We start from the raw sequence: 55,470 nt of genomic DNA, 5'->3' as shown, positions 1-55,470 counted from the left end.
AGCCGCGGCCAGGGCAGCTTGATGTAAGCGCGCCGCAGATCGGGCATCTCTCGCGCCAGCAGCGCATACCCCTTGAGGAAAAGCACAGTCCAGGATGACCTGCTCTGCTGCGCCATCCTGGCGGCTTGCAACGGTCCGAGGTTCATCCGCCGCTGCACCGTGACACGCGGAATCCCAATCGAAAACCGCATCAGATCGCAGACAAGACGTCGCGCCGCCGAAAGCTTGAAGGCCCGGCCTCTCATCGTGCCACCTCTAATACAGATAGGGGATAATGCGCTTCGTCCTCTCCATATAGACCCGATATTGCGGGCCGAAGATTTCCTCCATCATACGCTCTTCCTTGTCCACTCGAAGGAAAAAAAGGGTTGCGAATCCAACCAGCCCAGCCAGCCCAACAACCCAGTTCGACAGCAAGAAGGTCTGACCAAGGCCCATCAGCAGGAAGGACGTGTACATGGGGTGACGTATGAAGGCATAGGGCCCGCCGGAAACCAGCTCATGCTGCTGGCGGATCTCCAATGTGATCGACCAGTTCCGCCCGAGTTCCTTGTGGGATCGATGGAAAACCCACAGTGCTGCGGCAAACAGCACGATTCCGACAACGACAGCCCACGCGCTGGCTGGATAGTCGGCGGCTTCAGGAATTCCGGTAGCGACATAAAACGCCGGGAAGATCGCGAGACCAAAGAGCGCGCACGCAAGCCCGATGGCGTCGGAACGCGAACGGCGGTCGCTTACGACCCTGACCCGCTTGGCGCGACGCTCGAAAGGATAGCGGATGACGTACCACCCAACGATACCTAGAACCCACGCGGTCTGGCCTACTGACGCTATCGAAATGCTCAATCTACGTTCCTAAGGCCTTGAAAGGGTTCGCAAGCAACCCCGCAGCTCATCGACTTTTCCGAACTCAGCCAGCCGATGTGACCGTGGGCGTTTTAACTGCAATCCTTCGGCCGGCATTCATCTCGCGAAGCTTGGTTACAAACTGCTGTGGCCGAAGTTGGATGGCGGGGGTCTTGTAGCCCATCGAGCGCGCTATGTCGGCGACAAAAGCGTTGCAGTTGTAGAGTGCCGCTTGCCAGACAGGCGAAGTCGCCTGCAGCTTGCGAATATTCGCAACGATTTGATTGTACTCGGCTTCGCTCAGCATGACACGCCAACTGGCCGACCGGTACTGTTCTTCCAGGTCGCCATCGCTCCAGCCCGTCTCGGATTTCACCGGCACGAAATGCCCCAGGACATAAGGAACTTCACTTGTCGATGCTGGATGCAAACCCGCGACCTGTGGATTGATCATTTCCCCATTCTTGGTCGAGCGCCCGAAGACGACATAGGTGTGGCCATAACTCAGCGCATAGCGTGAGCGGAACTCGATGAAGTAGCCGCTGCTTTGAGACGCGCTTGTCGACTTGACCTCGCGCGCAGATGAATCTGGCGCCACCACCGGCTTGCCGGCGCCATCCGAATTCGAAATGAAACGTGGTTGGGGACTGCTGTCCTGGCATGCCGCTGTCGTAAGCGCCATCAAGGCAACAATAAGCAAACGGCTGCCTAGAAGCGCCATTTCCACAGCTCCGCTTTTGACCTGGGATGAGCCAAGACCACAAGGCAGGACATATCCATGACCAGTGTCCGGACAGCGACAGCTAGGGTCAAAGTGCCCTAGCCCAAATTGAAGAAGGTGGTGGGAGGGCCGATTGCGGCCCTCCCACAATCAACAGGCCAATCTTACTTGTAGATTGGAGCCGGTGCCGTCTCGACGGCGGCGGGCGGCGGGGCCTTCCCCTTACCTTTGCCGATGGTTCCGCAGCCAGTCAGACTGACCACGGCGAACACGGCGACTACTGCGACTAGAAATTTGCTCATTAGCAATCCTTCCCCCTAAGGTGGAATCGGTATCTAGACAAAGCCCCACAAATCAATTGTGGACCATCATAAGCTAGCGGTCAATTGCACCACGGCCTAGTGCAACAAGGACACAGTCGAAGCAGTTTACGTGGCGTAAATTTGCTAGCCGGCACACGGAGATTGCGCGATGCGTTTGCCGCGCCAGCATCAGATCACCAGCACCGTCGTACCCACTGGGGTACGTTCATAGAGATCTATGATGTCGTCATTTGTTAGTCGAACGCAGCCACTCGATACTTCGGTGCCGATCGTCCAGGGCTCGTTTGTACCGTGCAGGCGGAACATCGTGTCCTTGCCTCCGCGATAGAGATAAAGCGCGCGCGCGCCGAGCGGGTTGTTGGGGCCGCCAGGAACCCCGCCGGCATATTGGACGAGTCGCGGTTTGCGCTCCATCATGCTCGTTGTGGGTGTCCAGGCAGGCCAGTCCGCTTTCCGGCCGATGGTCGCCTTACCCTTGACCGTTCGCCCCTGTTCGCCGACGCCGACACCGTAGCGCGTCGCCCAACCGTCGCCTTCGACGGCATAGAGGAAACGTTCCGACGTGTTGACGACGATCGTACCGGCAGGCTCGCTGCCGTCATATTTCACACGCTGGCGTCTGAAGCGGGCATCCACGGGAGGGTGCCCCTCATAGGCCGCCATCATGGGCACGCCTGGTATCGATGTGCATCCGGAAGCCAGCAATGCCAGGCTACCCAATACGAACCCGCGTCGGGTGATTTCGCTGTTGTTCATGTTGACCTGCTCAAAAAAGACCGATCCCCAAACATCAGCATCATCTTAGCTACCAGAATTTGTCTGTCCAGATACGGCATACTGACTTGATTTCGACACACATGCCCCTTCCGAAGGGGGTTTGAGAGGTGGCGTGGCATGCTTCGATCATCGCGGAGATCGGCCGCGCCTGGCGCCCAACTGATTGCCGGCGAGGACTTGCGAGGGCGGCCCGCAACTGCTCTCTGTTGGCAGTACATTAGTGAGGACGGTGACGATGAACCCTGGCTTCGAAGGGAAAATAGCGATCGTAACCGGCGGCGGTTCGGGCATCGGCGCCGCTGTCTCCAGACAGCTCGGCAGCGAAGCAGCAGAGGTGGTTGTTGCCGATATTGACGCCGAATCCGCCCGCAATATCGCCGCCGAGATTCGCGCGGCGGGCGGCAAGGCACACGATTTTGTGTTCGATGTTGCCGACGCGGCCGCCGTGGACGAGTTGATCCAGTTCACCCTCAAGACGTGTGGTGGCCTGGATCTCGCCGTCAACAATGCCGGCATCGGTGGCGTGCGCAAGGCGACCGCCGACTATCCGCTCGACAGCTGGCATGAAACGATGAACGTCAACCTGAACGGCGTCTTCTACTGCATGAAGTACGAGATCGCGGCCATGCAGCAGCGGGGCGGAGGCGCGATCGTCAACATGTCTTCGGTGCTCGGTTCGGTCGGACTGCCGACTGCGGCCGCATACACAGCCGCCAAGCACGGGGTGGTCGGGCTGACCAAGGTCGCCGCGATGGAATATGCGCGAATGGGCATCCGCATAAATGCCGTCGGCCCGGGCTGGATCGACACCCCGCTTCTTTCCGAGCAGTTTGAAGGAGAATCCCGGCGCATGTTGGCTCTGCAACCCATGGGCAGACGCGGGAAACCGGAAGAGGTGTCTGCGCTTGTGTGCTTCCTCTTGTCGGATCAAGCAAGCTTCATCACCGGAAGCTACCATCTGGTGGACGGTGCCTACACCGCGCATTAGGCGACGAAATCCTGAAAATGGCGACGTGACTTACGTGCCAAACCAAATGTGACCCCATGCAGACGATCAAAATCACCGTTGCTCTTCTCGCCTGCCTGGCCGTGTCGGCCTGCGGAATGGCCAAAGCAGCGCGAGAAACCGGCCAGACATTCGACAAATACGGCTGTATGGCGCGGGACTTCAAAGGCCAGCCGCCTTGCGCCCCGGATGATGCAGCGGCGCCAAAGCCCTGACGGGCGCTGCCCCTCATTTCAGGCTGCTCCCTTTACGTCGCGCCCTTGAGAACCTACTGAGCGGCGATCATCGACGCGGCAATAGAAAGGAACAACCATGTCGGACATCATCGTCAAGGACAGCAACGGCGCCCAGCTCAACGAAGGCGACTCGGTGACGCTAATCAAGGATCTGAAGGTCAAGGGAACCTCCGAGACCATCAAGCGCGGCACGCTGGTCAAGAACATCCGCCTGACGGGCAACCCCGGTGAGGTCGAATGCAACACCAAGCAGGTCAAGGGCCTGGTGCTGAAGACCGAGTTCCTGAAAAAGGCGTGAGCCACCTCCGCCGAGCCGGCGCCGAGACATCGCCGTCAACCCGGTTTTAAACTCTGAAGTCCAGACTCAAGGCATGTCTGGATTCGCCCTTCCAAAATTGAGATGGCTGGTGCTCGGCGCGCTTGCGGCGGGCGGCTGGGCCATGACGCAGGAGCTGCCGAGCAAGACACGGCTTGCTGATCGTCCCGCCCGGACAGCGAGCCGGCCGAAGGCTGAGACCGCGCCGCGTACGGAAGCGACAGTCGCGCGGCCGAAGGCCAATGTCGCGCCACGCCCGCAGGCGGAGGTGGCGCGGCCCAAGGTCGACATTGAACCCAACAAGCTGGCCGCAATTTCCAAACCGAAAGCCGATATCGCGCCTCAGAAGGTTGCGATGGCAACGCACCCCAAGATGGACAGTACGCCGCGCAAGCCGCCCGAAGATATCGCAACAGCCTCGATCACGCGCCCACCCACGCCTTTGCCGCGCCCAAAGCCGATGGCCAAGGAAACGACAGAAAAGCCCGACAACGGCAGCGCGGCCGCGCTCAACGTGCTCTACACAAGCACATCAGTCTATCTGCGCCAGCGTCCGAACGTTTCCGCTCCAGTCACCTCCAGCCTGAAGCAGGGCGAAAGCGTGCGCGTATTTGCCCGCGACGGCAAATGGACGCTCGTTTCGGCTTCCGGCCGCAAGGGCTGGGTGCATGGCGACATGCTGCGGCCGGCCGATCCTGCTGCCCCTCGCCCCAAACAGACGCTTGCGCGACCGGCGAAGTCTGCCACGCCAGGCTGACATTGGCGGTTTTTGCTGGCCAAACGCCGCATATCGCTGCGGCTTGGCCTTTGCGGGTTGAATCTGGACGCTTCCGGTGCCAAATCTGGAACAACCATTCGCACATCCTTGCGCACAGCTAAGAAGCACCCGGCAGAAACTCATGGTCAGCTATCTCGACGCCGCCACGGCGCCCCTCAGGAACACCGGCCAGATCCGCCTTTATGGTGCGGAGGCCTTCGAAGGCATGCGCAAGGCATGCGCACTCACCGCCCAGTGTCTCGACGAGCTGGTCGATCGCGTGGCGCCCGGCGTCACCACCGAATCCATCGACCGCTTCGTCTTCGAATTCGGCATGGATCATGGCGCAATGCCAGCCACGCTCAACTACCGCGGCTACACCAAGTCGAGTTGCACCTCGATCAACCATGTCGTCTGTCACGGCATTCCCGACAACAAGCCGCTCAAGGACGGCGACATCGTCAATATCGATGTCACCTACATCCTCGACGGCTGGCACGGTGATTCGAGCCGTATGTACCCGGTCGGCAACATCAAGCGTGCCGCCGAGCGCCTGCTTGAAGTCACCCATGAATGCCTGATGCGTGGCATTGCGGCCGTACGCCCTGGCGCACGCACGGGCGCCATCGGCGCTGCCATCCAGACCTATGCCGAAGCCGAGCGCTGCTCGGTGGTACGCGACTTCTGCGGTCATGGCGTGGGTGCCTTGTTCCACGACGCGCCGAACATCCTGCACTATGGCACCGTCAACGAAGGCGTGGAGATGCGTGAAGGCATGATCTTCACCATCGAGCCGATGATCAATCTCGGCCGCCCGCATGTGAAGGTGCTGTCCGACGGCTGGACCGCGGTCACGCGCGACCGCTCCTTGTCGGCGCAATACGAGCATACGGTCGGCGTCACCGCTACAGGTTGCGAGATCTTCACGCTCTCCCCCAAGGGGCTCGACCGGCCGGGTTTGCCCGCATAATATCGCCTCGCCGGCAATACTCCGGCGGGGGCGATAGCGGTGGCGAACAACGACCACGACGAGCGCGATTTCTTCGGCGAGCTTCCGTTGCCGCCGATCAAGCGCGCAGCCGCGCCGGAAAAGCCCCATTATCTTGGCCATCGCGACCGGCTGCGCGAGCGGTTTTCGACGAATGGCGGCGACACGCTCGCCGACTACGAGCTGCTCGAACTGCTGCTGTTCAGGCTGATCCCGCGCTCCGACACCAAGCCGGTTGCCAAGGCCCTGCTCGCCCGCTTCGGGACGCTGGCGGAAGTGCTCGGCGCCCCCACCAACCTGCTTCAGGAGGTCAAGGGCATCGGACCGGCGGTGGCGCTCGATCTCAAGATCATTGCGGCATCGGCCAGGCGCATGGCGCGTGGCGAAATCAGCGGTCGCGAGGTGCTGTCGTCCTGGCCCCAGCTGCTCGATTACTGCCGCGCCGCCATGGCCTTTGAGGCGCGCGAGCATTTCCGCATCCTGTTCCTCGACAAGAAGAACGTGCTGATCGCCGACGAGGTGCAGCAGACCGGTACCGTCGACCACACGCCGGTCTATCCGCGCGAAGTCATCAAGCGGGCGCTGGAGCTGTCGGCGACGGCAGTTATCCTTGTGCACAACCATCCGTCAGGCGACCCGACACCTTCGCGTGCCGACATCGACATGACCAAGACGATCATCGACACGGCCAAGCCGCTCGGCATTTCGGTGCACGACCACATCATCATCGGCAAGAAGGGCATCGCCAGCATGAAGGGCCTGCTGCTGATCTAGTGAATTCAGACTTGCAGTTCGCTGGATGCCCATGCAAACTGCCAAATATATATCGATCCGCAACCTGATCTGCACTCAGGCGCAAGATCTCTACCGCCACTGGTGATGAGGGTCTTGCATGCGCGCTAAACGGAATACTCAACCCATCTTTCTGCTGACCACTGTGGCCCCTCGAAAGAGAGAGGGATCCAGTCCGACGGGGCTTGTCGGTCGTCATCTCGCCCGGCAGTTGCTCGATAGTGGCGTATCCGTTCGTGTCCTCGCCGAACCCGGGCAACTTGAAGGCTGGCCGCCGGGAACCGAGATCATGTGCGGGTCAATTGCGAGACCGCAGGAATCGGCTCAAGCTTTCGCCGGAATCGCGAGAGTTTTTTTGGCCGGCGCCGAACCAGGGTCGGTGAAAGAGGTCACCAAATTTGCTTCCGAGGCGGGCATCGAGCGGATCGTCGTTCTTTCATCGCACGGGCCTGAGTATGAACAAGAGTTTCCGCCCGAAACCTGGTTCTGGCTCGCCATCGAAAAGGCCGTGGAGAGTAGCGGTATGCCATGGACGCACATCCGCCCATCGGCTGTCATGGGCGCGTCCCTTGAAGGGACCTACCCTGCGACGGGCTCAGATTGGATAGGTTCGATTCGCCGCGAGGGCGTCATACGCGAGCCTCTTATAGATCGCGGCTACTACCCTTTTATCCATGAAGCGGATCTTGCCGCCGTTGCGGCCGTCGCTTTGCTCAAGGACGGTTTCACCGGAAAGATTCTTGAAGCCATTGGGCTTCCAATCAGCACGCGATCACGCGTCGCGGCCTTTGAGAAAGCCTTGGGCAGCAGAATCGCGACTGAAGAACTCACGCTCGATCAAGGCCGCGAAGCCTGGCGTCAACTCGGCTGGCCAAGCGGGGCGGTCGAGGTGACACTTTTTGCGCTGGAGGCATACGCCTCTCGGTTGAAGGAGTTGACCGAATGGACCCTGGCGCAGAAGCCCACCGTCGAAGAAATGATCGGACGCCGACCTCTCAGCTTCGAGCAATGGGCTCGTGAGCATTTCGAGGCCCCTGATTGGAGCGTCACAGCGCATAAACAGTGAGCAAACGACAACCCCCATCCAGAATCAAAAAGGCCGCCGGATCAACCAGCGGCCTTTTCGTTTCATGTCAGGAGCGTCGCCTTATTCGGCGTCGGCTTCCTTGGCCTTCTTCTTCGGAGCGGCCTTCTTCTTGGGCTCTTCGCCCTCGGCATTCTCAGCCTTGTCGGCCTTCTTGGCGGAAGCCTTCTTGGCCGGCTTGTCGGAAGCCTCGTCCTCGTCGTCGGCGAGCAGCTCTTCCTTGCTCACCTTCTTGTCGGTGACGGTGATCTGCGACAGCAGGTGATCGACGACCTTTTCTTCGAACAGCGGCGCGCGCAGATTGACCAGCGCGGACGGGTTGTTGCGGTAGAAGTCGAACACTTCCTGCTGCTGGTTGCCGGGGTAACGGCGAACCGTGTCGAACAAGCCGCGCTGCAGCTCTTCGTCGGAAACCGTCACGCCGGCCTTCTCGCCGATCTCGGCGAGAACCAGACCGAGGCGCACGCGGCGCTCAGCCAGGCGCTGGTATTCGGCGCGGGCCTCTTCTTCCGTCGTCTCTTCGTCGGCGAAGCTACGGCCGGCGATTTCCAGATCACGGGTGACCTGGCTCCAGATGTTGTTGAACTCGGCTTCGACGAGCTTCGAGGGCGCCTCGAACTTGTAGGAACCGTCGAGCTGGTCAAGCAGCTGGCGCTTGACCTTCTGGCGCGTCATGGCGCCGAACTGGTTCTCGATCTGGCCACGAACGATGTCGCGCAGCTTCTCGAGCGACTCAAGGCCGAGGTTCTTGGCGGTCTCGTCATTGACCTCGAGCTTGCCGGGGGCAGCGATTTCCTTGACGGTGACGTCGAAGGTCGCTTCCTTGCCGGCCAGATGGGCAGCCTGGTAGTTTTCGGGGAAGGTGACGGTGACGAGCTTCTCGTCGCCGGCCTTGGTGCCAATCAACTGCTCTTCGAAGCCGGGAATGAATTCCTTCGAGCCGAGCACCAGCGGCTGGTCGCCGCCCGTGCCGCCATCAAAGGCGACGCCGTCGATCTTGCCGACATAGTCGATGGTGACGCGGTCGCCTTCAGCGGCCTTGCCGGTCTTGGGCTCGTAGGAACGCGCCGATTCGGCAACGCGGTTGACCTGCTCGTCGATTTCGCTTTCGGGAACGTCATAGACCGGACGCGACACCTTGATGTCGGTGAAATCCTTGATCTCGATCGCCGGGATGACTTCGTAGCTCAGCGAGAACTCGAAATCGGAACCGCCGGCGAGGATCTTCTCGGCTTCTTTTTCGTCTTCCGTCATCGTCACGTCAGGCTGCATCGCAGCCTTTTCGCCACGCTCGGAAATGATCGTGCGGGCGGAATCGGTCAGGATTTCGTTGACGACTTCGGCCATGAACGACTTGCCATAGACCTTGCGCAGGTGCTGCATCGGCACCTTGCCCGGGCGGAAGCCATTGATGCGGACCTTGTTCTTGGCATCCGAAAGCCGCTTGACGAGTCGGGCTTCCATATCGCCGGCAGGAACCGAGACCTTGATCTCGCGCTTGAGGCCGGAGTTGAGCGTTTCGGTGACCTGCATCATCAAACCTTTGTTTTCACGTATGGCGCGGGTAGACGGCGTCCTGCCGTTCAGCCTGCCGGAATTCGTTTGCCGGGGGTGGCTTCAAGTTCGCAAATCGGTATCCGGATCCGCCACTTGCGGTCGTTTGCTCCGCCGTCACCCGAGGATTTCGATAAGCTGTTGTTATTTAGACTTCTTATCGCATCCTGCAGCGACGGGTACTTGCGTCCTATCTCATTCGACAGGCCTTTTGTCACAGGCGAGGCCAATTTTCAACTATCTTCGCCGTTTCTCCCAGGCGAGCTGGCTTCAGCTGTGAGATTGACAGAATGATGGCGGCATGGGATTGGCGAACCATGCGGATGTGGCGGAACTGGTAGACGCCCTGGATTTAGGTTCCAGTGCCGAGAGGCGTGTAGGTTCGACTCCTATCATCCGCACCAAAACGCTCTGCCCGGCGGACCTTGAAACCTCATATCGAGCGTGATCCAGCCGTGCACGAAGCCACAAATCTCATCACAGTAGCCACGACCATGAATGCAGACAGCCAAGCAGCTTCGCGGCGTACCTTGCTTGTCGCCGCCGATGCCGCATGGCCTCCCGTTTCGGGCGGCGACTTGCGCAACTGGCAAAATGCCCAGGCGCTTGCCGGGTTGGGCGATGTGCTGGTTGCCTCGGTCAACCAACCGCCTTCACCTGCGAATCTCGACGACAGCAGAATAAGGACGCTTGTTCTGGCCAACGCCGCTGAGGCCGCAACGTCCCCTCGCCTTGCCAAGCGCCAGACCCCGATCGACACGCGCATCCCGCAAGTGGCGCTTGCCCGCCTGCTCGCCGCTGCACATGATTTCAAGCCGGACACCATCGTTGTCGAAGGCATTCCGCTTTATGCCCTGATCGAGCACCTGCGCCCGATGGCGCAAACGCTCGTGCTCGACATGCACAACATCGAATCCGACCTTGCGCGGCAAATGATGCCGAAAACGAGCTGGCTGGCTGGGCTGTTCTCCAAGAAAACACGCCACGTCAGGCGCATGCGTGAGATGGAACTGACGTCGCTTCGCATTGTCGACAAGGTCTGGGTCTGTTCGCAACAGGATCGCGAAAGACTGCGCGGCCTATCCGGCGGTCGCACCATCGCGGATGTCATCCCGAATGGCATTCCCCGCTTCGAGCTCATCCCGGAAATGCTTGTCGGCCAGCCTGCGATGGCCGATGGCCACCCGACCCTGCTGTTCATCGGCCATCTCAACTACGCCCCGAACATCGAGGCGGCGCGCCGGCTGGCAACGCGGATCCTGCCCAGGCTGCAAGCCACACTGGGCGGCGCGAAGCTGATCATTGCCGGGCGCAACCCCAACCGCGCGCTGAACGATCTCGCCGCATTGCCAGACGTCGAACTGATCGCCAATCCGGACGACCTATCGGAACTTTACCGCCGCGCCCACCTGACCATCGTGCCGCTGACGACGGGCGGCGGCACGCGCCTGAAGATTCTGGAGGCGATGGCATGGGGCCTGCCGGTGGTTGCCACCCGGCTTGCCGCCGAGGGCCTCGATCTGGTCGACGGCGTCGACATCGATTTTGCCGAATCGGACGAGGAGTTGGCCGCAAGCGCCGCAGCGCTGTGTACGGACCCAGCTGGGTTTGAAGCTCGCCAGCGCCGCGCCCGCGAAACGGCTGCCCAGAGGTTCGGCCCGGCCGCAATAGAGGCGGCGGTGAGGGCAAGCCTCCTTTAAGGGATGGGGATCGTCGTTCCTGTGGGCCGCTTTAGTAAAGCGGCTCCGCAAACAGCATCGTGTCGCCGTCCATCAACGCCTTGATCTGGCCGCTGCCGTCGCTGCCGACCGCAACCTTGATGCCGAAGCTGCGTAACTCGGGCTCCGCACCGGAGTTGCGTTTGCGCATCTCCTCCTCGATCGCAAGCCCCTCACCTTCGGGCACGTAGAACCGTTCGATGCCGTAGTCGACGCTGATCGTTGATCCTGGCGTCAGGTTCCAGCCATTGGAGACATGGCCGAGAAGATCGACCTCATCGTCTGCGGCGGGCGCGGCGGCTGCCCCAAGCCAGGCAGAGCTTTCGCGCCAGTAGCCATCGGCGCCCCTTTTCAAGCGCACGACGATCGGCCCTTCCACCGTCGTCATTTCGTCCTTCGGCAAATTGCCGATCACCTCGACAGGAATACGCGAGATGTCATAGCCCAGCCGGACATAGTCACCACGCAGCAGATCGCGCGGGTCGACCGGTTCGACCTTGAGCAACACTTCCTTGCCGTGGCGCAGGATTGCTGCCCGGCCAGCAATCATCCAGCCGAGGAAACCGATTTGCGCCAGTGCGAGCACCACGGCAGCGATGACGAGCTTGTAGCGAGGCATCATGCTGCTCCTTGGGTCGGCTGGGGTTTCATCCGCCGTTCGATGCGGATGATCGTATAGGCGAGGCCGGCGAGAATTATTGCAGCTGCGAAGAAGAAGCCGGCGGTGCCGAGCATCGAGCCAACAGTGACGAGGTAAACAATCGCCAGTTCAAAGGCGAAGCCGAGATAGGCGATCCAGCGCAAGGCGCGGCTCTCGCGTCCAAGGAAGATGATTGCTGCCGCAATGACCGCCAGTGCCACCGCTGCGGCAATGACGAAGCCCTGCTCCTCGAACCGGTCGAGTTGCACCATGGCCATGCCGGTCAGGAAGCCGATCAGGGCATGCAGCGGCAGCCGGCCGCCAAGCTGGACGAGGCGGTCGGACAGTGCGGGCGCCAGTGCGGCAACGGCCAGCAGGGCTGCGGACACCAGCGAGAGCGCCAATGCCACCTCAAGCGTGTTGTAGTGGATGCCGAGCAGCACCGCATAGAAGATCAGCGAGAGCACAATGAGGTGCCGTGCGGCGCGGCTTTGCGTCCACAACGACAGCACCCAGAACACAGCCATGAACACGACGAAGAAATGCGGCAATTGCTCGCGGCGGAAGATATCGAAGCCCTTGAGCACCAGCCAGGCGTCGGCGATGCCGACAGCCGCCACAGTCAAGGCATTGGAGCGTAGCGCGGCAGCCGCAATCGCCGTGCCAATGCACCAGGTGACGACGGCCGCGGCCTCGTCGCCGGAGAAATGATACATCTGGCCGATCAGCGCGATCGAACCGCCAAAGGCCGCAGCCGCGATCAGCCAAAGTGCTTCGGCGAAACCGCCATGGCCGCGCTCCTTGAGCACCGCGCCGCCGACATAACCGGCAAAGATGATCGCAAACAAAGCGCCGACACGCGCCACGCGCGGGATCGCCTCCCAATTGGCGGCGACGAGAATGAGGATCGCGGCGGCAAACAGCAAAGCCGCCATGATCGCCAGGATCGAACCGAAGTTGAGACCGTTGCGTTCGTTGGCTTCGACATCGCGCACAAGCACGTCACCCGTCGCCCGGTCGAGCAGCCCGCCGTCGACCCAACGCGCAATGTCATTCTTCACCTTGGTGGCATAGCTCGCCATAAGTCGCTTCCCTCTGCCACAGCCGCCAATCTCTGGCCCAAGCCGTTGTCATTATGGCGAATTTCAGATTCGGTCACAATTATGACCGAAGGCTTAATGCCCATTAATGCTGCAATGCACAAAACGCATTGCTGCCATGCGAGCATAGCGCTTCAATTTTAGGCAAGGGCATCCTATCTACGCCCCGTACACAGAAGAGAAAAGAAGACGAAGGGAAACGAAGATGAACCTGATCCGCAATTACCGCAACTGGCGCCGCTACCGCGAGACTGTCTCCGAGCTGAGCCGCCTGTCGAACCGTGAACTGACCGACCTTGGCATCACCCGCAGCGACATCCACTTCGTCGCACGTAAAGCCATCTAATCGAAACCGGGTCCGCTGGACCCACCTGTCCGAACCGAAAAGAGAACTAAAATGAACTTGCTCCGCACTTACCGTAACTGGCGCGCTTATCGCGAGACGGTGAACGAGCTTGGCCGTCTGTCGAACCGCCAGCTTGCCGATCTCGGCATCAATCGTGGCGAGATCCAGTCGATCGCCCGCCGCGCAATCTAATTCGAGAATTCCGTCAGCGTCGACCTCCTCCCCGACAATGACGGATCAGGTCAGCTTTTTCCTCCCGATAAGCTGACCACCTTAACACACCCGCCAGACCTCCTCCCCTGGCGGGTGTCGTTACCCCGAAGACCCCGAAAGAGTTTCGCCCTCTTTGATTGGCGAAAGGAATTTTGCCAGCGCCGACCTCCTCCCCGGCAATGGCGAATAGGTCAGCTTCCTCCTCCTCCCTGAAGCTGACCACCAAAACGACACCCGCCGGTCCTCCCCCGGCGGGTGTTGTCGTTTTGGGCCCGGCTCAACTTGTCGTTAGTTCAACGCGCCGCTTTCCATCACGCCGCGCACCTTCCATTCGCTGAGCGGGATGATGTCGGGGGTACCGCCCATCGGGGCGTACCAGGAATCGACGACCCATTTGACGCCGTCAGGCGCGCGGATCACCGCCGTCCAGTGCGGATAACGTCCATCGAGCAGGAACCCGCGCGAGGTTTTCGCCTCGACCTTGTGGTATTTGAGCAGGCCACGGCCATCGAGATAGCGAAGCAGGGCGTTGGTGTTGGTCGATTCGTCGACGCAATCCATCTGGCCCCTGACCTTCGAGGCCCCGAACTCCGACTTCGGCTGGTCGCGAACACCGGTGACCTGCTGCTCGCGCGTTTCGAAATAGCTGACCGCCTTGGCGATTGCTGCCCGTTCGGCCTGCGGCGAAGCCTTGCCGGAAGCGAAAATCGATGCAAATCGCCTGGCGTCATTCGGCCCGAGGTCGAGGCGCGATCGGAACGCACAGCTATAACCATGGCAGATGTCGATGCGCTTGGTCGCTGCTGCGCTCGGCGCAGCATGCGCGAGACCATCGAAGCTTGAGAAGGTAGTTATGCCTGCAATAACCAACCGATAGATTGAATGTCTAACCATTTCGGTATCTTAGATGTTGTCACACGCCGCTCGCAACCCCCTCTCGCACCCGGACAAACAGCCGCAATCGTTGCATTCCCGCTGCCAAGGGATTATTCCGGCGCGATGAACACAAAACCTATTCACATCATCGGCGGCGGCCTCGCCGGATCAGAAGCAGCATGGCAGGTGGCCTCGGCCGGCGTGCCGGTGATCCTGCATGAAATGCGTGGCGTCCGAGGCACCGACGCGCACAAGACCGACGGCCTGGCCGAGCTGGTCTGCTCCAATTCTTTCCGCTCTGACGACGCTGAAACCAACGCCGTCGGCCTGCTGCATGCCGAAATGCGCCTTGCCGGCTCGCTGATCATGAGCGCGGGCGACGCCAACCAGGTTCCCGCCGGCGGCGCGCTTGCTGTCGACCGTGATGGTTTTTCCAACGCCGTCACCGCTCGGCTCGAGGCCCATCCGCTGATATCAATCGTTCGCGAGGAAGTGACCGGCCTGCCGCCCGCCGACTGGGACCAGGCGATCATCGCCACCGGACCGCTGACCGCACCCTCGCTCGCCGAAGCGATCGCTGCCAATACCGGCGCCGACGCGCTTGCCTTCTTCGACGCGATCGCGCCGATCATCCATTTCGATAGCGTCGACCTGAATGTCTGCTGGTTCCAGTCGCGCTACGACAAGGTCGGCCCCGGCGGCACCGGCAAGGACTACATCAACTGCCCGATGGACAAGGAGCAGTATGACGCCTTTGTCCAGGCGCTGCTCGATGGCCAAAAGACCGAGTTCAAGGAATGGGAAGGCACGCCCTATTTCGACGGCTGCCTGCCGATCGAGGTGATGGCGGAACGCGGACGCGAGACCTTGCGTCACGGCCCGATGAAACCGATGGGCCTGACCAATGCCCACAATCCAACAGTGAAGGCCTATGCCGTCGTCCAGCTGCGTCAGGACAATGCGCTGGGCACGCTCTACAACATGGTCGGTTTCCAGACCAAGCTGAAGCATGGCGAGCAGGTCAATGTGCTCCGCATGATTCCGGGCCTGGAGAATGCCGAGTTCGCCCGCCTCGGCGGCCTGCACCGCAACACATATCTCAATTCACCGACACTGCTTGACCCGACGCTTCAGCTCAAGTCGCGGCCTGGCCTGCGTTTCGCCGGCCAGATCACCGGCTGCGAGGGTTATGTCGAAAGTGCCGCCATCGGCCTGCTTGCTGGGCGCTTCGCCGCCGCCGAGCGCCTTGGCCAGCCTGTGAGCCAGCCACCTGTGACCACCGCTTTCGGCGCCTTGCTGAACCACATCACCGGCGGCCACATCGTTTCCGACGATGAGCCGGGCAAACGCTCGTTCCAGCCGATGAATGTCAATTTCGGCCTATTCCCGGTGATGGAAGCGCCCAAGGTCGAAGGCAAACGCCTGCGCGGCAAGGAAAAGACCGTCGCCAAGAAAAAGGCGATGACGGCGCGCGCGCTGGTCGATTGCCGCGCCTGGCTCGGCATTGCCGAAGCAGCACAAGCGGCGGAATAGAACAGGGCGAAAAAAATGCTTCCTCCCGAGACCACGCGCCTGATCTTGCGGGAGATGCAGCCGGACGATTCAGCGGAGATCCTGGCGATCTTCGCTGACGACTATGCCCGCCGCTTCTATCCAGAGATGACGACCGAAGCCGCCGCCGTCGAGTGGATCGACAGGAACCGTGACCGCTATCAGCGGGATGGATTCGGGCTGTGGGCGATCATCGACAAGGCAAGCGGCGCGTTGATCGGCGATTGCGGTCCGACCTGGCAGGATGTGGCCGGTGCTCGCGTCCTCGAAATCGGCTACCATGTCGCACCGGCCTGGCGCGGCCGCGGCATAGCACTCGAAGCCGCGCGTGCCGCGATGGCATACGGTTTTGAGGCGACGGAAGAAATGGAAATCGGCTCGATCGTCGCGCCGGACAATGTGGCCTCGGCCAGCGTTGCCCGACGCCTGCACCGCGACGTCCGCTCCTACGTCAATTCCCGTGGCCTCGACCGCTTCTTTTTCTTCACCAAGCGTGACGAACACGTCGCAGTGGTTTGAACAGCTACCAGCCGCGTGAAGCGGTTTTCAACATCAGCAGATGTTTGCGCAGAAAAGACATGCCGTCCTTGCCGCGCTCCAGCCGGTCGAGATAGGTCGGCGTCAGCGACAGCGGCAGGAAAGCCGGCCGCAGTGTGTCAGGCAATTCCTTGGCGCCACGTTGGAAGGCGCGGAGATGTTCGCGCGCCAGCGCGGCCATAGCCTGAACGGCATGCCGCGACGACTGGGCGGTGGCGTTTGCCACGAACTCCTCCGGCGTCGTCCCGGCTGCGGCAAGGATATCCCTTGGCACATAACATTGGCCGCGCACGCGGTGGATCGGCAGCAGCCGCAGCAATCCTGTGATCGCCTGCGCACAGCCGGCATGACCGGACAGCTCCGCGTGTTTCGGGGCCTCGTCGGCATCGAGCACAAATGCTGCAAGCTGGATCAGCGCTGAAGCGGTTTCGCCGCAATAGCCTTCCAGATCGGTGCGCGAGGGCATCGGGTCGTCGTAAAGGTCGAAGATGCGGGCTTCGAGATAGTTGTCGAAGGCAGCGATTGGCAGGCGATAGGTCTCGGTCGCCGCCATCAATGCGGTTGCGACCGGATGCCCCGCGCCCGCGTTCCGATCGCCAGTGGCAATGACATCGCGCCACCATTGCAGCCTGATCTCGCCGGGCATCGGCTCGCTGACGCGGTCGCGGATAGCTGATATCTCGGCGTTGAAGGCATAAAGCGCGAGAAGTGCCTGACGCTTGTCTTCGGGTGCATAAAGTGCCGCGAGATAGCGGTCGCGGTCGGCGGTACGCACCGCTTCCATCAAGGCCTTTGCTGCGCGGTTCGCCTCGTCCACGGTCAGTCGACAGCAATGAAAGCGGCAGCCACCGCGCGCTCCTCAGCAAGCAGCACGTTGTAGGTACGCACCGCAGCCCCGGTCGACATCGGATCGGCAGAGATCTTGGCAGCCTTGAGTGCCGCCCTGAGCGTCTCGGGCAAGCGCCGCAATTCCTTGCCCATGCCAACGAGCAGGATTTCCACCTGCCCCGCCTCGGCGAAGAGCTTTTCGAAATCCGACGGCTGCAGCGCCAATGGGTCGGCCGGCTGCCAGCCATAGATGCCGGACGGCAGGCACAGGATCGAACCGCGATGCGACATGTCCGCGAAGCGGAAGCCGCCGTCGCCATAAGCGTCGACGGGCGCCCGCCCGGGGAAATGCGCTTCTCGGATGATCAGCCCTGCCATTTCAGTTACGACTTGGTCGGGTGAGCGCTAGCCGGCACCGCCGGCTTGTCCTTGCCCTTGTCGTCGGCATCGATGCCTGACGGCCGCAGCCGGAACAAGATAAGCAGCGGGCCGGCGACGAAGATCGACGAGTAGGTGCCGACCACGATGCCGAAGATCATGGCAAGCGTGAAGGACCGGATGACCTCGCCACCGAAGAGGTAGAGCGAAACCAGGGCCAGCAGCGTGGTCAGACCGGTCAGGACCGTACGCGACAGCGTCTGGTTCATCGACAGGTCGAGCAACTGCTCGATCGGCATCTTCTTGTACTTGCGCAGATTTTCTCGGACACGGTCGTAGACCACGACGGTATCGTTGATCGAATAGCCGACGATGGTCAGGATCGCCGCGATACTGGTCAGGTTGAACTCGATGCCGGTGATGACATAAAGGCCGACCATCATGGTCACGTCGTGGATGGTGGCGAGAATGGCACCAAGGCCGAACTGCCACTCGAAGCGGAACCAGATGTAGACCAGCATCGCCAGCATCGCGGCCATCACGCCCAGTGCGCCGTACAAGGCGAGCTCGCTCGACACCGTCGGGCCTACCGATTCAACACGGCGGAAGTCGTAGTCGTTGGCGAGTTCGCCCCGCACCTTCTCGACCACGCTCTGCTCGGCATTGTCGCCGGCCTTCTGGCCCTCGACCCGGATCAGCAAGGTGCTTGCGGCGCCGAATTCCTGGACCTGGACGTCACCGATGTTGAGCTCGCTCAGCCGTGCCCGCACGTCGGACGAGCTGGCATCGCCGCTCTTGGCCTGCACTTCCAGGCTGGTGCCGCCCTTGAAGTCGATGCCGTAATTCATGTCGATGGTGAAGAACAACACCATCGCCGCAAGCGACGCGGCAGCCGACAGCGCAAAGGCGTAGCGGCGCAGCCCCATGAAGGAATATTTCGTGTTGTCCGGCACGAAACGAATGAAGCCCTTGGGCAGTTCCTTGGGCTTGGCGCGGCGCAGCCAGATCGAAACCAGCCAACGGGTCAGCGTAAAGGCGGTGAACACCGTCGTCACGATACCGATGGCAAGAGTGACGGCGAAACCGCGCACCGGACCCGAGCCGAGATAAAACAGGATGATCGCTGCGATGAATGTGGTGAAGTTGGCGTCGACGATTGTCGCCAGCGCGCGCGAAAAGCCTGAATCAAGCGATTGCACGAGCGATCGGCCGAGCTGTCGCTCCTCACGCACGCGTTCGTAGATGATGACGTTGGAGTCGACCGCCATGCCGACGGTCAAGACGATACCGGCGATGCCGGGCATCGTCAGCGTCGCGCCCAGGATGGAGAGGATGGCGATGATCAGCGCCACGTTGGCGGCAAGGGCGATATTGGCGATGATGCCGAGCGTGCCATAGGCAACCAGCATGAAGCCGACGACCAGGATACCTGCGATCACCGAGGCGAATTTGCCCGCCGCGATCGAGTCGGCGCCAAGGCTTGGGCCGACAGTGCGCTCCTCGACAATGGTCAGATCGGCCGGCAGCGCGCCGGCGCGCAGCAGCACAGCCAGATCGTTGGCGCTCTGAGCAGTGAAGTTGCCGGAAATCTGGCCCGAACCGCCAAGGATCGGCTCGTTGATGCGCGGCGCCGAGATCACCTGGTTGTCGAGGATGATGGCAAACAGCTTGCCGACATTCTGCTGGGTGGCCTGGCCGAAGCGCGATGCGCCCTTGCCGTCGAAGCGGAAGGAAACGACCGCCTCATTGGTACGCTGGTCGAAAGTCGCCTGCGCATCGGTGAGGTTTTCGCCCGACACGATGACGCGGTTTTCAATCAGATAGGGAACGGGCGGATCGTCCTGCGAATACATCACAGTCGAGCCCGCGGGCGGACGACCCTGCATGGCCTCCTGCGGCGACATCGACTGGTCGACCATCTGGAAGGTCAGCTTGGCGGTCTTGCCGAGGATTTCCTTGAGACGGGTCGGGTCCTGGAGACCCGGAACCTGAACGAGGATGCGGTCGGCACCCGCACGCTGGATGATCGGCTCGGTGGTGCCGAGTTCATTGACGCGGCGGCCGATGACTTCGATCGACTGGGTGACGGCGTTGTTGACGCGATAATCGATGCCGGAATCAGTCAACGTGTAGCGCAAAAGGCCAGGCTCAGGCTCCTCAAGCGCAAGCTCGCTCACCGAGCCTGTGCCGAACATGCCCGACGAAATCGGCGCGATGAGCGTGGCCAGTGCCTTTTTCGCCGCTTCCACTTCGTTCAGATCGGTGATGCGGACCTGGATCGTCTTGCCCGTTCCAGTCAGGCCGGTGTAGCCGACCTTGGCGTCGCGCAGCATGGTGCGGATGTCGTCGCGGGTCGCCTGCAGACGCTCGTCGACCAGCCCCTGCTTGTCGATGGACAGCAGAATGTGCGAGCCGCCTTGAAGGTCGAGGCCAAGTGTCAGCGCGCGCTTGGGAAACCATCCCGGAAGGGAATCGAGCTGAGACTTGGTCAGCATGTTCGGGATGGTGAAGAGCACCCCGAGGAGCACGACGGCCCAGATCGAGATTGTCTTCCAGCGCGAAAAATAGAGCATTTGGCCTCGTCCGTTAAGGCGTGAAAGCGGTGCGTCTCGCCTCGACTACAGCATCGGCCCGAAAATCGAAATCAATTTTCGGAAAGCCGATACTTTATACAAATACTTAGAGCGAACTTTGTGCGTCCTTTCGGACGCACGGTACTCTAAGGTTATTTCTTGGCGTTCTGGTTGGCGATCGGCTCGCCCTTGACCCGAACGTCGGAGATGGTCGCACGCAGCGCCGTCACCTTGAGGCCGTTGCCCAGATCAACCTCGAGTTCGTTGTCGTCGATGACCTTGCTCACCTTGCCGACGAAGCCGCCACCGGTGACAACCGTATCGCCGCGGCGGATCGCCGAAAGCATCTCGCCACGCTTCTTCAGCTGGGTGCGCTGCGGGCGAATGATAAGAAAATACATGATCACGAAGATCAGCACAAACGGCAGAATGCTGATGAGAACGTCGGGCGTAGCCCCGGTGGCCTGTGCGTATGCCGGCGTGACGAACATGAATGTCTCCTGAGAAAGTATCGGGATACCGCACATCGGTCCCCCGGAAATGTGCGCGGAATATAGTCGCTAAAGCCGCCAATGCAACTGCGCATCCGGCCAGTTACGGCGCTTTTCCGCGTTGTTTGAGCGTGTTACAGCATCGCGCGTCATTTGAAATGTAGAGACCGATGGGAATAGCCATGGAAAAGACGTTCGAAGCACTCAACGACAAACTCGAACGACTTATAGCCGCGGTAGCCAGGCTGGCTCCCGTGCCTGCTCCTGAAACCGATCTCGACACCGCCAACTGCTACGTCTGGGCGGCGGATCCCGGCTATCTCGAGCCCGTCCACCGGGTCAACCGCGTCGACATCGGCCTGATCAAGGGCGTTGACCGTGTCCGTGACATCCTTGTCGACAACACCGAGCGCTTCGCCGCCGGCTTGCCCGCCAACAACGTGCTTTTGTGGGGCGCGCGCGGCATGGGCAAATCGTCGCTGGTCAAGGCAGCACACGCCACCATCAACGCTTCGGGCAAAAGTGCAGCCCCCCTCAAGCTGATCGAGATCCATCGCGAGGACATCGACACGCTGCCCAAGCTGATGAACCTGCTCAAGGCAGCGCCTTATCGCTTCATCCTGTTTTGCGACGACCTGTCGTTCGACCATGACGACACGTCCTACAAGTCGCTCAAGGCAGCGCTCGAAGGTGGCGTCGAGGGCCGGCCGGGCAATGTCATCTTCTACGCGACCTCGAACCGCCGGCACCTGCTGCCGCGCGACATGATAGACAATGAGCGCTCGACAGCAATCAACCCGTCCGAGGCCGTCGAGGAAAAGGTTTCCCTGTCGGACCGCTTCGGCCTGTGGCTCGGCTTCCACAAATGCTCGCAGGACGAGTATCTCGACATGGTCAACGGCTATGCCAGCTACCACGGCCTCGACAGCGATCCAGAATCGCTGCGCGCCGAAGCACTGGAATGGGCGACGACGCGCGGCGGCCGCTCGGGCCGCGTCGCCTGGCAGTTCATCCAGGATTTGGCCGGCCGCCTCGGCAAACAACTTAAAGACTGAAGCCCCAAACGAAAACGCCCGCCCCTGATTCGGGACGGGCGGAACTGGCGGGTCTGATGGAGGTCAGACGACCCGCGAAATCATTCGAGATAGCCGCCCGGATCGACAGGCGTGGAATTCTTGCGCACTTCGAAGTGCAGCTTCGGCGCGTCTGTGCTGCCGCTCATGCCAGACAGTGCGATCTCCTCGCCCCGCTTGACCTTCTGGCCGCGCTGAACCTTCAACTCGCTGGCGTGACCATAGACGGTGACGAGACCGTTCTCGTGGCGCACCAGCACGGTGTTGCCGAATTCCTTGAGCCCGTCGCCGGCATAGATGACAACGCCGTTCTCGGCGGCCTTGACGGGCGTGCCTTCCGGCACCGAGATGTCGATGCCGTCATTCGACTTGCCGCCGCCCTTGCCGTAGTTGGCAACGACCCGGCCACGCACTGGCCAGCGCATGCGGTCGATGCCGGTGGCATTTGGTGCCGGTGCCGCCGATTCTTCGGCCTGCTCGACCAGCTTGTCTTTCTTCGGCGGCGTATAGGAAGCAACCGCAGGCGCTTCCGCTGCGGGCTTCGCCGCGGCAACGGCCGGCTTGGCAGGAGCCGGCGTGCTTGTGACCACCGGATCGATGGCGGCGGGCTTCGCCGCGGCAACGGCCGTGGTCGCGCCAGGCACCTTCAGCGTTTGACCGATACGGATGCGGCCGTCCTGCAGACCATTGGCCTGCTTGAGTGCTGCGGTCGTGACGCCGAGCTTTTGGGCGATGCGATTGAGCGTGTCACCCTCCGCGACCTTATAGCCGCCACCGGCACCAACCGGCTTGGCATTCTTGTCAGCCGAAGAGTCGAGCTGCGCGACAGCGCTTTCCTTGGTCTTGGGCTGCTGTGGCAGCACCGCCACCTTGTCGGTAGACAGCGGCGGATTGGCCGGCAACGGCTTCTTGGTCGGCAGCTTGAGCGTATTTTGTTCCGCCTGCGCCGTCTGCGGCTGGGTCAGCGTACCGGTCGCGGCATGATCGACTGCGGGTGCCGGAGCCTGGGCTGTGCGAACAGGAGCCGGGGCGAGCGTGGAGGCCTGGGCAACAGGTGCGGGCAGAGGCTGCGACGACACCGGCTGGAGGCTGCCGCGGCTGACCGAACCCGAACTGCTGGGGGCAACCGGCGCTGCCGCCATCTGGGGATCGCCCGGATAAGGCTGCGGCTGCTGCTGATTGTTGATGATCGACTGCTGGTTGGGCGTCGATGCCGTAAAGAGGTCGTCGACGCCACCGCCGCCGAATCGCGACACTCCCGAACTGCACCCTGCCGCCATGCCGGCAACCAGCAGCACGGCGCCACCGCGCGCCAGAGAGCGTTTATTCGACTTCATAATACTGAAACGCATCGCACTGACCCGCGCTTTACCCGATACCAACTAGGCTTGATTAAAGCGCGTTAATGTTACTGGTCGGTTAAGAGGATCAAATAAATCAAATGCTTCCCCAGCCGCGGCAAGACGCAGCCAAGCCCGGGCAAAGGCCCGGTTCGCGCTCAATCTGTAGGGGATATGTCTAGAGAACGGCAGCGACGCCGCGGGCCAGCGCCTGGAGGCGGACGACACCCAGATCTTCGCGTTCAAAGCGGCTGCCGATCTTGGTGAGCTTGCACAGCACCTGTTCGCCCTCTTCGGGGCCGATGGGCGCGATCATCGTGCCGCCGCTCGACAGTTGATCGACGAACATGCGCGGGTAGCTGTCGAATGCGGCCCATACCACGATGCGGTCGAACGGCCCTTCGCCCGGCAAGCCGTTGGATCCGTCACCCTGACGGACCAGCGCGTTGCTCATGCCAAGCACCTCGAAGCGCTGGCGCGCCTGTTCGGTCAGTGTCTTGAAGCGGTCTATCGTGACGACACGACCGGCGAGGCGAGCCATGACCGCCGCCGTGTAGCCCGAGCCGGTTCCGACTTCGAGCACACGGTTGCCTTGTTCGATGTTGAGCGCGGCAATGACGGCGGCCTGGAGATCGGCACCTTCGATCGCCTCACCGCATTCGATCGGCAGCATGCGATCCGACCAGGCGATGGGATGGAATTGGCCGGGGATGAAGTCGCGTCTCGGCGTCGCCTCGAAAGCGGCAATGAGATTTTTCGGAACGATGCCGCGCCCACGCAGGCGAAGAAGAAAGGCGGCGAAGCCCTCACGGTCGTCCGGTATCATGTTCATGCAATTGCCTTGGCCAATTGATCGCGCAGTTCATGCGCCGTCATGTCGAGCTTGAGCGGGGTGACGGAAATCTGCTTGTTGCGCACCGCATGAAGGTCGGTACCCGGCTTCACTACCGGCTCGTCGCGGCCGAAACGCAGCCAGTAATAAGGCAGGCTGCGGCCGTCGCGGCGCTCCTCGACCCAGATGCCGTAGGCGAGCTTGGCCTGGCTTGCCACGACCGGCCCCGTCACCTCTTCGGGCGGGCAATTCGGGAAGTTGACGTTGAGCAGCACGCCGATCGGCAGTTCGGTGGCAATCAGCTTGCGCAGCAGTGCCGGCGCCAGCGCTTCGGCCGTTTCATAAGGCACGATGCGCTCTTCGTTCTCGTAGATGTAGGCCTGGCTAAGCGCGATCGAACGAATGCCGATCAGCGCCCCTTCCATGGCACCAGCCACGGTGCCCGAATAGGTCACGTCGTCGGCGACATTCAGACCCGAATTGATGCCCGACAGGATCAGGTCCGGCGGTTCCGGCAGGATCTTGCGCGCGCCCATGATGACGCAATCGGTCGGCGTGCCGTTCACCGCATAATGCTTGTCGCTGATCTTGCGCAGCCGAAGCGGCTCGGAGATCGACAGCGAATGCGCGTAGCCCGACTGGTCGGTCTCCGGCGCCACCACCCAGACATCGTCAGACAGCTGGTTGGCGATCCGCTCCAGGCAGGCAAGGCCTTCAGCATGGATGCCGTCGTCGTTGGTCAGCAGAATACGCATGTCACTTCATTTCGATCTTGGAGAGACCACCCATGTAAGGACGCAGGACTTCAGGAATCGTTACGCTGCCATCCTCGTTCTGGTAGTTTTCGAGCACCGCGATCAACGCGCGGCCGACAGCCACGCCCGAACCGTTGAGCGTATGGACGAAGCGCGTGCCCTTCTCTTCCTTCGGACGATAGCGCGCATCCATGCGACGGGCCTGGAAATCGCCGCAGACCGAGCAGGACGAGATTTCGCGATAGGTGTTCTGACCCGGCAGCCAGACCTCGATGTCATGCGTCTTGCGCGCGCCAAAGCCCATGTCGCCGGTGCACAGCACCATGGTGCGGAATGGCAGATCGAGCTTCTTCAGCACGGCCTCCGCGCATTCGGTCATGCGGTCATGCTCGGCGAGCGCGCTTTCTGCATCGACGATCGAAACCAGCTCGACCTTGTAGAACTGGTGCTGGCGCAACATGCCGCGCGTGTCGCGGCCCGACGATCCGGCTTCAGAACGGAAGCACGCGGTAAGTGCGGTCATTCGCAGCGGCAACTGCTCGTTCGCCAGGATTTCCTCGCGCACCAGATTGGTCAGCGGCACCTCGGCGGTGGGGATCAGCCCCAACCGGCCGTCGCCGTGCGGCACGAAGAACAGGTCTTCTTCGAATTTCGGCAGCTGGTTGGTGCCAAAAAGCACCTCGTCGCGCACCAGAAGCGGCGGCTGCACTTCGGTGTAGCCGTGCTCGGTGGTGTGCAGGTCGAGCATGAACTGGCCAAGCGCGCGCTCGAGGCGGGCAAGCTGCCCCTTGAGCACGGTGAAGCGCGAACCGGAAAGCTTGGCGGCACGCTCGAAATCCATCAGGCCGAGCGCTTCGCCGATCTCGAAATGCTCCTTCACCCAGTTCGGGCGCGTCGGAACCTTGCCGACCTTGCGCAGCACGACATTGTCGTTTTCATCCTTGCCGACCGGAACGTCTTCCAAAGGCACGTTGGGGATCACGGCCAGGGCTGCGTCGAGCGCCTTGTCGAGCTCGCGCTCGCGGCCTTCGCCATCCTGGATGAAGCCCTTGATCTCGGCGACTTCGGTCTTGAGCTTCTCGGCGAGCGCGGAATCACCCGAGCGCATCGCATTGCCGATTTCCTTGGAGGCAGCGTTGCGGCGCTCTTGAGCTTCCTGCAGCTTCGAGACATGGGCGCGACGCGCCTCATCCTTGGCGATCAGGTCGTCAACGGTGGCTCGCGCCAGCTCGGCCGACTGCCCGCGCTTGCCAAGTGCGTCGGCAAGCGCTCCGGGGTTCTCGCGAATCCATTTGATATCAAGCATTTAAAAATTCCGGTCGTCGCGGTTGTCGAAACGACCGCGACGGCGGATCGGGCTGTCAGCTAGCGTTGGTGCCGCTGCCTGTGCCTTCGAGCGAGGTCGATGCTGCTGGCGATTGCTGCTCGGCGGTGCTTTCGCCCGCGTCCTGCGTTTCGCTCGCCACACGATCCTTCTCGCGCTTTTTTTCGATCATCCGGGCGGTCCAGATGGAAATCTCGTAAAGAAGGATCGTAGGAAGGGCAAGGCCGATCTGGCTGACCGGGTCTGGCGGCGTCAGCACGGCTGCCACCACGAAAGCAAGAACGATCGCCCATTTACGCTTGTCGGCCAGCCCCTGCGAGGTGACCAGGCCTACCCGCGCCATCAGCGTCGTCACCACCGGCAGCTGGAAAACCAGGCCAAAGGAGAAGATCAGCGTCATGATCAGGCTGAGATATTCCGACACCTTGGGCAGCAGCGAGATCTGCACCTGATCGTCGGTGCCGGCTTGCTGCATGGCGAGGAAGAACCACATCACCATCGGCGTAAAGAAGAAATAGACCAGTGACGCCCCCATCACGAACAGGACCGGCGAGGCGATCAGGAACGGCAGGAAGGCATTGCGCTCGTTTTTGTAGAGACCGGGCGCGATGAACTTGTAGATCTGCGTGGCGATCAGCGGGAAAGCGATCACCAGGCCGCCGAACATGGCGAGCTTGATCTGGGTGAAGAAGAATTCCTGCGGCGCGGTGTAGATCAGCTCGACCTTGTGCGGGTCGAGACCTGCCCATTTCGTCGCCCATTTGAACGGGATGACGAGCAGGTTGAACAGCTGCTTGGCAAAGAAAAAGCAGACCAGGAAGGCCACGAAGAAGCCGCCGATGGACCACATCAGCCGCGTGCGCAACTCGATCAGATGTTCGAGAAGCGGGGCCGAGGACTTTTCGATCTCGTCGTCTTCGGCGCTCACGAGGCTTTTCCTGCTTTGGTCGCTTTCGCAGCGACAGTCTTCTTGGGCGTGGCAGCCTTGGCTGCCACAGCCTTCGGTGCCGGGGCCTTGGCAGGCGCAGCACTTGCCTTGGCCTTCGCAGGCTTGGCTTCAGGCGTTGCCTTGGGCTTCGCCTCTGCCTTTGGTTTTGCCGCAACCTTCGGCTTTTCTACCTTGGCCGCAGCAGGCACTGGCGTGGCTTTGACCTCGGCTGCCGGGAATACCGGTGCCGGAGGCATCGCCTCAGGTCCGGCAACGCCCGGCATCGCCGCTGCGCCGCTTTTCAAGGGCTCAGCCGGATGCACGGTACTTTCGGCGGGGTCCGCCGGCGGCGCAGGCTGGGTCGGCTTCATTGCCGTATCGATGCCGGCCCGCACATCGGCGGCAGCTTGCTCGAACGGATTAAGCTGCTTCCTGATCTCATTGGCCGGATTGAGCCCGCGCAGCTCGTCGATCGACTTCTTGACGTCGTCGAGCTCGGCCTCTTTCATCGCCTCGTTGAACTGGCGCTGAAAATCGCCTGCCATGGACCGAGCCTTGGCCGTCATCCGCCCGATGGTGCGGAGCATCTTGGGCAAATCCTTCGGGCCAACGACCACGATCATGACGACCGCGATCACCAGCATTTCGGTCCAGCCGATTTCAAACATGTCGGTGCGATCCGGCTAGTGCATGCCCCGAAATCGACAACGATGTTCGGAAAAGTTCATGCACGGATTCAAGAAGCTTACAGCCGCCTGTGCGCGTCCGAATGGACGCGCGGCGCTGTATCAAGAGTGAGGTCTCAGCTCTTGCTGGCCTTTTCCTTGGTCGAATTCACGGCCTCGTCGTTGCGATGCTCGACCGTCTTGGCGTCGTCGGCTTCGTCTTCCGACATACCCTTCTTGAAGCTCTTGATGCCCTTGGCCATATCACCCATCAGCTCGGGGATCTTGCCGCGACCGAAGAGCAGCAGCACGACGACCAGAACGATCAGCCAGTGCCAGATTGAAAACGAACCCATTGAACTCTCTCTTGAACAGTTTCCCTGCGATTGATCTAGGCTCTTTCGCTTCCGGATTCAAACACTAGAACATCCGCTTTTCGAAGCGACAGCCATATATCACGTGCTTTTGCGGACAAAGCGCCGCAGCGTATGCGCGCCCTCACCGGTGTCTCGGCGCCCGGCACCGCAAGTTCGAGCAATTCGACGACGCCTAGATAGCGCCTGGAGATGATGCGAGCCTGAGTTTCGCCTGTGGTTTCGCTGACATCGATGCCGGTGAGTCGCACCGCGACCGAAACTTGCGTGCCATCGGCGATCTCGGTTTCGACCTCGCCGACCGGCGTGTCGGCATAACCATCGACAACCTTGGCCGAAAAGACGTTGAGCTCGGAGAAAAAGCCGGCGACAAACAGGTTTGCCGGGCGCAGATAAAGATCATCCGCCCTGCCCGTTTGCACCAGCTGGCCATCCTTGAGCAGCGCGATGCGGTCGCCCATGCGCATCGCCTCTTCGGCATCATGGGTGACGACGATCGCTGTTGCGCGGCTTTCGCGCAGGATCGCCAGCGTCTCGGCCCGCACAGAATCCTTGAGGCGCGAATCAAGACCGGAGAACGGCTCGTCCATCAGCAGAACCGCCGGGCGTGGCGCCAGCGCGCGAGCAAGCGCCACGCGCTGCTGCTCGCCGCCGGACAATGCGTGCGGGTAATTGTCGGCATAATGTTCGAGGTCGACGCGGGCGAGCGCGATCAACGCCTCGCGTTTGCCCTCTTCGCGTGACAGCGCGGTCAGGCCAAAACGCACATTGTCCAGAATGGTCAGATGCGGAAACAGCGCGAAATCCTGGAAAACCAGGCCGATGGAGCGTTGCTCCGGTGGCAAAAACACCTGGGGACCAGCTATTTCCTTGCCGTTCAACAGCACCCTGCCCGACTTTTGCGCTTCGATGCCGGCGGCGATCCTGAGCAGCGTCGTCTTGCCGGAGCCGGACGGGCCGAGCAGGCACAACACTTCGCCGGGTTCGGCCGCGAGGGTGACATCGCGCAGCGTCTCGGCACCATTGGCGAAGGAATGGCGGATGTTTTCAAAGGCCAGACGCGCGGCAAAGGTCACGCCCGCTGTCACGCGGGATGTCGTCTGGGCTTGATTGGTCGTCACAGGATGGACCTCCGGGGGCCGGTTCCACACCGGCGCCGGTCAATCATCTGTAACGCGAGGTGTCAACAGGCCAAGCTCCTCCAGATCGATGTCCGTCAGCGGATCCTCGTCGTCGGTGAGCAGATCCGGGTCGGATGGCGGCAGCGGCACGGAGAAGCCGGGCGGCATGCGGGTCGACAGCAGCCCTGCCCCCTTGAGCTCTTCCATACCAGGCAGGTCGCGGATCTCCTCCAACCCGAAATGGTCGAGGAACTTTTCGGTGGTGCCATAGGTCACCGGCCGGCCCGGCGTCTTGCGGCGTCCGCGCATGCGCACCCATTCGGTTTCCATCAGCGTGTCGAGCGTGCCCTTGGAGGTCTCGACACCCCGGATGTCCTCAATCTCGGCGCGGGTCACCGGCTGGTGATAAGCGATCACCGACAGCACTTCGAGAGCCGCGCGCGACAGCTTTTTCTGCTGGATGGTGTCGCGGCTCATCAGGAAGGCAAGGTCGCCGGCGGTACGGAAGGCCCAGGCGTCCGCGACCCGGACGAGATTGACGCCCCGGCGCTCGTAAATGCGCTGCAATTCGGCCATGGCGGCCGGAACGTCGACACCCTCCGGCAGCCGCGATACCAGTTGTCGTTCGCTCACCGGATTGGCGCTGGCAAAGACGATCGCCTCGGCCATGCGCACGGCTTCGGCCAGATGCAGGCGCGCGGCCGGATTCTGCTTGATGGTCTCGCCATCCTCATCGTCGAGGGAGAACGGAACGACGTTTGATCCTTCGGTCATGACGTACCTTCGGTCTGCGCGGCGGCGGGCTGGCGTTCACGCAGATAGATAGGCGCAAACGGCTCGTGCTGGCGGATTTCGACACTTCCGTCGCGGACCATCTCGAGGCTGGCGGCAAAGGAACTGGCGATCGCCGTCGCCCGTTCTTCCGGTCCGGTCATGTATTGGATGAGGAAATGATCGAGCGCGGTCCAATCCTTCAGTTCGCCGACCATGCGCGCGAGGATGTCGCGCGCCTGCTTCAGCGACCAGACACTACGCCTGGCGATCTGCACATTGGTGATCGCCTGGCGCTGGCGCTGGCCGGCATAGGCACTCAAGAGGTCGTAAAGCGACGCCGAATATTCGTTGCGCTTGTCGATGATGACCATTTCCGGCGCGCCGCGCTGGAACACGTCGCGGCCGAGCCGGTTGCGGTTGACCAGCCGCGAAGCGGCATCGCGCATCGCTTCAAGCCGCTTCAGCCGGAACTGCAAGACAGCGGCCAGTTCCTCGCCGCTCTCGCCTTCGTCGCCGGGCAGCTTGGGAATCAAAAGCTTGGACTTGAGGAAGGCGAGCCATGCCGCCATGACCAGATAGTCGGCGGCGAGCTCGAGCCTGATCGCACGTGCCTGCGAAACAAAGGTCAGATATTGCTCGACAAGGGCAACGATCGAAATACGCGAGAGGTCGACGCGCTGGCTGCGCGCCAGATGCAAAAGAAGATCAAGCGGACCTTCGAAGCCGGCAACGTCGACAACCAGCGAAGGGTCGTCCGTCGTACGGTCGTCGGTGTTCTCCGCCCACAGGCGGTCCATCGGTGCGGGCTTTTGCGCCTTGCTATCCAATGCTTCCGCCAAAATCCGTGCCTTCTCCGTGAGACTATGCAACTGCCTCGAAATAATGTCCGAATTCCGCCCACAGCGCCTTTTCGGCGCGTTCAAGCGGCTTCCCGGCGCTATCGTAGTGAAGGACAATATCCGCACCCGCCGCAAGGATTGCCGCAGCCTTTGGCCGGTAATCCCCAGAAAGCGCCTTCGGCGATGTGCGTGATTCGCGCATGAGGCAAGCTTAGCGCCTTTTGGACCGCGATAGAATCACGAGCTGCAAACGAAAACGGCGCAGCCGAGCTGCGCCGTTCCCTGATTTTGTACGTGCCGAGGCTTACTTCGAGACGAAGCAGTTGCCGCCGGCTGCCTTGTAGCTCTCGCACAGGCTGACCGCTTCGTTGCGCGTGCCTGCCGGCACGCGGACGCGCCAGAAAGTGCCCTTGCCGGCGATGTCGGCCTTGACGATGCTCGCCTCGCGACCGTTGAGCACGGTGCCGTATTTTCGCACAAGATCCTGATAGGTCGACTTCGCGGCCTCTTCGCTTGGCTGCGAGGCGATCTGCATTGCCCAGGCACCGGAAGCAGCGGCAGACGGCGCCGAAGGTGCCAATGCGGCAACCTGGTCCGGCTTGACCTCGCCAACGACGTTGACCGGCTGCTGCGAAGGACGCTGCGGCGCGATGGGAGCCGTGGAAGGCGTGTTGGCCGACTGGGCGGGCTTGGCGACAGGCGCCAGCGCGGGCTGGGCCGGCACGGTGCCGGTGGCTTCGCTTGCCGAGGCAACCTGCTGCGGTGCCGGATCGGTAGGCTCGGCCGCTGCAACAGCTGCGGGAGCCGGTTCTTCGCGCGGCACCAGCGTGCCATCAGGCCTCACCACCATGGTGCGGACCTTGCGCGGCGCGACAGCCGATGTCTCGGTGCTGGTGTCCGGCTGATCGGCCTGAGCCGTCTGCGCAACCCGATCCTCGGACTTCGCTGTCGGTGCTGCGTCGGGCTCGTCTGCGTTGAGCGGCAGCGAGTCGGGAATGTTGGCCTCGGCGTCCTGCGCCGCCACATCCACCGGCTCTTCGGTGTTGGTGACAAGCTTTTGCTGAGCCGGAGCGCCGGTCGCCGTACCACCTGCAACGCGGTCATAGACCTTGCTGTCCTGGTTTGGCACGGTCGTGCCGCCGGGGTTTTCCGGCTTGATCTTGATCGGGCTCTCGTCGGCCTTGACGATGACTGGCGTGCCAGCCCCCTCGCCGCCGCCGAACGACAGCGCCCAGGCGCCGATGCCACCGACAATGGCGACCGCGCCAACGACGGCGGCGATCATCATGCCGCGGCGCGCTGGGCTGGATGCAGCCGGCGAGCCGGGCAGCTCTTCGATCGCTTCGTCGAAATCGGGATCGTAGTCGAAATCGTCAGCCGGAGCCTGCTGGCGCGGTGTGTTGCCCTGGCCCTGCTGCATGCCGCCGAGGTCGAAGCCGGTCAGGCGTTCACCGCCCTGCGCCGAGGATTGGCGGGCGCCATACATGGCAGCCGCACCTGCGACAGCACCAGCGGCCGGCGCCGGGAACTCGATCTGCTGCGCGACATCGCCATCACGCAGCGTCTTGCGATCGAAGCCCGTGGCGTATGGATTGGACGCATAGCTCGACGAAGCAGGCTGACTGCTTGTGTCGGTCGAATTCATCTCGTTCATCAGGTTCGAGAACTCGCCGTCGAGATCGTCATAGGCCGGGGCCGGCGGCGCATCGTCCTCGAAGGACAGCTCGGGAATATCGAGGTCGTCGGCAAGGGCAACAGCCTTTTCCGGCACGTCGACAGTCTCGATATCTGGAGCGTCGTCGAAGGACGAAACGGCGGCGAAAAGCTCGGCTTCCAGATCGTCGGTCTCCTCAACAACCGGCTCGTCCTGCTGCACATACGCCTCAGGCTCGTCCTGCTGCGCATATGTCTCAGGCTCAGCCTGCGGCACGTAGGTTTCCGCAGGCGTCACCTCAGGCTCGTAGCTCGCTTGCGGTTGATAGCTCGGCTGCGTTTCGACGGCCGGCGTCGATGCGCGCGGCGCGACCGGCGTGCCCAGGCCCCAGCTGCGGGCCTGCTCATAACGCGAGGCAGCGAGCGGGCGCAGCGGAGCTGCCACGGCAGCGACGGCTGCGGCAGGCGCCACGACTTCGGCAACCTCAGTCACAGCACTGCGTTCCAGGGCCATATCGAAGGCATCGTCGTCAAAGCTGACATCCACGTCGGCCTGATGGTCGTAGCTCGACTCGGAATAGCCAGCATCGGCCTCCACCGGAGCCGCTTCTTCCGCGACCGCATAGTCTTCGACCGGCTGCGCGTCGTAGGACGGCGCATAGCCTGTGTCTTCATATTCTTGTTCTGGCGTAGCGGCCTCGGCAGGCTGCTCTGGTGCCCACAGCGAGCTTGCGAAGCTTGGCCCAGGCTCGACGGCAACCGGCTCGGCGGCGCGCAGCGGCATCGGCTCGGACAGTGCCTTGGCCTGGTTGCTCATGGTGCCGAGCAGCGCGTTCAGCTCGTCCTCGAGGCTGGTATCCTCGGCAGCGGCAACCGGGGCTGCCACCTGCGCGACCTCGGGCTCGTAAGCGGGTTCTTCAAAGGCAACAGGCTCATAAGCCGGTTCTTCATCCTGCAGCGCATCCTGCAAGCGGCGCTCGAACTCGTCATAATCCTGAGCCTGCGCGACGGGCGCTGCTACAGCCTGCGGTTCGTCCACCAGATCGGTGTGGGAAAACGCAATTTCCGGCTCGGCCTGCTGATATTCGCCCAGCGTCAGCTGATCATCGGCAACGGCCTCAACCGTGTAGTTCGCATCGTCATGGGCTGCAAAATCCATGTCGACATCGGCGAGAGCGACATCGAACTCGGCGTCGAGATTGGCTTCGCCCGGGGCTGCATAAGCAACTGGAGCAGCCACATGCCCGACTGTCTCTTCGACTGGCAGCGATTCGTCTTCGCGTGAAAAGTCCTGCTCGAAAGACGCGGCAACCGCATCGTCAAACGCAGCTTCGGGCGCGAAATCGGCTTCAGGCGCGGCTGTGTAGGCAGGCTCCACGGCATAGCCGGGCTCCAGAGCATAAGCCGGTTCCGCTTCATAGGCCGGCTCTTCGGGGCGCAGCAGCTCGTCTTCTAGCGAAAAATCCTGCTCGAAGCTCGCCGCAACAGCGTCATCGAAAGCAGCCTCGGTGGCGAACTCCGGCTCATGGGCGGCCCCCACAGCATAACCGGGCTCTACGGCATAAGCCGGCTCCGCGGCATAGGCCGGCTCTTCGGGGCGCAGGAGCTCGTCTTCAAGCGAAAAATCCTGCTCGAAACTGGCTGCAACCGCGTCATCGAAGGAAGTGGCGCCGAATTCCGGCTCATGGACACGCGCATAGGCGGGCTGCTCGGCCGGAGCATAGGCGACCGGCGCCTCCACGGGCGCATAGACCGTCGGCTCTTCAGCCTGAACATAGGCCGCGACCTGTTCATCGCCGGCCAGTTCGCCGAGCAATTCCTTTTCCAGATCGATGCCGAAATCGTCGTCCATAGCCGGATCCACGTGACCAGCGGGCGCGCCAACATCCTGGCGCACCACGGGCTGGCGTGGATCAAAGCCCATGATCCTCGTCAATTCAGCGAAAGGATCTTCGTCGGCGAAATCGTTCTTGTCTGCGATCTTCAGCTGGGTTCTGTCTGCCATTCGTTTTCCCGAACTCTCGCACTTTTTTCGGACGCAATGAACGTCGCGTAAGGTTGGCCCTTACCAGCGCAATGTGGGCAAAAGGTGACATGCAGTCCCAGAGAACCTAGCGCATTTCGGTCGGTGCATCCGCTCCGATCAACGCCAGGCCTGACGTCAAAACGTCCGAAACAGCCTGCACCAGCCCGAGTCTGGCATAGGTCAATTCTCGGTCGTTAACCTTAACAAACCGTAAGTCCGGGTTGTCGGTGCCACGATTCCAGTGTCCGTGGAAGCTGCTGGCCAGATCATAGAGGTAGAAAGCCAGCCTGTGCGGCTCCATCGACTGGGCAGCGGATTCGATCAGGCGTGGATATTCGGCCAGCTTCTTGACGAGCGCGATCTCGCCTTCGTCGGTCAGCCGCTCGACAGCCCCGATCAGGCCCGGACGCGCAAACTCCGCTTCGCCGAGTTGCTCCTTGGCCTGCCTAAACACCGAATGGCAGCGCGCCGAAGCATACTGCACGTAAAACACCGGATTGTCCTTCGACTGCTCGGTGACCTTGGCGAAATCGAAGTCCAGCGGTGCGTCGCTCTTGCGGTAGAGCATCATGAAGCGGATCGCATCGCGGCCGACTTCCTCGACCACTTCGCGCAGGGTGATGAACTCCCCTGCCCGCTTGGACATGCGCACCGGCTCGCCGTCGCGGTACAGCTTGACCAGCTGGCACAACAGCACGTCGAGCTTCACGGCACCGTCGGTGACGGCGCGTGCGAGCGCTTCCATGCGCTTGACGTAGCCGCCATGGTCAGCACCCAGCACGAACACCAGCTCCTCGAAGCCGCGATCGACCTTGTCCTTGAGATAGGCGACGTCGGCGGCGAAATAGGTGAAGGCACCGTCCGACTTGATCAGCGGCCGGTCCATGTCGTCGCCGACCTCGGTCGAGCGGAACAAAGTCTGCTCGCGATCTTCCCAGTCGTCCGGCTTTTCGCCCTTGGGCGGCGGCAGCTTGCCCTTGTAGATGTGGCCCTTCAGCGTCAGGTCGCTGATCGCCGAGCGGATCGCCTTGGCATTGTCCTCATGCAGCGTGCGCTCGGAGAAGAACACTTCGTGGCGCACGTTGAGCAGCGCCAGATCCTCGCGGATCATCACCATCATGGCGTCGATGGTGCGATCCTTGATGACAGCAAGCGCTTCGTCTTCAGGCTTCTGCAGCAGGTCACGGCCGAATTCCTTGGCCAACGCCTGGCCGACCGGCACGAGATAGTCGCCGGGATAAAGCCCAACCGGTATCTCGCCGACTTCATCGCCAAGTGCCTCGCGGTAGCGCAACATCACCGAACGGCCGAGCACGTCGATCTGCGCGCCGGCGTCGTTGATGTAATATTCCTTGGTCACGTCATAGCCGGCGAAGCCGAGGATATTGGCGAGCGCATCGCCCACCACAGCACCACGGCAATGGCCGACATGCATCGGCCCGGTCGGGTTGGCCGAGACATACTCGACATTGATGCGCTTGGAGTTGCCGAAGCCGGAGCGGCCATAGTCGGCGCCGCGCGACAGCAAGTCGGCCAGATGCTTCTGCCAGAAACCGTCCTGGAGCTTGAGATTGACGAAACCTGGGCCGGCAACCTCAGCCTTCGCCACGTCGGCATCCTTGGCGAGTTCAGCAACCAGACGCTCGGCCAGCGCGCGTGGATTCTGCCCCGTCGGCTTGGCCAGCACCATCGCCGCATTGGTCGCCAGATCGCCATGGGTGGCATCTCGCGGCGGCTCCACGGCAATGCGCGTGAGATCGAGCGCACCGCCATCCCTGGGGGTCAATTCAAGCGCTTCGACGGCTTTGGTGATCCGCTCGCTGAAATCGGCGAAAATATTCATGTGCTCGGCTCTGGCTGGCATTGCGTGGCAACCGGCAAAATATGCCGGAAATTGCGCTCGGCCTAACTCAAATCGGGCGTATGGTCAAACAAACGCCGGTGTTCCTTGATTGCATAGGTGTCGGTCATGCCGGCCAGGAAGTCGGCAACAGCGCGCGCCTTGATGCGGTCCTCGGCCCGGTCGAGCCCCTCGCGCCAGTCCTCGGGCATGGCGCGCGGATCGGCGAAATAGACGTCGAACAGGTCGCGCACGATCCTGTCGGCGTCAGCGCGCACCCGCATCACCTCGGCATGCCGGTACATGTTGCGATAGAGAAAGGCCTTGAGCTCCTTTTCCGAGGCCGCCATCTCCTCCGAAAAGGTCACCATCACCTCCCCGGCCGCCCTGACCTCGTCGGCACTCTCAGGTGCTGCGCGCGCGATCCTGGCGGTGGCGGTCGAAATGACGTCCTCGACAAAAAGCGTGATCTGCCGGCGCATCAGCTCATGGCCGGTGCGCACCGCATCGAGCGCCGGATAGCGCTCGCGCACGCCGCGCAGGATCGAGGCCGGCAGTGACACCTGGTCGAGCATGTCGAGCGTCAGCAGCCCTGCCCGCAAGCCATCGTCTATGTCGTGGGTGTTGTAGGCGATGTCGTCGGCAATCGCCGCGCACTGGGCTTCGAGGCTGGCGAACTGGTCGAGTTCAAGATCATGCAGTTCGGAATAATCGCGGATCGCCTGCGGCACCGGGCCTTTCAAGCCCTTTCCGGCAGCGTCGGTCAGCGGACCATTATGCTTGACCAGCCCCTCCAGCGTCTCCCAGGTCAGGTTGAGCCCATCGAACTCGGCATAACGCCGCTCGAGCCGGGTCACAATGCGCAACGACTGGGCGTTATGATCGAAGCCGCCCCAGGCCGCCATCTTTTCGTTCAGCGCGTCTTCGCCGGTATGGCCGAACGGCGTGTGGCCGAAATCATGAACCAGCGCGATGGCCTCGGCCAGATCCTCGTCGCAGCGCAGGGCGCGCGCCAAAGCACGTGCGATCTGGGCAACTTCGATCGTATGGGTCAGGCGCGTGCGGAAATGATCGCCTTCATGGGCGACGAACACCTGAGTCTTGTGCTTGAGGCGGCGAAAGGCGGTCGAGTGGATGATGCGGTCGCGGTCGCGCTGGAACGGCGTGCGCGTCGGACTTTCGACCTCGTCGAACAAGCGCCCACGCGAGCGCGCGGGATCGCAGGCATAGGCCGCGCGCGGCCGGTAGCCGAAGCCGATATCGCCAAGTTGCCGCTCGCCTGCCATACTCCCCACCTGTTGACTTGCTACAGGTGGCTTCATACCTATCATAAGAAACCGAAAGCAAGGTGACGCCGATGGGCGCTGATGCCAAGACTGCCATGAAAGTCGACATGACCGAAGCCGCGGCCAAGCGGATCGCCAAGATCGTCGCCGGCGATCCCGGCAAGATCGCGCTGCGAATCTCTGTCGAAGGCGGCGGCTGTTCCGGCTTTTCCTACAAGTTCGACCTGGTCGAAGGCCGCAATGACGACGACGTCGCCATCGAACGGGACGGTGCGACGCTGCTCGTCGATGACCTGTCGCTGGTTTATATGGGCGGTTCGGTTGTCGATTTCGTCGACGACCTGATGGGCCAGTCGTTCCAGATCAAGAACCCGAACGCCATCGCCGGCTGCGGCTGCGGCACCAGCTTCTCCATCTAGCCATGCGCCGGGTCGGAGCGCTCCGTCAGGTTGCGCTCTCGGCTGGCCGCGACATCGACGCCACGCTCGCCTTCTGGCTCGACGTGTTCGGCCTGCCCGTGCACGCCCGCTATGACCCGCCCGGCATCGCCTTCATCATGGCCGGTGCCACCAGGTTGTTCTTCACCGGCGGAATACCTCAGGCGACGGTCTATCTCGACATCGTCGACCTCGACAGCTTCTACGAAAAGGCTTCCGACAACGGCGTCGCCTTCACCACCGCGCCAACGCTCGTTCACCGCGATTCTTCGGGAGAATTCGGGCCAGCCGGCGAATGCGAATGGATGGCTTTTCTGAAAGACCCGGCCGGCAACACGATCGGGCTTGTCGAGCGCAAGCCTGGCTGAACCTAAAAAGGCCGCCCGGAGGCGGCCTTTTCCATGCCATGCAACTGCAAGATCACGCTTCCGACGCCATCGCCGCTTCGCGGATTTCGGCGTCATTTTCCTTGGTGCCGTTGAAGAAGGCGTTCAGCACCACCGCCGAAACCGACGCCAGCAGAATGCCCGATTCGATCAGCGGGTGGATGTCGTGCGGCATCCACATCTTGAAGTCGGGCGCCACCAGCGGGATCATGCCGAAACCGATGGAGACAGCGACGACAAACAGGTTGTTGCGGTTGGTCTTGAAGTCGACATTGGACAGGATGCGGATACCGGTCGCCGCCACCATGCCGAACATCACCAGACCGGCACCACCAAGCACCACAGTCGGCAGCGCCTCGACCAGCGCGCCCATCTTGGGCACCAACCCGAGAATGATCAGGATCACACCGCCTGCCACGCAGACAAAGCGGCTCTTGACGCCGGTGACCCCGACAAGGCCGACATTCTGCGAGAAGCTGGTGTAGGGGAAGGTGTTGAACAGGCCACCGATGATGGTGCCGAGGCCGTCGGTGCGCAGGCCCGCCGAAAGCATCGGCTGCGTCACTTTCCTGCCCGTCATGTCGCCCAGAGCCAGGAACATGCCGGTCGATTCGATCATGACGACGATCATGACCAGCACCATGGTGATAATCAGGATCGGATCGAAGATCGGCATGCCGAAGCGCAGCGGGGTGATGAGCTCGAACCAGCCGGCGGACGCCACCTTGTCGAAATGCATCATGCCGAGCGACGCGGTCAGCACGCCGCCGATGACGATGCCAAGCAGCACGGCGATGTTGGCCAAGAAACCCTTGCCGAACTTGGCGATCACCAGGATCGACAGCAGCACAACAGCCGAGACACCGACATTGATCAGCGGCGCATAGGCAGCGTTGGGTGCTGTCGCGGCGAGCGCCAGCTTTGCCGGGATCGGCGGAATGGTCGAGCCTGTGGCGGCAGCCATGTCGGTCACCGTCTTCAGCCACTCGGCATGTTCGGGTGAAACGAGCTTCGGTGCGGTCGGTCCGAAGGGATTGCCAAAGATCCAGTTGATGCCGATGCGCATCAGGGATGCACCGATGACCACGATGATGGTGCCGGTGACGACAGGCGGAAAAAACCGCAACATGCGGCTGACCAACGGGGCAATCAAAAACGCAACGATACCGGCGCCGATGATGGCGCCGAAGATCATGCGGGCGCCCTCCGGCCCCTGGTTGGCGTTGGCCATGGCCACCATCGGACCGACGGCGGCGAAAGTGACGCCCATCATGACCGGCAGCTTGATGCCGAACCACTGGGTCGCGCCAAAGGACTGGATGATGGTGACGAGGCCGCAGACGAAGAGGTCGGCGGAAATCAGGAAGGCGACCTGCTCCGGATCAAGCTTGAGCGCGCGGCCGATGATGAGAGGTACCGCGATTGCGCCGGCATACATGACCAGAACATGCTGGATTCCAAGCGCAGCTAGACGAGGTGCGGGTAGCACCTCGTCCACAGGATGTGGACTGTTGGACATGGCATTTGTTCCCCTTTTGCCAGCCGGTCCAAAGAATGCCGAAGAGGACCGGTTCCCTTCTCCCAAGGGATAGTGCAGGATCGTCTGGAACGGCCGCGCAGGCTATCAATATTTATTTGAAATAATCGCGTGAAATTCATGAAGATCGTGACCTGGAATATCAACGGCGTCAGAGCCCGCATCGAAAACCTGGTGCATTGGCTCAAGGAAAGCGCGCCCGACATCGTTTGCCTGCAGGAAATAAAGACGGTCGACGATCAATTCCCGCGCCTTGAGATCGAAGCGCTTGGCTACAACGTCGAAACACATGGCCAGAAGGGCTTCAACGGCGTCGCTATACTGTCCAAGCTGCGCTTCGACGAGGTCAATCGCGGCCTGCCCGGCGATGATTCAGACGAACAGGCGCGCTTCATCGAGGGCGTGTTTTCCACCGACAAGGGCGCATTGCGCGTCGTTTCGCTCTATTTGCCCAACGGAAACCCCGTCGGCACCGAAAAATTCCCCTACAAGCTGTCATGGATGGCGCGGCTTGAACGTTGGGCGACTGAGCGGCTGGTGCTGGAAGAAGCGCTGGTGCTTGCTGGCGACTACAATGTCATCCCCGAGGCGGTCGACGCCCGCAATATCGAGGTTTGGCTGGGCGACGCGCTGTACCAGCCCGAGACACGCCAGGCGTTTCGCCGGCTGGTGAATCTCGGCTTCACCGAGGCAGTGCGCGCGGTCACCGACCAGCCTGACGTCTATACGTTTTGGGATTATCAGGCCGGCGCCTGGCAAAAGAACAACGGCATCCGCATCGATCACCTGCTGCTGTCGCCCGAAGCGGCGAACCGATTCGCTTCGGCCTCGATCGAAAAGCATGTGCGTGGATGGGAAAAGCCGTCCGACCACGTCCCCGTGGCAATCGACCTCAATTTCGAAGCGGCTTGATGGGGCTAGACCGTGCTTGACGGAAACATGCCCTACGGGAAGATACCATGTACATCGCAATGAACCGCTTCAAGGTGCAGAACGGCACTGAAACCGCCTTCGAAGACATCTGGAAGAACCGCGATTCGACCCTCCACGAGATGAAGGGTTTTCGCGAGTTCCATCTCCTGCGTGGCCCCGTCAACGAGACCGAAGGCTACACGCTCTACGCCTCGCACACAGTCTGGGAGAGCTACGACGATTTCAGCGCCTGGACCAGGTCGGAAAACTTCCGCTCCGCGCACAAGAATGCCGGCTCATCCAAGGCCTCTTATGTCGGCCATCCGCAATTCGAAGGCTTTTCGGTCGTCGAAGGCGCCTGAATCTCCCTGATATAGGAACAAAGGGGGGGCAGGCTTTGGCCTGCCCCCTTTTGATTTTACGCAGACGCCAGCAGGCTGGCATTGCCGCCGGCCGCTGTCGTGTCGACGCAGACAGCCCGTTCATGGGCATAGGCAGCGGGGTAGATCACTTCGCTGATCAGCGGCACGATCGGGCCCTTGCGCTCGGCAATCACCTTGCGAACAATGCGCATGCTCTCTTCTGTTCCCGAATATGCCACGACATCGACCGCCAGCGAGCGCGCCTCGACCGGATCGGGTCGACCGTCGATCGCAGCAATCGGCAGGCCCTTGCCGAGCAGCGCATGCACCGCCACTGGTGCGCCCGGCGCGACAGCCAAAACCGCATTGCCGGCGGCAAGCGCCTGGATCGCCTGGGCAAGCAGGGTCTCTGCGTCGGGGCCGAGGCACAGCACACGGCCGCGCGGATTGAGCGACAGCGTGTTCGCCTCGCCCGTTGGCCCGGGCAGATCGATCTGGCCGAAATCGATGCCCGCCGCAGCAGCGATCGCTTGCGCTCCCTTGCCGCGCAGATGCTTGCGCAGGATGGCGATGCGATCCGCCCGGGTCGCCCACTCGCCGGCGTCGACAAGATTGTCGACCAGTTCGGTCGCGGTGACCTTGTGGCCATCCGGCAGCAGAGTGCCGGCTTCTGGCGCCTTGCGGAAACGGCGGAGATAGTGCGGGCCGCCCGCCTTGGGACCAGTGCCCGACAGCCCCTCACCGCCGAATGGCTGCGAACCGACGACCGCGCCGATCTGGTTGCGATTGACGTAGATGTTGCCGGCGTGGATGCCGTCGATGATGTGCTGGACGCGGCCTTCGATGCGGGTGTGCAGGCCAAAGGTCAGGCCGTAGCCCTTGCGGTTGATCGCGGCAATGACGTCGTCGAGCTGGTCGGCCTCGAAGGTCGCGACATGCAGCACAGGGCCAAACACCTCGCGCTCCATCTCCTCGATGCCCTTGACGCGGAAAACATGCGGCGCAACGAAGCGGCCGTCGGCCGGCGCATCGAGCTTGGCGATGAGCTTGCCCTTGGCCTCCATCTTGGCGCAATAGTCGCTGATCGAGCTCTGCGCCTCCTCGTCAATGACGGGGCCGACATCGGTCGACAACTGCCATGGATCACCGATGCTGAGCGCTTCCATCGCACCCTTCAGCATCTCGACCATCTTCTTTTCGACGTCGGTCTGGACGTAGAGCACACGCAGCGCCGAGCAACGCTGGCCGGCACTCTGGAACGAGGAGGCCAGCACGTCGCGGATCGCCTGCTCGGGCAATGCGGTGGAATCGACGATCATCGCATTGAGGCCGCCGGTTTCGGCGATCAGCATCGCGTCGGGCGCTGCCGTCTCGGCAAGTTGCTTCTCGATCAGCTTGGCGACTTCCGTCGAGCCAGTGAAGCAGACGCCTGATATGCGCGGATCAGCCGTCAACGGCGCGCCGACAGTTGGGCCGTCGCCAGGCAGAAGCTGGATCACGTCTTCCGGCACGCCGGCCTCGCGCATCAACGCCACCGCACGCGCCGCGATCAGCGGGGTCTGCTCAGCCGGCTTTGCGATCACCGAATTGCCGGTGACAAGAGCGGCTGCGATCTGGCCGGTGAAGATGGCGAGCGGGAAATTCCACGGCGAGATGCAGACAATGGCGCCGCGCGCAGTAGTGCCAGCCTCCGCTTTTTCGGCCTCGGCTGCGTAATAGCGCAGGAAGTCGACAGCCTCGCGGACCTCTGCCACGCCATCAGCGAGCGACTTTCCGGCCTCGCGGGTGGCAAGGGCGAAGAATTCGGCGGCATTCGCCTCGTAGAGGTCGGCGGTGCGGCGCAGTATGGCGGCACGCTCAGTGACGGGCTTTGCCGCCCAGGCCGGTTGCGCCTCGATGGCGAAGCGTACGGCCGTCGGCACCTGCTTGGCGGCGGCTTCCGTCACCGTGCCGACAATGTCGCCAGGCTTTGCCGGGTTGATCACCTTGCGCGATGCGCCATAGCCGGCGGCGCGCGTGACCGGCTTCGCCGTCCAGCGCTCCGGGCCTTTGAATTCAGCCTTGGCCTTGTCGAGTACGGCGAGCGTCACCGCGTCGGTGATATCCCACCCCCTGGCGTTCTTGCGGCCAGCGCCGAAGATCGCGGCAGGTGCGGGAATCGACGGGTTGGAGGCCGAACCCTGCATCTCCACAGTCTCAAGCGGGTCGCGGGCGATGGCTTCCGGCGCGACATCCTCGTCGGTCAACTGATGCACGAAGGACGAGTTGGCGCCGTTTTCGAGCAAACGGCGAACAAGATAGGCGAGCAGGTCGGAATGCGCACCGACCGGGGCGTAGATGCGGCAGCGCGTGCCTTCGGCCTTGCGAACCGTCTCATGCAGCGCTTCGCCCATGCCGTGCAGGCGCTGGAACTCGAACGAGGTGCGATCCTTGGCCATCGACAGGATGGCAGCGACAGTGTGCGCATTGTGCGTGGCGAACTGCGGGTAGATGCGGTCGGTCATCGACAACAGTTTGCGGGCGCAAGCCATGTAGGACACGTCGGTATTGGCCTTGCGGGTGAACACCGGGTAACCCGGCAGGCCGAGCGTCTGCGCGCGCTTGATCTCGGTGTCCCAATAGGCACCCTTGACGAGGCGCACCATGATGTTGCGGTCGAGCTTGTTGGCGACAGCATAAAGCCAGTCGATGACAAAGGCGGTGCGCGGGCCATAAGCCTGGACGACCACGCCAAAGCCGTTCCAGCCGGCAAGCTGCGGGTCTGCCAGGACGCGCTCGATCACGTCGAGCGACAAATCGAGGCGGTCGGCCTCCTCGGCATCGATGTTCAGGCCCATGCGGGCGTGCTTGGCGGCCAGGCACAGCGACAGCAGCCGCTCGGCCATGACCGGCAGCATCTCGTCCTTGTGCGAGACTTCGTAGCGCGGATGCAGCGCCGACAGCTTCACCGAAATGCCATGGTTGTAGCGGATGTCGGGGCCGTTGGTGCCGTTGTCGAGCGAAGAGATCGCCTCGGCGTAAGCGCGGTGATAGCGCAGCGCATCGGTTTCGGTGCGGGCGGCTTCGCCCAGCATGTCGAAGGAATAGAGATAGCCCTTCTGGATCATCGAGCGGCCGCGCTTGACGGCTTCGGTGATCGTGCGGCCGAGCACGAACTGCTCGCCCATTTCACGCATCGCAGCAGCCACCGCCGTGCGGATGACCGGCTCGCCCAAGCGACGCACCATCGAGCGCAGCGTGCGTTCGATCGAGCCCTCGCCCTCGTCAAGCACGCGCCCGGTCAGCATCAGCGCCCAGGTCGAGGCGTTGACGAAGATCGAGCTCGAACCACCCGAATGCGACGACCAGTCGTGCGGCGCGATCTTGTCGCGGATCAGATCGTCCATCGTTTCGGTGTCAGGCACGCGCAGCAGCGCCTCGGCCAGGCACATCAGGGCCACGCCTTCCTTGGTCGAAAGGCCGTAGGCGGAGAGAAAGACCTCCATCAGCCGCGGATCGGTCGAGCCGCGCACGGCGCGCACCAGATCGGCCGCGCGGGCGGAGATCGCCTTGCGGTCGTCGACAGAAAGAGCAGCTGTCGCCGACAGCCTTTTCAGGGCTTCAGCTTCGTCCGGGAGGTAGTTGGCGCGGATTTCCTGGCGGATGGGGTCGAGCGCGGACATGGCGTTCCTGTAGAGCGGGTTAAGGCTTCGCCCGGCGGGAAACTCGCTGCCGAGCCTTTAGTCGAAAACTAGCACATCGCTCTGAAACCGGCCGGTCCAAAGAATTCGACTTCCCAGTTCAAAACGTCTACGATTGACGCATCAATATCGCCAAACGAGCTGCCACTTTCATGCCTGAAGACCAATTGGACCGTATCGACCGCAACATCATGTTCGCCCTTTCGCGCGACGGCCGCCTGTCGATGGCCGAGCTTGCCACAAAAGTCGGACTTTCCAAGACCCCGGTACAGGCACGGGTCAAACGGCTGGAGAAAGATGGCTATATCAGGGGCTATCAGGCGATCATCGACAGCGAGCGCATGGGCGAAGGCCATGTTGCCTTTGTCCAGGTCAAGCTTTCGGACACTCGTTCGGCAGCACTGGACGAATTCAACCGCGCGGTGCACGCCGTACGCGAGATCGAGCAATGCCACATGATGGCGGCGAGCTTCGACTATCTGCTCAAGGTGCGCACCAAGGACATCGCCGCCTACCGGCGTGTGCTCGGCGAGCGTATCTCCGCCCTGCCCCATGTCGCCCAGACGTCGACATTCGTGGCGATGGAGACGATCAAGGACCGCTGAACCTATTCCGACAATGTCTTCAGGAAAGCGATCAACTCCGCCCGCTCGCGATCGGACAGCGTCACCGGATGGATTTCGGAGACACCCTCAACGGGGGCTGGCGCCTTGGTGTAATGATCGAGCACCTGTTCCAACGTCGCAAACTGCCCCGCATGCATATAGGGCGGCCGGTCGGCGACACCGCGCAGCGACGGTGTCTTGTAGGCGCGAACCAGCTCCGGCGCGCTCTTCTGCATGAATTTGAGCTCGCCACAGGCCTCGTCGCCGCCGTCGCGGAATTTGCCGAAACAATTGAACGGATCGGCGAGCACCTCATTCACAACAGCAATTCGCCCGCGATCCGCAGGTAGCCCCGCAACCGGCGGCACGCCTGTGTTGTGGAAATGATTGTCGGTGAAGCGCGGGCCGGTGTGGCAGGTCGAACAATTGGCCCGGCCGATGAAAAGCCTGAGCCCCGCCTGTTCCTCTTCCGACAGGGCATTGTCACCCGCCGGCGTGTTGCCTTTGGCGATGGCATCCGCAAAGCGGTCGAAACGCGTCTGGCCATGTGTGATCGAGCGTTCGAAAGCGGCGATCGCCTTTCCGATGTCGGAAAACACCATGTCGACATCTTGGCGTTGCTGCTCAGTCATTGCTTTCCAGGCGGCTTGCTCGGATGGCGTGCCGAACGGCCCGGCGTTTGGCGAGACAGCCGACAGGTCGGGCAGCGGCCTGAAAATGCGCTCATAACGCTCGCCGAAGCGGCGCTTGAGATAGTGCACGTAGGCCGAGCGATTGCCGGCATGTTCGAGCGGGTTTTCAAGCGGCGTCAGCGCCTGCGCCCACAAGCTGTCGCGCCGGCCGTCCCAAAAGAAAAACGGATCGCGCGCAACGCCTGCCAGTGGCATGGTGCGTCGGTTGGTCTCGACCACGCCCACGCCGCGCGGAAGATCATCCTGGAACTGACGGTCTATCTTGTGGCAGGTGCCGCAGGCGACATTGCCGTCGCGGCTCATGCCTGTGTCGAAGAACAATGTGGCACCCAATGCCGCCGCTCCGGGATCGTCGGCAAAACGATTGGTCGGGTCGGGCGGCAGCGGCGCGAGCGCTGAAAGCGACATCGAGGCGATGGTGCGCTTTTCCGCTTCGGTAAACTCCTGCTGGCTGTAGCCTGCGATCACGGCCGCCAGCGATACGGCGATGGCGGCACATGTGATCAGGCTGCGTTTCATCGCCTCACAGCACCAGATTGAAGGTCGCCTGGTCCGACCCGACGGGTGACGAAATGCCGACTTTCAACTGCCACCAGCCACTCATCGAGAATTTCACGCCTTCGATACGGTAGCGGCCATCACCGAGATACGTGGTCGCCTCGGGGCTGGTCGGCAGGCCATGCGCATGCTCAGGCATGCCGCCGCCAATGATGATCTTGGCGGCCTCGACCGGAACGCCCTTCCGCGTCTTGAGGGTCACCAGCCAGGAATGGAGTTCGCCTTGCTTGACCTCGCCGATCTCGGGCGTAATCGCGACAGTGAACAGGCCCTTGGCGGACGTCTTTGCGCGCGCCAGGTCGGGTCCGGGCGCTGCTGGCGCGGTCAAATAGACGACGGCCAACACGCCACCGCCAGCGCCGTGAGGCCGATCCCCCCGACAATCAAACGCCATGTTGATGCCAATTCGCCCTCCTCGATCCTGCTGACAACGAATGTGGCTAGCGCCGCCTTCCCGACCAGCCTGATTCATTGGACGGCAACATGGCGCAGATGGACCAGGAAAGCCATTCTGGAAGCGACAGCCCGTGCAGTGACACCGGCCCGAATCACCATTGAAACAGCAACTTGCTTGGCTTTTCGGACTCTCTTGTGAAGGACAAAAAACGCGCGACATCGGAGATGCCGCGCGGTGTCATTTGGCTGCGATCAATTGGGACCTTACAGACCCAGCCCGCCGATGCAGACATATTTGGTGTCGAGATAGTCATCGATGCCCTGATGCCCGCCTTCGCGGCCAAGTCCGGACTCCTTGACGCCGCCGAACGGCGCTTCAGGCGTGGTGATCAGGCCTTCGTTGACGCCGACCATGCCGTATTTCAACCCTTCCATGACCCGGAAGGCACGACCGAGATTGCCGGTGTAGAAGTAGGAAGCGAGGCCGAACTCGGTATTGTTGGCGAGTGCGATGGCTTCCTCTTCGGTCTCGAAGCGGAAGACCGGCGCGACAGGCCCGAAGATCTCTTCCTTCATGAACTTCATTTCCGGCGTGGCGTTGGCGATCACCGTCGGCTGGAAGAACGAGCCGCCGAGCGCGTGGCGCTTGCCCCCGGCAACCACCTTGCCGCCCTTGGCGGTGGCATCGGAGATGAATTCCTCGACCTTTTCGACGGCCTTTTCGTCGATCAGCGGGCCTTGCTGCACACCCTCATCCAGGCCCGAACCGACCTTGAGCTTGTTTGAGGCGGCAGCGAACTTCTCGACAAACGTGTCGTAGATGCCGGCTTGCACGAAGAAGCGGTTGGTACAGACACAGGTCTGGCCGGAATTGCGGTACTTCGCGGTGATCGAGCCTTCGACCGCACGATCAAGGTCGGCGTCATCAAAGACGATGAACGGCGCGTTGCCGCCAAGTTCCATCGATACCTTCTTGACCGTCGATGCCGACTTTTCGATCAGCAGCTTGCCGACTTCGGTCGAGCCGGTGAAGGTGATCTTCTTGACCAGGGGATTGGCGCAGATTTCGTCGCCGATCTCAGCGGCCGAGCCGGTCAACACGTTGACCACTCCCTTGGGGAAACCAACCTCCTCGCACAGCGCACCCCAGGCGAGGCCCGAATAGGGCGTCTGCGACGCCGGCTTGACGACTGCGGTGCAGCCAGCGGCAAGTGCAGGCCCAAGCTTGCGCGACAGCATCGAGGACGGGAAGTTCCACGGCGTGATCGCGGCGATGACGCCGACCGGCTCCTTGGTGACGAGGATGCGGCGATCCGCCCAGGGCGACGGCACGACGTCGCCATAGGCGCGGCGGGCTTCCTCGGCAAACCACAGCACATAGGCGGCCGACGAACCGATCTCGCCTTTGGATTCAGTGAGCGACTTGCCCTGCTCGATGGTCAGCAGTTCGGCCAGCGCATCCTGATTGTCCATGATGGCGTCGTGCAACTTGCGCAGCAGCTTCGAGCGTTCGAGCGCGGAGGTCTTGCGATAGGTCTTGAAGGCCTCGTTCGCCGCCTCGATGGCGCGCCGCGTCTCTGTCGCTCCCGAGCGAGGCACCGTGCCGATCTTGAGCCCTGTCGCCGGATTGATCACATCGATGGTCTTGCCGGAATCGGCTTGTACCCATTCGCCGTTGATGAGATTGGCCTGCCGCATGAAATGGCTGGTTTTCTGAAGCATGGCTTCACCTCCTGTTATGGCGTCTGCGGGACGCGGGCTGATCATGAAAGTCGTCGAACCAACGTCCGGTGCGCTCGGCAAAATTAGTAACGTGCCGCCGGGTCAGCGATCAACCAAATTATGGCACAGATACGTTGGTCCAGCCTCAACCAAATACCATGGTCGCGACCATCAGCCAGAACGCTGTCGTGACCACGGCACAAGCCGTGGCAATCGTCATCTGATTGGAGGCCAATGCCTGGCCGGTGCCGAACTGGATGGCGATCAGATAGGAATTGACGCCCGAAGGCAGGCTGGCTGCTGCCACCGCGACCTTGGCCGGCAGCGGCGGCAGGCCGAAAAGCCAGGCAAACAGCAAAGCCACGGCCGGCATCAGGACCAATTTAAGCACCGACAGCGCCAATGCCGGCTTGATGTTGCCGGATATACCGAATTTCCTGAGCCCGAGCCCCATCGCAAACAACGCAACCGGTCCGGCGATGTTGGCGAGTGCATCGACGAAACGGTTAGCAAGTGTCGGCAGCGGCACCCCGGTCGCGCGCCAGGCGAGCCCGGCCACAATGCCGATGATCAGCGGGTTGGTCAGGATCTTGCGCAGGAAATCACGAATGATCTCAAGCGGATGCACCGGCTCGCTGCGGCGCGGCCCAAACAGCTGGAACAGAATGATCGAAGCCATCATCATCGTCGGCAGATGCACCGAGATGATCAAGGAGAGTATCTCGAAACCTTCCGGCCCGAAGATACCGAGCATGAAGGGAATGCCAAGCAGCACGAGGTTGGAAAAAGCCGAGGACACACCACCGACAACGCCCGCCTGTCCATCACGTCCGAACAAACGCGTCATCACCAGGTGGCCCGCAGTCCAGGACACGATCACGGCAGCGAAATAGGTCGCCCACAGCGCCCAAGGCGTCGTGCCGTGAAAATCGGCACCGATCATGGTGCGGAACAGAAGCAGCGGCAGCGCCACGCCAATGGCGAATTCGGAAAGCGCATCGCCGGTCTCGGTGCGCATGTAGCCGGTGATGCCTGACAGATACCCCAAGGCCACGAGGCCGAAGACAAAGAGCACGGTTTCAACGAGTGGTGACATCGGCGCTCTGGCAAAATGGAGAATCGGCTTGGCGGAGCATTGCCCCGTGGGCAACAGCGATCAAGCCAGGATACGACCGTCGGCGAACATCATTTGCCGTCGCCTTGCCTTTCAATCGACTTTGGCATCCCTATATCCGCATCGCCTGTTCGGGACCATTCATGCTCAGATTTGCCATTGCTATCATGCTGTTGTTCTGTGCGCTGCCCGCCCATGCCACCGAAGCCGGGTGGGCGCTGCTGCGCAATGGCGGCCATGTCGTACTGTTGCGCAATGCCATGACCACCGGTGCCGTCGAGCCACCCAACTTCGACATCGAAAAATGCGCAACCCAGCTCAATCTGTCCGACAGGGGCCGCCAGCAGGCACGCAAGATCGGCGCGCTGTTCGCCGCGCGCGCGGCGCCCGTCGAGCGCATTCTGGCCAGCCGCTACTGCCGGACACTGGAAACCGCACGCCTCGCCTTCGACGACCAGAAGGTCGAGCCGATGGCCGCACTCGACAAGCCGACCGAGGCCACCAGCGAGGCCGATGTTGCGGCCGTCATGGACATCATCCGCAACTACTCCGGCTCCGATAACATCGTGCTCGTGACCCACCTCGAAAACATCCAGGCGCTGACCGGCGCATCGGCGCGCGAAGGCGAAGCGCTGATCGTTGGCCTGCAAGGAGAAAGGCTGCATGTGCTCGGCCGTATCGTCTTCTAGGGCGTATTTCACCTGCTTTCCCCAAGGTACGGTGCCGGCCATCGCCGCCAACGCGCAGGATTTGGCCTTTTCCTGTCTGGAAAAACCGATTAGACAGCCCCTCAAAACTATGTGCGTAGAATCTGTCCTGGATTCATGACCGCCCTCATCAAAGGAAAAACCGTGTCCACGACCTTCGAGAAAGTCGCCAAGATCATTGCCGAGACCAGCGAGATCGATATCGACACCATTACGCCCGAGAGCCACACCATCGACGATCTGGGCATCGACAGCCTCGACTTCCTCGACATCGTCTTTGCCATCGACAAGGAATTCGGCATTAAGGTGCCGCTCGAGAAGTGGACGCAGGAAGTCAACGACGGCAAGGCTTCGACCGACGAGTACTTCGTCATGAAGAACCTCTGCGCCAAGATCGACGCGCTCGTCGCGGCGAAGAACGCCTGAGCACGCTGAAACCACCCATGGCCAATCGCGACGTCGTCATCACCGGCATAGGCCTCGTCTCCTCCTTGGGAGAAGGCGGCGCTGCCCATTGGGACAAGCTGACCGCACCGGGCACGACCCCGGTGATCGATGCCGAGCGCTTCACGCCCTATGCCATCCACCCCCTGCCCCAGATCGACTGGGGCCTGCAGATCGCCAAGCGTGGCGACCAGCGCCAGATGGAAACCTGGCAGCGGCTGGGCACCTATACGGCAGGCATGGCGCTCGACGACGCCGGCATCAAGGGCAATGACGAGCTCAGCGCGACCATGGACATGGTCGTGGCGGCCGGCGGCGGCGAGCGTGACGAAGCGGTCGACGCCGGCGTGCTGGCGGCATCTGAAAACCGCACCGACCGCGATGTGCTGCTCAACGAAAAGCTGACCACGGAACTCAGGCCGACGCTGTTTCTGGCGCAGCTTTCCAACCTGCTCGCCGGCAACATCTCGATCGTCCACAAGGTCACCGGCTCTTCCCGCACCTTCATGGGCGAGGAAGGTGCGGGCGTTTCGGCCATCGAGACCGCGGTCGCGCGCATCCGCTCCGGCCAGTCGACGCATGTGCTGGTTGGCGGCGCGTTCCAGACCGAACATTCCGACATGCTGCTTGGCTACGAGCTGGCCGGCTATCTGCATCGCGGACCATGGAAGCCAGTCTGGCAGCGCCAGGGTTCGGAAGGCGGCGGTGTCGTCACCGGTTCCGGCGGCGCATTCCTCGTGCTCGAATCGCGCGAGCATGCCGAAGCCCGTGGCCAGAAGATCTATGCCACGCTCGGCCCGGTGCTTTCCAGCCGCGCCAGGCGCCGCAATGGCGGGCTCGAAGCGGGCATCACCGAATTGCTGGCCAAGACCGATTTGCCCGATGGCGAGTTGCTGGCGGTCTCGGGAGCCTCGGGCGCCCATGCCGCTACCGCAGCTGAAAAGGCCGCCTTCGACGCCAATCCGGCGATCGCGGCCCGCGCTCTTTCGTCGCTGACCGGGCACATGAAGGAAGCGCAGTTTCCATTCGCCGTAGCGCTTGCAGCGCTCGCCGTCGACCGTGGCGCCGGCTACCCGGCATTTGAAGCAGGCGAAAGAGAGTTTGCTGGCCAACCACGCAATGTTCTCGCAACGGCGGTCGGCTATCACCAATTCGAAGGCATGGCGCTCGTTTCCGCGCCGCGCTGAAGGGTGTCAGGACAAAACATGGCCAATCTGAAGGATCATCTCGGCAGACCCGTCGTTGCCGTAACCGGCATCGGTGTCGTCACCTCGCTCGGCGTCGGCAAGGCCGACAACTGGGCAGCACTGACGTCGGGCAAGTCGGGCATTCATCCGATCACGCGCTTTCCCATCGATCTGCTCAACACCCGAATCTCGGGAATGGTCGATTTCCTGCCGTCGAGCACCAAGGGCGCCAGCGCCTTGACCTATGAACTGGCCGAGACGGCAGCGCTCGAAGCTGTCGAGGAAGCCGGCTTTGCCTCCGACGATTTCGACGGCCCGCTGTTCCTCGCCTCCCCGCCGGTCGAGCTCGACTGGCGCGACCGCTTCGCGCTTTATGCCGGTGACGACGAAGGCTCGGCCTCCGATCGTTTGCTCAAGGTGGCGCGCAGCCAGAACTCACTCGACATGTTCGACACCTCGCAGTTCGGCTCGATTGCCGACCGCCTCGCCGACCGTTTCGGCACGCGCGGCCTGCCGATCACCACCTCGACCGCTTGCGCATCGGGTGCCACAGCCATCCAGCTCGGCGTCGAGGCCATTCGCCGTGGCGAATGCGACCGCGCGCTCTCCGTTGGTGCCGACGGCTCCGCAACCGCCGAGGCTCTGATCCGCTTCTCGCTGCTGTCGGCGCTGTCGACCAACAACGACGTGCCGGAAAAGGCCTCCAAGCCCTTCTCCAAGGATCGCGATGGCTTTGTGCTTGCCGAAGGTTCGGCGGCATTGGTGCTCGAATCGCTGGAAAGCGCGCTTGCGCGCGGTGCCGAAGTGCTCGGCATCCTCAGGGGCTGCGGCGAAAAGGCCGACGACTTCCACCGCACCCGGTCCAAGCCCGACGGCTCGCCGGCGATTGCCGCGGTCAAGGCAGCGCTTGCCGACGCAGGCCTTGCCGAAGACGAGATCGATTACGTCAACGCCCATGGCACTTCGACGCCTGAGAACGACAAGATGGAGCATCTGTCGCTATCAACGGTGTTTGGCGAGCGCATCCGCAAGATTCCGGTGTCGTCCAACAAGTCGATGATTGGCCACACGCTCTCGGCTGCGGGCGCCATCGAGGCCGCCTTCTCGCTGATGACCATGCGTGAAGGCGTCATTCCGCCGACCATCAACTACGACAATCCCGATCCCTCGATCGAGCTCGACGTGGTGCCGAATGTGAAGCGCAAGGCCGAGGTTCGCACCGTGCTTTCCAACTCCTTCGGCTTCGGCGGCCAGAACACCTGCCTTGTCATGGCGCGGGAACCGGTCTAAGCGACCGTCTCAACATCGATTAAGGTGCTGCAGCGTCCTTTTTGCGCGTCGAAAGGGACACGCGGCGCTGTAGCGACAAGGATTTAGCGACATCATGCGCGCATTGCAGCTCGTCGAGGACCGCCGGCTCGAGCAGGTGGATATCGCCCCACCACCGCCTCCAGGCCTTGGCGAAGTCACGCTGCGCATCAAGGCCGTGGCGCTCAACCACATCGACGTCTGGGGCTGGCGCGGCATGGCCTTCGCCAAGCGCAAGCTGCCCCTGGTCATCGGTGCCGAAGCCTCCGGCGAGGTCGACGAAGTCGGCCCCGGCGTGACTGGTCTCGCGCCCGGCCAGCTCGTTTCGATCTACGGCGCCCGCACCTGCGGCCTTTGCCGCCCTTGCCGCGAAGGCCGCGATAATCTGTGCGAACACGTCTCTGGCGTGCACGGCTTCCATCTCGACGGCTTCGCCCAGGAAAAGATCAACCTGCCGGCGCGCTTGCTCGTGCCTGCCCCTCCCGGCGTTGACGCTATCGGTGCTGCTGTTGCTCCCGTCACCTTCGGCACTGTCGAGCACATGCTGTTCGACAACGCCAGGCTTCAGCCGGGCGAGACGATCCTCATTCATGCCGGTGGTTCGGGCATCGGCTCGGCGGCGATCCAGCTTGCCAAGAAGATGGGCTGCACCGTCATCACGACTGTCGGTTCCAACGACAAGATCGAAAAGGCCAAGGCTCTTGGCGCCGACCATGTCATCAACTACCGCGAGGACCGTTTCGAAGGCGTCGTGCGCAAGCTGACCAAGAAGAAGGGTGTCGACGTCGTGTTCGAGCATGTCGGCAAGGATACCTGGGCAGGCTCGATGTTCAGCCTCAAACGTGGCGGCCGCCTCGTCACCTGCGGCTCCACATCTGGCGTTTCGACCGAAATCAACCTGATGATGCTGTTCCAGCAACAGCTCAAGCTGCTTGGCTCCTTCGGCTGCCGCATGGAAAACATGGCCGACGCCATGCAGAAGATGGCCGCCGGGCTGGTCAAGCCGATCATCGATACCGAGGTCGATTTCACCTCCATCGACACCGCGCTCAAGCGGATGGAAGGTCGCGACGTGTTCGGCAAGATCATCCTCCGTATCGACTGAGGATTTTCCCGAATTGCCCCGCAAGAAGGCCAGCAAGATCCCCAACCCCACGGTCTTGAAGATCATGGGACGCCTGCGCATGCTCAACTATTGGCTGGTCGCGCAGGTGGCGCTGGTGGCGCTCAAGCTGCTGCGCCTGCTGCCCGTCGACAAGGGCCTTAACTTCGCCGATCGCGCCGCTCGCACCGTCGGCCCCTGGTTCGGCCGTCACCGGGTCGCGCTGACCAATTTGCGCAATGCTTACCCTGAGAAAACCGAAGCCGAAATCGAAGCCATCGCCCTCGACATGTGGGGCAATATGGGCAGGCTCGGCGCCGAATATATCTTCCTCGAACAGATCTTCGATTACGACCCGCACGCCACGACGCCGGGCCGGATCGAGGTTTCAGGTATCGACCACTTCGTGAAGATCGCCGGCGAAGACAAGCCGCATATCGTCTTCACCGGGCATCTTGGCAATTTCGAACTGCTGCCGATCGCCGCCGCGACCTTCGGCATGAAGATCACCGCGCTGTTTCGCCCGCCAAACAACCCTTACCTCGCCGAATACATCTTCTCGACGCGCAGCTCGAACATGGGCGACCTTCTGGCTTCGCAGCGCGGCGCATCCTTCGCGCTGGCAGGGATTCTAGACCGGGGCGGCAATGTCGGCGTGCTCGTCGATCAGAAGTTCAATCGCGGCCTGCGCACGAAATTCTTTGGCCTCGAATGCGAGACCAATCCGGTGCTTGCCATGCTCGCCCGCCACTATGAATGCGACGTCTACCCCGCGCACTGCGTCAGGCTGCCTGGCAACCGCTATCGGCTGACCGTGGACGAAAAGCTGACGCTGCC

56 protein-coding genes and 1 tRNA gene (2 of these 57 running past the window's edge) are annotated in these 55,470 nt (G+C 62.1%); 25 read left to right on the top strand and 32 right to left on the bottom strand.

Features of this window, described 5'->3' with window-relative positions:
* The 5 genes from AC1RTB_RS22875 to AC1RTB_RS22855 all read right to left on the bottom strand — a co-directional run.
* Positions 1–245 carry the beginning of a hypothetical protein gene (locus tag AC1RTB_RS22875; protein ID WP_492881148.1) on the bottom strand. It extends 541 nt beyond the left edge of the window, so only the first 245 of its 786 coding nucleotides appear in the window; the start codon lies at positions 243–245; the stop codon falls past the left edge of the window.
* A gap of 10 nt (positions 246–255) precedes the next feature.
* The gene (locus tag AC1RTB_RS22870) at positions 256–843 is read right to left on the bottom strand and encodes a protein-S-isoprenylcysteine O-methyltransferase (RefSeq protein WP_492881181.1); all 588 of its coding nucleotides are present in this window, start codon (positions 841–843) and stop codon (positions 256–258) included.
* A gap of 70 nt (positions 844–913) precedes the next feature.
* A complete protein-coding gene (locus AC1RTB_RS22865) occupies positions 914–1,570 on the bottom strand; it encodes a hypothetical protein (protein ID WP_492881147.1) in 657 nt (218 codons plus the stop codon).
* 164 nt (positions 1,571–1,734) lie between these two features.
* Complete coding sequence (locus AC1RTB_RS22860) at positions 1,735–1,872, bottom strand: ABC transporter (RefSeq protein WP_492881146.1); 138 nt, start codon at positions 1,870–1,872, stop codon at positions 1,735–1,737.
* 189 nt (positions 1,873–2,061) lie between these two features.
* Positions 2,062–2,649, bottom strand: coding sequence for a L,D-transpeptidase (locus tag AC1RTB_RS22855; protein ID WP_492881145.1), 588 nt, complete (start codon positions 2,647–2,649; stop codon positions 2,062–2,064).
* 256 nt (positions 2,650–2,905) lie between these two features.
* Here AC1RTB_RS22855 and AC1RTB_RS22850 point away from each other — a divergent pair, with 256 nt between their 5' ends.
* The 7 genes from AC1RTB_RS22850 (at position 2,906) to AC1RTB_RS22820 (ending at position 7,831) form a co-directional block, all read left to right on the top strand.
* Positions 2,906–3,658: an SDR family NAD(P)-dependent oxidoreductase gene (locus AC1RTB_RS22850; protein WP_492881144.1), complete on the top strand. Its 753-nt coding sequence runs from the start codon at positions 2,906–2,908 to the stop codon at positions 3,656–3,658.
* A gap of 56 nt (positions 3,659–3,714) precedes the next feature.
* Entirely contained in the window at positions 3,715–3,891 is a 177-nt protein-coding gene (locus tag AC1RTB_RS22845; protein ID WP_492881143.1) for a hypothetical protein, read from the top strand.
* A gap of 97 nt (positions 3,892–3,988) precedes the next feature.
* On the top strand, positions 3,989–4,210 hold the full coding sequence (locus AC1RTB_RS22840; RefSeq protein WP_476786536.1) for an alkylphosphonate utilization protein: 222 nt from the start codon (positions 3,989–3,991) through the stop codon (positions 4,208–4,210).
* A 73-nt stretch (positions 4,211–4,283) separates the two neighbouring features.
* Entirely contained in the window at positions 4,284–4,985 is a 702-nt protein-coding gene (locus AC1RTB_RS22835) for an SH3 domain-containing protein (protein WP_492881142.1), read from the top strand.
* Positions 4,986–5,127: 142 nt separating this feature from the next.
* Positions 5,128–5,955, top strand: coding sequence for a type I methionyl aminopeptidase (gene map / locus AC1RTB_RS22830; protein ID WP_492881141.1), 828 nt, complete (start codon positions 5,128–5,130; stop codon positions 5,953–5,955).
* A 39-nt stretch (positions 5,956–5,994) separates the two neighbouring features.
* A complete protein-coding gene (gene radC / locus AC1RTB_RS22825) occupies positions 5,995–6,747 on the top strand; it encodes a RadC family protein (protein WP_492881140.1) in 753 nt (250 codons plus the stop codon).
* 118 nt (positions 6,748–6,865) lie between these two features.
* Positions 6,866–7,831: an SDR family oxidoreductase gene (locus tag AC1RTB_RS22820; RefSeq protein WP_492881139.1), complete on the top strand. Its 966-nt coding sequence runs from the start codon at positions 6,866–6,868 to the stop codon at positions 7,829–7,831.
* Between the two features lie 81 nt (positions 7,832–7,912).
* Here the strand turns inward: AC1RTB_RS22820 and tig are convergent, their stop codons facing one another.
* Entirely contained in the window at positions 7,913–9,382 is a 1,470-nt protein-coding gene (gene tig, locus AC1RTB_RS22815; protein ID WP_492881180.1) for a trigger factor, read from the bottom strand.
* A gap of 340 nt (positions 9,383–9,722) precedes the next feature.
* Between tig and AC1RTB_RS22810 the strand changes: the two genes are divergently transcribed.
* Positions 9,723–9,807 (top strand) — tRNA-Leu (locus AC1RTB_RS22810).
* A gap of 90 nt (positions 9,808–9,897) precedes the next feature.
* Positions 9,898–11,103 carry a glycosyltransferase family 4 protein gene (locus AC1RTB_RS22805; RefSeq protein ID WP_492881138.1) on the top strand — a complete coding sequence of 402 codons (1,206 nt, stop codon included), beginning with the start codon at positions 9,898–9,900 and terminating at the stop codon, positions 11,101–11,103.
* Between the two features lie 31 nt (positions 11,104–11,134).
* Here AC1RTB_RS22805 and AC1RTB_RS22800 read toward each other — a convergent pair whose 3' ends face one another.
* Together AC1RTB_RS22800 and AC1RTB_RS22795 are read right to left on the bottom strand one after the other, a co-directional pair.
* A complete protein-coding gene (locus tag AC1RTB_RS22800; RefSeq protein WP_492881137.1) occupies positions 11,135–11,743 on the bottom strand; it encodes a GDYXXLXY domain-containing protein in 609 nt (202 codons plus the stop codon).
* Positions 11,740–12,843 (bottom strand): DUF2157 domain-containing protein, encoded by a 1,104-nt coding sequence (locus AC1RTB_RS22795; RefSeq protein ID WP_492881136.1) that lies wholly within the window; start codon positions 12,841–12,843, stop codon positions 11,740–11,742. The genes AC1RTB_RS22800 and AC1RTB_RS22795 overlap by 4 nt, the downstream gene beginning before the upstream one ends.
* Before the next feature lie 223 nt (positions 12,844–13,066).
* Here AC1RTB_RS22795 and AC1RTB_RS22790 point away from each other — a divergent pair, with 223 nt between their 5' ends.
* Entirely contained in the window at positions 13,067–13,207 is a 141-nt protein-coding gene (locus AC1RTB_RS22790; protein ID WP_018427696.1) for a DUF1127 domain-containing protein, read from the top strand.
* 51 nt (positions 13,208–13,258) lie between these two features.
* Positions 13,259–13,399, top strand: a complete 141-nt coding sequence (locus AC1RTB_RS22785; protein ID WP_018427695.1) for a DUF1127 domain-containing protein — start codon at positions 13,259–13,261, stop codon at positions 13,397–13,399.
* Between the two features lie 309 nt (positions 13,400–13,708).
* Here AC1RTB_RS22785 and AC1RTB_RS22780 read toward each other — a convergent pair whose 3' ends face one another.
* Positions 13,709–14,314 (bottom strand): hypothetical protein, encoded by a 606-nt coding sequence (locus AC1RTB_RS22780; protein WP_492881135.1) that lies wholly within the window; start codon positions 14,312–14,314, stop codon positions 13,709–13,711.
* Between the two features lie 105 nt (positions 14,315–14,419).
* On the opposite strand from AC1RTB_RS22780, the gene trmFO reads away from it, so the two are divergent.
* Both trmFO and AC1RTB_RS22770 read left to right on the top strand, forming a co-directional pair.
* Positions 14,420–15,829, top strand: coding sequence for a methylenetetrahydrofolate--tRNA-(uracil(54)-C(5))-methyltransferase (FADH(2)-oxidizing) TrmFO (gene trmFO, locus AC1RTB_RS22775; protein WP_492881134.1), 1,410 nt, complete (start codon positions 14,420–14,422; stop codon positions 15,827–15,829).
* 15 nt (positions 15,830–15,844) lie between these two features.
* On the top strand, positions 15,845–16,366 hold the full coding sequence (locus AC1RTB_RS22770; protein WP_492881133.1) for a GNAT family N-acetyltransferase: 522 nt from the start codon (positions 15,845–15,847) through the stop codon (positions 16,364–16,366).
* 4 nt (positions 16,367–16,370) lie between these two features.
* On the opposite strand, the gene AC1RTB_RS22765 is transcribed toward AC1RTB_RS22770, so the two are convergent.
* The 4 genes from AC1RTB_RS22765 to yajC form a co-directional block, all read right to left on the bottom strand.
* A complete protein-coding gene (locus AC1RTB_RS22765; RefSeq protein ID WP_492881132.1) occupies positions 16,371–17,168 on the bottom strand; it encodes a phytoene/squalene synthase family protein in 798 nt (265 codons plus the stop codon).
* A 35-nt stretch (positions 17,169–17,203) separates the two neighbouring features.
* A complete protein-coding gene (locus AC1RTB_RS22760) occupies positions 17,204–17,590 on the bottom strand; it encodes an Mth938-like domain-containing protein (RefSeq protein ID WP_492881131.1) in 387 nt (128 codons plus the stop codon).
* 5 nt (positions 17,591–17,595) lie between these two features.
* Positions 17,596–20,163, bottom strand: coding sequence for a protein translocase subunit SecDF (secDF, locus tag AC1RTB_RS22755; RefSeq protein WP_492881130.1), 2,568 nt, complete (start codon positions 20,161–20,163; stop codon positions 17,596–17,598).
* A gap of 152 nt (positions 20,164–20,315) precedes the next feature.
* A complete protein-coding gene (yajC, locus tag AC1RTB_RS22750) occupies positions 20,316–20,654 on the bottom strand; it encodes a preprotein translocase subunit YajC (protein ID WP_492881129.1) in 339 nt (112 codons plus the stop codon).
* 182 nt (positions 20,655–20,836) lie between these two features.
* Between yajC and AC1RTB_RS22745 the strand changes: the two genes are divergently transcribed.
* Positions 20,837–21,709 carry an ATP-binding protein gene (locus tag AC1RTB_RS22745; RefSeq protein WP_492881128.1) on the top strand — a complete coding sequence of 291 codons (873 nt, stop codon included), beginning with the start codon at positions 20,837–20,839 and terminating at the stop codon, positions 21,707–21,709.
* Positions 21,710–21,789: 80 nt separating this feature from the next.
* Here the strand turns inward: AC1RTB_RS22745 and AC1RTB_RS22740 are convergent, their stop codons facing one another.
* From AC1RTB_RS22740 to AC1RTB_RS22680, 13 genes are all read right to left on the bottom strand, one after another.
* On the bottom strand, positions 21,790–23,064 hold the full coding sequence (locus AC1RTB_RS22740; RefSeq protein ID WP_492881127.1) for a peptidoglycan DD-metalloendopeptidase family protein: 1,275 nt from the start codon (positions 23,062–23,064) through the stop codon (positions 21,790–21,792).
* Positions 23,065–23,245: 181 nt separating this feature from the next.
* Entirely contained in the window at positions 23,246–23,899 is a 654-nt protein-coding gene (locus AC1RTB_RS22735; RefSeq protein WP_492881126.1) for a protein-L-isoaspartate(D-aspartate) O-methyltransferase, read from the bottom strand.
* Entirely contained in the window at positions 23,896–24,654 is a 759-nt protein-coding gene (gene surE / locus AC1RTB_RS22730; protein WP_492881125.1) for a 5'/3'-nucleotidase SurE, read from the bottom strand. Before surE ends, AC1RTB_RS22735 begins: the two co-directional genes overlap by 4 nt.
* 1 nt (position 24,655) lies before the next feature.
* Positions 24,656–25,960: a serine--tRNA ligase gene (serS, locus tag AC1RTB_RS22725; protein ID WP_492881124.1), complete on the bottom strand. Its 1,305-nt coding sequence runs from the start codon at positions 25,958–25,960 to the stop codon at positions 24,656–24,658.
* A 55-nt stretch (positions 25,961–26,015) separates the two neighbouring features.
* Positions 26,016–26,906 (bottom strand): twin-arginine translocase subunit TatC, encoded by an 891-nt coding sequence (gene tatC, locus AC1RTB_RS22720; protein WP_492881123.1) that lies wholly within the window; start codon positions 26,904–26,906, stop codon positions 26,016–26,018.
* Positions 26,903–27,574 carry a Sec-independent protein translocase protein TatB gene (gene tatB, locus AC1RTB_RS22715; RefSeq protein ID WP_492881122.1) on the bottom strand — a complete coding sequence of 224 codons (672 nt, stop codon included), beginning with the start codon at positions 27,572–27,574 and terminating at the stop codon, positions 26,903–26,905. Before tatB ends, tatC begins: the two co-directional genes overlap by 4 nt.
* 134 nt (positions 27,575–27,708) lie before the next feature.
* Positions 27,709–27,927 carry a twin-arginine translocase TatA/TatE family subunit gene (locus tag AC1RTB_RS22710; protein ID WP_492881121.1) on the bottom strand — a complete coding sequence of 73 codons (219 nt, stop codon included), beginning with the start codon at positions 27,925–27,927 and terminating at the stop codon, positions 27,709–27,711.
* Between the two features lie 35 nt (positions 27,928–27,962).
* The gene (locus AC1RTB_RS22705; protein ID WP_492881120.1) at positions 27,963–29,066 is read right to left on the bottom strand and encodes an ABC transporter ATP-binding protein; all 1,104 of its coding nucleotides are present in this window, start codon (positions 29,064–29,066) and stop codon (positions 27,963–27,965) included.
* Between the two features lie 39 nt (positions 29,067–29,105).
* On the bottom strand, positions 29,106–29,840 hold the full coding sequence (gene scpB, locus AC1RTB_RS22700) for an SMC-Scp complex subunit ScpB (protein ID WP_492881119.1): 735 nt from the start codon (positions 29,838–29,840) through the stop codon (positions 29,106–29,108).
* Positions 29,837–30,637, bottom strand: a complete 801-nt coding sequence (locus AC1RTB_RS22695) for a segregation and condensation protein A (protein WP_492881179.1) — start codon at positions 30,635–30,637, stop codon at positions 29,837–29,839. Before AC1RTB_RS22695 ends, scpB begins: the two co-directional genes overlap by 4 nt.
* Before the next feature lie 346 nt (positions 30,638–30,983).
* A complete protein-coding gene (locus AC1RTB_RS22690) occupies positions 30,984–34,337 on the bottom strand; it encodes an SPOR domain-containing protein (protein WP_492881118.1) in 3,354 nt (1,117 codons plus the stop codon).
* Positions 34,338–34,443: 106 nt separating this feature from the next.
* The gene (gene argS, locus AC1RTB_RS22685; RefSeq protein ID WP_492881117.1) at positions 34,444–36,201 is read right to left on the bottom strand and encodes an arginine--tRNA ligase; all 1,758 of its coding nucleotides are present in this window, start codon (positions 36,199–36,201) and stop codon (positions 34,444–34,446) included.
* A 62-nt stretch (positions 36,202–36,263) separates the two neighbouring features.
* A complete protein-coding gene (locus AC1RTB_RS22680; protein ID WP_492881116.1) occupies positions 36,264–37,484 on the bottom strand; it encodes a deoxyguanosinetriphosphate triphosphohydrolase in 1,221 nt (406 codons plus the stop codon).
* 71 nt (positions 37,485–37,555) lie between these two features.
* Between AC1RTB_RS22680 and erpA the strand changes: the two genes are divergently transcribed.
* Both erpA and AC1RTB_RS22670 read left to right on the top strand, forming a co-directional pair.
* On the top strand, positions 37,556–37,903 hold the full coding sequence (gene erpA, locus AC1RTB_RS22675) for an iron-sulfur cluster insertion protein ErpA (protein WP_492881115.1): 348 nt from the start codon (positions 37,556–37,558) through the stop codon (positions 37,901–37,903).
* Between the two features lie 2 nt (positions 37,904–37,905).
* Entirely contained in the window at positions 37,906–38,289 is a 384-nt protein-coding gene (locus tag AC1RTB_RS22670; protein ID WP_492881114.1) for a VOC family protein, read from the top strand.
* A 52-nt stretch (positions 38,290–38,341) separates the two neighbouring features.
* On the opposite strand, the gene AC1RTB_RS22665 is transcribed toward AC1RTB_RS22670, so the two are convergent.
* The gene (locus tag AC1RTB_RS22665; protein ID WP_492881113.1) at positions 38,342–39,826 is read right to left on the bottom strand and encodes a nucleobase:cation symporter-2 family protein; all 1,485 of its coding nucleotides are present in this window, start codon (positions 39,824–39,826) and stop codon (positions 38,342–38,344) included.
* A 138-nt stretch (positions 39,827–39,964) separates the two neighbouring features.
* Here AC1RTB_RS22665 and xth point away from each other — a divergent pair, with 138 nt between their 5' ends.
* Both xth and hmuQ read left to right on the top strand, forming a co-directional pair.
* Positions 39,965–40,756, top strand: a complete 792-nt coding sequence (xth, locus tag AC1RTB_RS22660; RefSeq protein ID WP_492881112.1) for an exodeoxyribonuclease III — start codon at positions 39,965–39,967, stop codon at positions 40,754–40,756.
* A gap of 47 nt (positions 40,757–40,803) precedes the next feature.
* Complete coding sequence (gene hmuQ / locus AC1RTB_RS22655; protein WP_492881111.1) at positions 40,804–41,118, top strand: heme-degrading protein HmuQ; 315 nt, start codon at positions 40,804–40,806, stop codon at positions 41,116–41,118.
* 56 nt (positions 41,119–41,174) lie between these two features.
* Here hmuQ and putA read toward each other — a convergent pair whose 3' ends face one another.
* Positions 41,175–44,780 carry a bifunctional proline dehydrogenase/L-glutamate gamma-semialdehyde dehydrogenase PutA gene (putA, locus tag AC1RTB_RS22650; RefSeq protein ID WP_492881110.1) on the bottom strand — a complete coding sequence of 1,202 codons (3,606 nt, stop codon included), beginning with the start codon at positions 44,778–44,780 and terminating at the stop codon, positions 41,175–41,177.
* Positions 44,781–44,950: 170 nt separating this feature from the next.
* Between putA and AC1RTB_RS22645 the strand changes: the two genes are divergently transcribed.
* A complete protein-coding gene (locus AC1RTB_RS22645) occupies positions 44,951–45,403 on the top strand; it encodes an Lrp/AsnC ligand binding domain-containing protein (protein WP_492881109.1) in 453 nt (150 codons plus the stop codon).
* 2 nt (positions 45,404–45,405) lie between these two features.
* Here AC1RTB_RS22645 and AC1RTB_RS22640 read toward each other — a convergent pair whose 3' ends face one another.
* The 4 genes from AC1RTB_RS22640 to AC1RTB_RS22625 all read right to left on the bottom strand — a co-directional run bounded on the left by AC1RTB_RS22640 (position 45,406) and on the right by AC1RTB_RS22625 (position 49,867).
* Entirely contained in the window at positions 45,406–46,614 is a 1,209-nt protein-coding gene (locus AC1RTB_RS22640) for a cytochrome-c peroxidase (protein ID WP_492881108.1), read from the bottom strand.
* 4 nt (positions 46,615–46,618) lie between these two features.
* The gene (locus AC1RTB_RS22635; RefSeq protein WP_492881107.1) at positions 46,619–46,996 is read right to left on the bottom strand and encodes a FixH family protein; all 378 of its coding nucleotides are present in this window, start codon (positions 46,994–46,996) and stop codon (positions 46,619–46,621) included.
* 317 nt (positions 46,997–47,313) lie between these two features.
* A complete protein-coding gene (locus AC1RTB_RS22630; RefSeq protein ID WP_492881106.1) occupies positions 47,314–48,771 on the bottom strand; it encodes an NAD-dependent succinate-semialdehyde dehydrogenase in 1,458 nt (485 codons plus the stop codon).
* Positions 48,772–48,916: 145 nt separating this feature from the next.
* Positions 48,917–49,867 (bottom strand): AEC family transporter, encoded by a 951-nt coding sequence (locus AC1RTB_RS22625; protein WP_492881105.1) that lies wholly within the window; start codon positions 49,865–49,867, stop codon positions 48,917–48,919.
* 161 nt (positions 49,868–50,028) lie between these two features.
* Here AC1RTB_RS22625 and AC1RTB_RS22620 point away from each other — a divergent pair, with 161 nt between their 5' ends.
* The 6 genes from AC1RTB_RS22620 to AC1RTB_RS22595 all read left to right on the top strand — a co-directional run.
* Entirely contained in the window at positions 50,029–50,574 is a 546-nt protein-coding gene (locus AC1RTB_RS22620; RefSeq protein ID WP_492881104.1) for a histidine phosphatase family protein, read from the top strand.
* Positions 50,575–50,709: 135 nt separating this feature from the next.
* Positions 50,710–51,018 (top strand): acyl carrier protein, encoded by a 309-nt coding sequence (locus AC1RTB_RS22615; protein ID WP_476785040.1) that lies wholly within the window; start codon positions 50,710–50,712, stop codon positions 51,016–51,018.
* 17 nt (positions 51,019–51,035) lie between these two features.
* Complete coding sequence (locus AC1RTB_RS22610) at positions 51,036–52,223, top strand: beta-ketoacyl-ACP synthase (protein ID WP_492881103.1); 1,188 nt, start codon at positions 51,036–51,038, stop codon at positions 52,221–52,223.
* An 18-nt stretch (positions 52,224–52,241) separates the two neighbouring features.
* Positions 52,242–53,513 carry a beta-ketoacyl-ACP synthase gene (locus tag AC1RTB_RS22605; protein WP_492881102.1) on the top strand — a complete coding sequence of 424 codons (1,272 nt, stop codon included), beginning with the start codon at positions 52,242–52,244 and terminating at the stop codon, positions 53,511–53,513.
* 94 nt (positions 53,514–53,607) lie between these two features.
* Positions 53,608–54,636 carry a zinc-binding dehydrogenase gene (locus tag AC1RTB_RS22600; protein ID WP_492881101.1) on the top strand — a complete coding sequence of 343 codons (1,029 nt, stop codon included), beginning with the start codon at positions 53,608–53,610 and terminating at the stop codon, positions 54,634–54,636.
* Positions 54,637–54,700: 64 nt separating this feature from the next.
* Positions 54,701–55,470: the 5' portion of a lipid A biosynthesis lauroyl acyltransferase gene (locus AC1RTB_RS22595; protein WP_492881178.1), read on the top strand. It continues 178 nt past the right edge of the window; 770 of the gene's 948 nt are visible here — the first part of the coding sequence; it begins with the start codon at positions 54,701–54,703; its stop codon lies beyond the right edge, outside the window.

Source organism: Aminobacter sp. GW821-FHT11F06, from assembly GCF_058808215.1.
The sequence above is the reverse complement of the archived record's forward strand: the minus strand, read 5'-3'. Positions and strand labels throughout refer to the sequence as shown.

What these genes read in the sequence shown, in the direction of transcription:
- AC1RTB_RS22865 (WP_492881147.1), bottom strand. Translation starts at nt 1,570, where the DNA reads ATGGCGCTTCTAGGCAGCCGTTTGCTTATTGTTGCCTTGATGGCGCTT.
- AC1RTB_RS22860 (WP_492881146.1), bottom strand. Translation starts at nt 1,872, where the DNA reads ATGAGCAAATTTCTAGTCGCAGTAGTCGCCGTGTTCGCCGTGGTCAGT.
- AC1RTB_RS22855 (WP_492881145.1), bottom strand. Translation starts at nt 2,649, where the DNA reads ATGAACAACAGCGAAATCACCCGACGCGGGTTCGTATTGGGTAGCCTG.
- AC1RTB_RS22850 (WP_492881144.1), top strand. Translation starts at nt 2,906, where the DNA reads ATGAACCCTGGCTTCGAAGGGAAAATAGCGATCGTAACCGGCGGCGGT.
- AC1RTB_RS22845 (WP_492881143.1), top strand. Translation starts at nt 3,715, where the DNA reads ATGCAGACGATCAAAATCACCGTTGCTCTTCTCGCCTGCCTGGCCGTG.
- AC1RTB_RS22840 (WP_476786536.1), top strand. Translation starts at nt 3,989, where the DNA reads ATGTCGGACATCATCGTCAAGGACAGCAACGGCGCCCAGCTCAACGAA.
- AC1RTB_RS22835 (WP_492881142.1), top strand. Translation starts at nt 4,284, where the DNA reads ATGTCTGGATTCGCCCTTCCAAAATTGAGATGGCTGGTGCTCGGCGCG.
- map (WP_492881141.1), top strand. Translation starts at nt 5,128, where the DNA reads ATGGTCAGCTATCTCGACGCCGCCACGGCGCCCCTCAGGAACACCGGC.
- AC1RTB_RS22820 (WP_492881139.1), top strand. Translation starts at nt 6,866, where the DNA reads ATGCGCGCTAAACGGAATACTCAACCCATCTTTCTGCTGACCACTGTG.
- tig (WP_492881180.1), bottom strand. Translation starts at nt 9,382, where the DNA reads ATGCAGGTCACCGAAACGCTCAACTCCGGCCTCAAGCGCGAGATCAAG.
- AC1RTB_RS22805 (WP_492881138.1), top strand. Translation starts at nt 9,898, where the DNA reads ATGAATGCAGACAGCCAAGCAGCTTCGCGGCGTACCTTGCTTGTCGCC.
- AC1RTB_RS22800 (WP_492881137.1), bottom strand. Translation starts at nt 11,743, where the DNA reads ATGATGCCTCGCTACAAGCTCGTCATCGCTGCCGTGGTGCTCGCACTG.
- AC1RTB_RS22795 (WP_492881136.1), bottom strand. Translation starts at nt 12,843, where the DNA reads ATGGCGAGCTATGCCACCAAGGTGAAGAATGACATTGCGCGTTGGGTC.
- AC1RTB_RS22790 (WP_018427696.1), top strand. Translation starts at nt 13,067, where the DNA reads ATGAACCTGATCCGCAATTACCGCAACTGGCGCCGCTACCGCGAGACT.
- AC1RTB_RS22785 (WP_018427695.1), top strand. Translation starts at nt 13,259, where the DNA reads ATGAACTTGCTCCGCACTTACCGTAACTGGCGCGCTTATCGCGAGACG.
- AC1RTB_RS22780 (WP_492881135.1), bottom strand. Translation starts at nt 14,314, where the DNA reads ATGGTTAGACATTCAATCTATCGGTTGGTTATTGCAGGCATAACTACC.
- trmFO (WP_492881134.1), top strand. Translation starts at nt 14,420, where the DNA reads ATGAACACAAAACCTATTCACATCATCGGCGGCGGCCTCGCCGGATCA.
- AC1RTB_RS22770 (WP_492881133.1), top strand. Translation starts at nt 15,845, where the DNA reads ATGCTTCCTCCCGAGACCACGCGCCTGATCTTGCGGGAGATGCAGCCG.
- AC1RTB_RS22765 (WP_492881132.1), bottom strand. Translation starts at nt 17,168, where the DNA reads ATGGAAGCGGTGCGTACCGCCGACCGCGACCGCTATCTCGCGGCACTT.
- AC1RTB_RS22760 (WP_492881131.1), bottom strand. Translation starts at nt 17,590, where the DNA reads ATGGCAGGGCTGATCATCCGAGAAGCGCATTTCCCCGGGCGGGCGCCC.
- secDF (WP_492881130.1), bottom strand. Translation starts at nt 20,163, where the DNA reads ATGCTCTATTTTTCGCGCTGGAAGACAATCTCGATCTGGGCCGTCGTG.
- yajC (WP_492881129.1), bottom strand. Translation starts at nt 20,654, where the DNA reads ATGTTCGTCACGCCGGCATACGCACAGGCCACCGGGGCTACGCCCGAC.
- AC1RTB_RS22745 (WP_492881128.1), top strand. Translation starts at nt 20,837, where the DNA reads ATGGAAAAGACGTTCGAAGCACTCAACGACAAACTCGAACGACTTATA.
- AC1RTB_RS22740 (WP_492881127.1), bottom strand. Translation starts at nt 23,064, where the DNA reads ATGAAGTCGAATAAACGCTCTCTGGCGCGCGGTGGCGCCGTGCTGCTG.
- AC1RTB_RS22735 (WP_492881126.1), bottom strand. Translation starts at nt 23,899, where the DNA reads ATGAACATGATACCGGACGACCGTGAGGGCTTCGCCGCCTTTCTTCTT.
- surE (WP_492881125.1), bottom strand. Translation starts at nt 24,654, where the DNA reads ATGCGTATTCTGCTGACCAACGACGACGGCATCCATGCTGAAGGCCTT.
- serS (WP_492881124.1), bottom strand. Translation starts at nt 25,960, where the DNA reads ATGCTTGATATCAAATGGATTCGCGAGAACCCCGGAGCGCTTGCCGAC.
- tatB (WP_492881122.1), bottom strand. Translation starts at nt 27,574, where the DNA reads ATGTTTGAAATCGGCTGGACCGAAATGCTGGTGATCGCGGTCGTCATG.
- AC1RTB_RS22710 (WP_492881121.1), bottom strand. Translation starts at nt 27,927, where the DNA reads ATGGGTTCGTTTTCAATCTGGCACTGGCTGATCGTTCTGGTCGTCGTG.
- scpB (WP_492881119.1), bottom strand. Translation starts at nt 29,840, where the DNA reads ATGACCGAAGGATCAAACGTCGTTCCGTTCTCCCTCGACGATGAGGAT.
- AC1RTB_RS22695 (WP_492881179.1), bottom strand. Translation starts at nt 30,637, where the DNA reads ATGGACCGCCTGTGGGCGGAGAACACCGACGACCGTACGACGGACGAC.
- AC1RTB_RS22690 (WP_492881118.1), bottom strand. Translation starts at nt 34,337, where the DNA reads ATGGCAGACAGAACCCAGCTGAAGATCGCAGACAAGAACGATTTCGCC.
- argS (WP_492881117.1), bottom strand. Translation starts at nt 36,201, where the DNA reads ATGAATATTTTCGCCGATTTCAGCGAGCGGATCACCAAAGCCGTCGAA.
- AC1RTB_RS22680 (WP_492881116.1), bottom strand. Translation starts at nt 37,484, where the DNA reads ATGGCAGGCGAGCGGCAACTTGGCGATATCGGCTTCGGCTACCGGCCG.
- erpA (WP_492881115.1), top strand. Translation starts at nt 37,556, where the DNA reads ATGGGCGCTGATGCCAAGACTGCCATGAAAGTCGACATGACCGAAGCC.
- AC1RTB_RS22670 (WP_492881114.1), top strand. Translation starts at nt 37,906, where the DNA reads ATGCGCCGGGTCGGAGCGCTCCGTCAGGTTGCGCTCTCGGCTGGCCGC.
- AC1RTB_RS22665 (WP_492881113.1), bottom strand. Translation starts at nt 39,826, where the DNA reads ATGTCCAACAGTCCACATCCTGTGGACGAGGTGCTACCCGCACCTCGT.
- xth (WP_492881112.1), top strand. Translation starts at nt 39,965, where the DNA reads ATGAAGATCGTGACCTGGAATATCAACGGCGTCAGAGCCCGCATCGAA.
- hmuQ (WP_492881111.1), top strand. Translation starts at nt 40,804, where the DNA reads ATGTACATCGCAATGAACCGCTTCAAGGTGCAGAACGGCACTGAAACC.
- putA (WP_492881110.1), bottom strand. Translation starts at nt 44,780, where the DNA reads ATGTCCGCGCTCGACCCCATCCGCCAGGAAATCCGCGCCAACTACCTC.
- AC1RTB_RS22645 (WP_492881109.1), top strand. Translation starts at nt 44,951, where the DNA reads ATGCCTGAAGACCAATTGGACCGTATCGACCGCAACATCATGTTCGCC.
- AC1RTB_RS22640 (WP_492881108.1), bottom strand. Translation starts at nt 46,614, where the DNA reads ATGAAACGCAGCCTGATCACATGTGCCGCCATCGCCGTATCGCTGGCG.
- AC1RTB_RS22630 (WP_492881106.1), bottom strand. Translation starts at nt 48,771, where the DNA reads ATGCTTCAGAAAACCAGCCATTTCATGCGGCAGGCCAATCTCATCAAC.
- AC1RTB_RS22625 (WP_492881105.1), bottom strand. Translation starts at nt 49,867, where the DNA reads ATGTCACCACTCGTTGAAACCGTGCTCTTTGTCTTCGGCCTCGTGGCC.
- AC1RTB_RS22620 (WP_492881104.1), top strand. Translation starts at nt 50,029, where the DNA reads ATGCTCAGATTTGCCATTGCTATCATGCTGTTGTTCTGTGCGCTGCCC.
- AC1RTB_RS22615 (WP_476785040.1), top strand. Translation starts at nt 50,710, where the DNA reads ATGACCGCCCTCATCAAAGGAAAAACCGTGTCCACGACCTTCGAGAAA.
- AC1RTB_RS22610 (WP_492881103.1), top strand. Translation starts at nt 51,036, where the DNA reads ATGGCCAATCGCGACGTCGTCATCACCGGCATAGGCCTCGTCTCCTCC.
- AC1RTB_RS22605 (WP_492881102.1), top strand. Translation starts at nt 52,242, where the DNA reads ATGGCCAATCTGAAGGATCATCTCGGCAGACCCGTCGTTGCCGTAACC.
- AC1RTB_RS22600 (WP_492881101.1), top strand. Translation starts at nt 53,608, where the DNA reads ATGCGCGCATTGCAGCTCGTCGAGGACCGCCGGCTCGAGCAGGTGGAT.